Here is a 57,671-nt window from a genome sequence, read left to right as displayed (position 1 = left end):
AAAGAAAACGATTGAAGATGCCATGGTATCCGATAAAGGGCAACAATTCTGGGAAAAGCTCTTTAAAGATCCTGAGTTCTCATCAAAATTTGCTAAAAGTATGGGGAAAGAACAAACTCAATTAATGAAAACCTTATTAAAAGACCCTGAATACCAAGCAGGCGTTATAGAAATTATGAAAAATCCTGAAGTAGAAAAAATGATGTTACAAACAATGAAGAGTAAAGAATACCGTCAATATCTACAACAAGTACTAACAGAAACTGCTGAAAGTCCACTCTTCCAAGCCAAGATGATTGATATCATTAGTAAAGGTGTGCAAAAAGCTGAAAAAGGCGGATCTGGCAAGAAAGAAGCAGGCGGTGACGGTGGTTCTCAAGGCGAGAAGAAGGAAGAACAGTAAAAAATAACAACTATAATAACGAGTGGACAATTTATATATTGTTCACTCGTTATTACTTTATCTTGCTATTAACAGACGAAATGGACCCCTCTAATTAAGCGAAAGGTTTACTAGCAACAAAAGCCTTATTGTTGTCAGTAACAGGTGAACCCCACTGATTAAAGTTTCACTTTATTTTTGTGTAACAGCTGTTTTATCAATTACTGTTTCAGCTATTTTACTATAAATAATGCCCGTTGTATGTGTATCTTCATATACTGAAGGAGCAAAGTCTTCTTTATTCCAATCGGGTTGTTGCAGTGGAATACGACCAAGAACATTCGTTTGTAATTCGGTAGCTAACTTATCTCCCCCGCCTTTTCCAAATACATATTCTTTCTCACCAGTTACCTTACTTTCAAAATATGCCATATTCTCAACAACACCAAGAATACTATGTTCAGTGCGCAATGCCATCGCTCCAGCACGCGCTGCTACAAACGCAGCTGTTGGATGAGGCGTCGTTACAATAATCTCTTTGCAAGATGGCAACATTGAGTGCACATCTAACGCAACATCACCTGTGCCTGGTGGCAAATCTAGTACTAAATAATCTAAATCGCCCCATTCTACTTCTGTGAAGAAGTGGTTTAACATTTTCCCAAGCATAGGTCCTCTCCAAATAACTGGTGCATTATCCTCTACAAAGAAGCCCATTGAGATTACCTTTACACCTAAACGTTCCACCGGAATTATCTTGTCACCTCTTACGATAGGACGTTTTTCTATCCCCATCATGTCTGGCACACTAAAACCGTAAATGTCCGCATCAATAATACCAACTTTTTTTCCTAAACGAGCTAAAGCAACTGCAAGGTTAACGGAAACAGTTGATTTTCCCACGCCACCTTTTCCACTCGCTACTGCTAAGAATGTTGTTTTTGAATTAGGTGACAATAAAGATTCACTTTGCTCTTCTTCTTGTTCCGGTGCAAACTGAGCTAATTCCTCTTCTGTAAATTCTGCAAAACGAAGTCCAACTGTTGCTGCCCCAAGTTCTTTTACTAACTTTACAATTCCAGACTGCAACTGCATTTGTTCCGCTGTACCGGTTTTTACGATTGCAATTTTGACACTCACATGTTCCTTCTCTGGCTTGACTGTTACCTCTTTAATTGCACTTGTTTCTTTTAATGTTTTATGTAAAAACGGATCTACAATCCCTTCTAACGCTTCAACCACTTGCTCTTTCGTTACCATAATTAGCCCAGCCCCCTGTATGAAAAATAACGTAATGTTAATTGAATTTATCTCTGCTTATCCTTGAAATAAATGCGTTTACATTTCCAGTATAACATATTTTCCGAAAACTTCGTTAACGAGAGAAGCTCAAAAAAATCCTCCTTATTCTGGAGGATTTCCTTTTTCCGTGAAATAACGTAATATACCACGGTATATTGCAGCTGCTACCTTTTGCTGATATTTCTCCGAATTTAACATATACCTTTCGTTCACATTCGATAAAAAGCCAGCTTCAATTAAAGCACCTGGTGTTTTAGAATACTTTAATAAATATACATGCGAAATTGTCTTAGCAGAACGATTCGTGTTCTCTAAACTTGTTCTCAATTCAGCCTGTATAAATTTTGCAGCACGTTCATTTTCAATCGAAGAGCGGTAATAGAACGTTTGTGCGCCTTTCGATCCACTACTAGTTAAAGCATTTAAATGAATACTTGCAAAAAAGTCTACATCAGGTTTATTGATGATTTCTACACGTTTTTTTAAATCCTCTGCTTTACGTCTACTATATGACTTTGTATCTTTGTTAGCTAAATCATAATCTCCCTCACGCGTTAAAATAACTAGTGCACCTTGTTCTTGTAAATAGTCTTGTACCTTTTTTGTAATTTCAAGCGTAATATCCTTTTCTATAATATCCTTTCCACCAACAGCCCCTCCATCTGGTCCACCATGCCCAGCATCTAACACAATTACTTTCCCTGATAAGGGTAAATTCCAAGCTCGCCACGATTTTGTAATTTGAAATTCTTGCTTGACTAAAAAAAACAATACAACCGCAGCGAGTGCAAAAGAGATAATTCGAATTCTCTTCATACCTTTCCTCCTCCAGCTAGTCCCTCTAATTACTTATATGGGACAAGAGGAAAGTTTATGCTTGTCTTAATGAAGCTTTAATCGATATCTTCTTTCACCTTTTTCATACCCTTCTTGCCACCACAATCCTATAAACTGCTGACAAGATTCAAAAAGTAACTCCTCATCTTTCAACTTTATTTCTCGCATAGTCATACTCGTTAAAAATTGAAATAGCGTTTCAGTTAATTGTTGTTCTTCTTCTAAAGCTCTATATTTCACATCAAAAAACGATTCACCATAATAACCAAATTTACTGTATCTCGCTCCTAATAAATAAGATTCTATCCCTAATTCAATACAGTAATCTTCATACTGACGATGAAGCTCTTGCATTTGAAAGGCATCACGAATATTTGAACGCAATGTTTTTAATGATAATTCCCGCAACATCTTCCGCTCGTATTTTAACTGCTTTTCTTTTTGTTTTTCTTGTAAGCTGACAATGACATTCATAGTACATATAAACCTCCCTAATACGTATTAGTCTAAACTTCTAAAGAAGAAGCATACGCGTGGCGGGAGCACTAAAATATTCCAAGCTATAAAAATTGCAAAAGAGGAATGAAACATAAAAAACCCCAACCAAAATGGTTGGGGTTTGTAGTTCGCAAAAATTAACGTTTTGAGAACTGAGGTGCACGACGTGCGCCTTTAAGACCGTATTTTTTACGCTCTTTCATACGTGCGTCACGAGTTAATAGACCTGCACGTTTTAATGTTAGACGGTATTCTGGATCAGCTTTTAATAAAGCGCGAGAAATACCGTGACGAATAGCACCAGCTTGACCAGTGTATCCACCACCATTTACGTTTACAAGTACATCGTAGTTACCTAAAGTTTCTGTTGCAACTAGAGGTTGTTTCACTACTTCACGTAATGCAGCAAATGGGATATAGTTTTCAAAATCACGACCGTTAATGATAACGCGTCCTTCGCCTGGAACTAGGCGTACGCGCGCTACTGAACTCTTACGACGTCCAGTGCCATAGTATTGAACCTGTGCCAAAGTAAGCCCTCCTTTAATTAATTATCCGCGAAGTTCGTAAACTTCTGGTTTTTGTGCTTGGTGTGGATGCTCTGCTCCAGCATACACGTTAAGTTTCTTAGAAACTTGACGGCCTAAGCGTCCTTTTGGAAGCATGCCTTTAATTGCAAGCTCTAACATTTGTACAGGGTAGTTTGTACGCATTTCAAGAGCTGTTCTTTGCTTAAGTCCACCTGGGTGGTTAGTGTGACGGTAGTAAATTTTATCGTTTAATTTATTACCTGTTAAATGAATTTTCTCAGCGTTAATAATAATTACATGATCACCCGTGTCAACGTGTGGTGTAAATGTAGGTTTGTTTTTACCACGTAAAATGGATGCTACTTCACTAGCAAGGCGACCTAAAGTTTGACCTTCAGCATCAACCACATACCATTTACGCTCAACTTCGTTAGCTTTTGCCATAAAAGTCGTACGCATGTGTTTCCCTCCTCGTTATCTTTTCCATAGAAAAAATCTATTGTTTATCTTAAACACGATTTCCTTCCGGGGCTAATCGTGGTTTTAGAAACAATACCATATGTTATGATATACTTTTGAGTTTCTAATGTCAAGCAAATGTTACACCAGGATTAGTTGTTATAGTTTACCTCCCATAAGTAAAGCCCATGACCTGGAGCCATCTTTCCAGCAAACTGACGATTTTGTTTCGCTAAAATCTCTGGAATGCTATCAGGATCAAGCTTTCCTTGCCCTACGCTAAGTAACGTACCAACAATAATTCTGACCATATTATATAAAAATCCATTACCTACAAAACGAAAAATTATTTCATCATTTTGTTCAATTAACTCGATTTCATAAATTGTTCGCACTTTATCTTTTTTGTCAGTTTTTGCCGAACAAAAAGAAGTGAAATCATGTGTTCCAATAAAATAAGGAATTGCTTTTCTTATAGAGTTGATTTCGAGCGGGTATGGATATTGATATACGTAATTTCTACGGAATACATCCGCAGTCTTTGATAATAATACACGATAACGATATTCTTTTTTCTCAACACCGTAACGTGCATGAAATTCTTCTGTTTTTTTCTCTACTTGCCTAATAACAATATCATCTGGCAACATTGTGTTTAAAGCATTAATCCATTGCCATTCTTCAAGAGACAAAGGAGTATCAAAGTGTATTACTTGTCCTTTTGCATGAACTGTAGAATCTGTTCTACCAGATGCCTGAACACGAACAAGTTCTCCCTTATGCAATTTCTGCAATGCTTTTTCTATCTCCTGTTGAACAGTACGATGGTTCGGCTGAATTTGATAACCACAAAAATGCATGCCATCATATGCAACCGTACATTTTATTCTATCCATTTCTCTATTCTCCATTACGATCGCACCCATGCCAAAATACAAGCTAAACAAAATAAGCTGACAATCGTTACTGTATCGCTTGTTTTCCAGCGTAGTTGCCTAAATTTAGTACGTCCTTCACCACTTTGATATCCACGAGCTTCCATCGCAATGGCTAAGTCCTCTGCACGCTTAAAAGCACTGATAAACAGAGGAACGAGCAGTGAAATAATAGCTTTCATTCTATCTTTTATCGGTCCCCCGGCAAAATCAATACCACGTGACGCTTGTGCTTTCATTATTTTACTCGTTTCATCCATTAATGTCGGGATAAAACGAAGAGAAATTGACATCATTAATGCGATTTCATGAACAGGAACCTTTATACGCTTCAACGGCTTTAATAACGTCTCCAAACCATCTGTAATTTCAATAGGTGTCGTCGTTAACGTTAATAATGTCGTCATTAAAATAATAACGAAGAATCGTACAGAAATGTATATCCCTTGCTCTAATCCTTTTTCATATATCGAAAACCAACCAAGCTGGAATAGTACATCCCCCTCTTTATTTGTAAAAATATGCAGGAAAAATGTAAAAAGAAAAATCCATAAAATTGGTTTTAAGCCCGAAAGTACATAACGAATCGGCACTTTTGCAAAAAATAAAGCAATGAGTGCATATAAAAATAAAAATCCATATGAAATCGCATTATTTGCTAAGAAAACAACAAATACATATAAAAAGACAATCAGCAGCTTCGTACGTGGATCAAGTTGATGAATAAGTGAATTCCCCGGGATATATCTCCCAATAATCAACTGCTGCATGATTCATGACCACCTTTTCGTAACACCTGCACAACTTCATGAGTAAGATCCTCTAAAGATAAGGTAGCCTTTGGAATTGAAATACCAAACTTCTCTTCAATTGCACGTTTATACTTTAATGACATAGGAAGATCCACACCAATTTTCTCTAGTTCATCAGCATGTGAAAATACTTCCTCTGCACTTCCTTGCAAAAAGACCGTTCCTTTATGCATAACTACAATCTGCTCCGCATACTGAGCAGCATCCTCCATATTATGCGTTACAAGGATGACTGTAAGACCCTTCTCCTTGTGCAGCTTATAAAACATCTCCATAAGTTCGTTCTGCCCTTTTGGATCTAGTCCTGCTGTAGGTTCATCTAATACAAGCACTTCAGGTTCCATTGCCAGTACACCCGCTATAGCAACACGTCTCATTTGTCCACCACTTAATTCGAACGGAGAACGTGCTAACAGTTCTGGTTCTAGCCCTACAAGTTCAATTGCCTTTCTAGCCTTTTGCCTTGCTTCGTCTACAGATACTCCAAAATTAGTAGGGCCGAAACAAATATCTTTCTCCACAGTCTCTTCAAACAACTGATGTTCTGGGAATTGAAAGACAACCCCTACTTTCTTACGTAGTGGCTTTAGCTTTTTTTCTTTCTTTCCTGCCGAAATCAAATGTTCACCAATTTGAACTGTACCATTTGTCGGCTGCAATAAACCATTTAAATGTTGAATCATCGTCGACTTTCCTGAACCAGTATGACCGATAATGGCATAATAGCCCCCACTTGGAAACGACACGTCTACATCATAAAGTGCGCGTCTTTCAAATGGAGTTTTATATTGATAACGATGTTCTACTTTTTGGAATGTAATCTCCAAAGTTCGTTCACCAAGCTTTCCATTGTAAGATGCGTATTTTGCAAGAGAATTTCATTTCTTTTTAATAATTCTGCTATTTTCACCGAAAACGGTACATCTAAGCCAATTTCTTGGAGCATATGAGAGGATTTGAAAATTTTTTCTGGAGTCCCTTCCTCTAATATTTCTCCCTTATTTAAAATAATGACACGATCTGACTGTGCTGCTTCTTCTAAATCGTGCGTAATTGATAACACGGTAATACCTTTTTGAGTAACAAGTTGTCTAACCGTTTCTACTACTTCACGTCTCCCTTGAGGGTCTAACATTGACGTTGCTTCATCTAATATTAAAATAGATGGTTGAAGTGCTAAAACGCCTGCTATTGCCACTCGCTGCTTTTGCCCACCAGATAAGGAATGAGGCTCATCATTAAGAAAATCTTCCATACGGACAAGTTGCAAGGCCTGTTCTAATCTTTCAATCATTTGTTCTCTTGGCATTCCGATATTCTCCAAGCCAAATACAACATCATCTTGCACTGTCGTTCCAACAAATTGATTATCCGGATTTTGAAATACCATTCCAATTTGTTTTCGAACATCCCATACCGTTTCCTCTGATAAAACCATTGTATCATTTACTGTAATAGTCCCTGCTTCTGGCAAAAACAAACCATTCAATAATTTTGCAAGTGTAGACTTTCCTGAACCGTTTTGACCAATAATAGATACCCATTCTCCCTCATATAAGGAAAATGAAACATCTTTTAATGCATAAGTGGCTGCCCCAGGATATTGAAATAATATATTTTCTATCCGAAGTTTCTCTTTTTTCAATAGAAGGCACCCTTTCCTTCGCCAAGTTAGCCTATTTTTATATTTAAAAAAAAGGGCCATGACCAGTTTCTTGAAAAGAACTGTCCTGCCCTTTTAATTATCATTATACTAACTCGATAATTACCATTGGTGCTGCGTCTCCGCGACGTGGACCAATTTTTGCAATACGAGTGTATCCGCCTTGGCGCTCAGCATAGCGTGGAGCTACATCAGCGAATAGTTTTTGAAGTGCATCTTGACCAGTCTCAGCGTTAGCTACTTCATTGCGAATGAAAGCTGCTGCTTGACGACGAGCATGAAGATCTCCGCGTTTACCTAAAGTGATCATTTTTTCCACTACAGAACGAAGTTCTTTTGCACGAGTTTCTGTCGTTTGGATGCGCTCGTTGATAATTAAATCAGTAGCTAAATCACGTAACATAGCTTTACGTTGCGCACTTGTACGGCCTAATTTTCTGTATGCCATTCGTAGTTCCCTCCTTTGTTGATGGGTTTAAATCCTCAGTCGTCTTTACGTAAACCTAAACCTAATTCCTCAAGTTTATGTTTAACTTCTTCTAAGGATTTACGTCCTAAGTTACGAACTTTCATCATATCTTCTTCTGTTTTGTTCGCAAGCTCTTGTACAGTATTAATTCCTGCACGTTTTAGGCAATTATAAGAACGAACAGAAAGGTCTAGTTCTTCGATAGTCATCTCAAGAACTTTCTCTTTTTGATCTTCTTCCTTCTCGACCATAATCTCAGCATTTTGTGCTTCATCAGTTAAACCAACAAAGATATTTAAATGCTCAGTTAAGATTTTGGCACCTAAAGAGATAGCTTCTTTTGGCCCGATGCTTCCATCCGTCCATACATCAAGCGTAAGCTTATCATAATTAGCCACTTGTCCGACACGTGTCTTTTCCACTTGGTAAGTCACACGTGATACTGGAGTATAAATAGAATCAATAGGAATTACTCCTATTGGTTGATCTTCGCTTTTATTTGCATCAGCTGGCGTATACCCACGGCCACGCTTTGCAGTTAAACGCACGCGGAAATGCGCATCTTTTGCTAACGTTGCAATGTGTAAATCTGGATTTAAGATTTCTACATCACTATCGTGAGTAATATCAGCAGCTGTGACAATACCTTCGCCCTGTACATCAATTTCCAACGTCTTCTCTTCTTCAGAGTAGATTTTAAGAGCTAACTTTTTCAAGTTTAAGATGATCGTCGTAACGTCTTCTACTACGCCCTCAACTGTTGAAAATTCATGTAATACGCCATCGATTTGGATAGCAGTAACAGCGGCACCAGGGAGTGAGGATAAAAGAATACGACGTAAGGAGTTACCCAAAGTAGTACCATATCCACGCTCAAGCGGTTCAATTACGAATTTACCATATTTAGCATCTTCGTTAAGTTCAACCGTTTCGATTTTCGGCTTTTCGATTTCAATCATTAACTAAACCCTCCTTCAAAACGTCGAAACCCCGGTTAAACAAAGGTATAACCCCTGTCTAACCGAAAGTCCCCCTTAGGCAGTTCCCGATTGTGCACAACAAGCGATGTTTCTGTACGAAATTTCTCGATAATGCATCATATCCATTATAGACAAAAGGGAAAATTCTATACAGAAAAATTACACACGACGACGTTTTGGTGGACGACATCCATTATGAGGAACTGGAGTAACATCTCTAATTGCTGTTACTTCTAGACCTGCAGCTTGAAGAGCACGAATTGCAGCTTCACGACCAGCACCAGGACCTTTAACAGTAACCTCTAAAGTTTTTAAACCGTGTTCCATTGCAGCTTTAGCAGCAGTTTCAGCAGCCATTTGCGCAGCGAATGGAGTAGATTTACGAGATCCACGGAAACCAAGTGCACCAGCACTAGACCAAGAAAGTGCGTTACCGTGAGTATCTGTAAGTGTTACGATTGTGTTGTTGAAAGTAGAACGAATATGAGCTATACCAGCTTCAATATTCTTTTTCACACGTTTTTTACGAGTGTTTGTTTTACGTGCCATTGTTAGTTCAACCTCCTTTACTTATTATTTCTTTTTATTTGCTACTGTACGACGTGGACCTTTACGTGTACGAGCATTGTTTTTAGAGTTTTGACCACGAACTGGTAAACCACGACGGTGACGAAGACCACGGTAAGAACCGATCTCCATTAGACGTTTGATGTTAAGAGATACTTCACGACGAAGGTCTCCCTCAACTTTAATACGATCGATGATATCACGGATACGTCCTAATTCGTCTTCCGTTAAATCACGAACTCGTGTTTCTTCAGAAATACCTGCTTCAGCAAGAATTTTTTCAGCAGTTGTGCGACCAATGCCGAATACGTAAGTTAAAGAAATAACAACGCGTTTGTCTCGAGGAATATCTACACCTGCGATACGTGCCATTACGAATGCACCTCCTTCTGATTAACCTTGTTTTTGTTTATGTTTAGGGTTTTCACAAATAACCATTACTTTTCCACGTCTACGAATAACTTTACATTTTTCGCAGATTGGTTTAACTGACGGTCTTACTTTCATGTCTCGAACCTCCTTAAAGATTACGGAGTGCTATATTATTTAAAACGGTACGTAATACGACCACGATTTAAATCGTACGGAGATAATTCTACCGTAACTTTGTCTCCTGGTAAAATACGAATGAAGTTCATACGGATTTTACCAGAAACGTGAGCCAATACGACATGCCCATTCTCTAATTCTACTTTGAACATAGCATTTGGCAACGTTTCAAGAACGGTACCTTCGACTTCAATTACATCATCTTTAGCCATTCAATAGTTCTCCCTTCTTCAAATCAGTAACATTTTACACTGCTCTGAAATCCCGGAGAGCCAGCTACTTATAAAGTGGTAAGGATTTCGTATCCTGCTTCTGTAAGAGCAATCGTGTGCTCAAAATGGGCACACCATTTACCATCTACCGTTACCACTGTCCAGTCATCAGATAGTGTTTTTACATATCGTCTTCCTTGATTCACCATCGGCTCAACACAGATGACCATTCCCGGCTTTAATCTAGGGCCTCTATTTGGTGGACCATAGTGCGGGATTTGAGGGTCCTCATGTAAGTCTTGCCCGATTCCGTGACCAACATACTCCCTAACGATCGAGAATCCATTCTCTTCAGCATGGGTTTGAACCGCATGTGAGATATTTGATAATCTCTCGCCTGGTTTTACTTGTTCTAGACCAAGATACAACGATTTTTCTGTGACATCAAGTAGCTTTTGAACAGATTCAGAAATGTTTCCAACTGGATACGTCCATGCAGAATCTCCATGGTACCCATTGTATTTCGCACCAATATCGATACTGATGATATCGCCCTCTTTGAGCTTGCGCTTCCCTGGAATTCCGTGTACAAGCTCTTCATTTACAGAAGCACATATGCTCCCCAGAAATCCGTTGTATCCTTTAAAAGATGGCGTAGCACCATATTTTTGAATCGTCTTTTCCGCTATTTGATCGAGCTCTTTCGTTGTAATTCCTGGAGTAATGTGCTGTTTCAACTCTTGATGAGTCAAAGCAACGATCCTGCCAGCTTCTCGCATGATTTCTATCTCGCGAGGAGTTTTGCAGATTATCATTACGCTAAGCCTCCGATGAGAACATCGATATCAGCAAATACTTTATTGATATCTTGCTCACCATTAATGCTTTGTAAGTAACCAAGCTCTTCGTAGAAATCAAGCAAAGGTTTTGTTTGCTTAATATTTACATCTAAACGATTTGCTACAGTTTCTTCATTGTCATCAGAGCGTTGATATAATTCGCCACCACATTTATCGCACACATCAGCTTTTGCTGGTGGATTGAATTCTAAGTGGTAAGTCGCACCGCACTCTTTACAAATGCGACGGCCTGTAAGGCGTTTTAATAACAACCCTGAATCCACATTAATGTTTAAAACATAGTCGATTTTTTTGCCAAGATCTTTCATAATTTCTTCAAGAGCTGATGCTTGTGCAACAGTTCGTGGGAAACCGTCTAGTAAGAAACCTCTTACGCAGTCGTCTTGACTTAAACGTTCACGAACGATTCCGATTGTAACTTCATCTGGAACAAGTGCACCTTTATCAATAAAAGATTTTGCTTGTAGACCCATTTCAGTTTCAGCCTTCATAGCTGCACGGAACATGTCTCCTGTTGAAATGTGAGGGATGTTATACTTGGCAACAATCTGTTCGGCTTGTGTACCTTTACCAGCACCAGGAAGCCCCATTAAAATTAAGTTCATCCTTGTTCCCCCTCAGAGTACATGAGCATGTAGGGAAGACAATTCTTCCCACTTACTCACTGCTTGATAAACCCTTTGTAATGGCGTTTTACCAGTTGGCTTTCTAGCTGCTTCATTGTTTCTAAAGCAACGCCGACAACGATTAACATACTCGTTCCACCGATCTGTGCAGATGGAGGAAGATTTCCCAATTTCGTAAAGATAACTGGTAAGATTGCAATCGCTGCTAGGAAAATTGATCCTACAAAGGTCAAACGATACAAGATTTTTGTTAGATATTGTTCCGTATTCTTACCCGGACGAATACCTGGAACATATCCACCTTGCTTGTTTAGATTCTCTGACATTTGCTCTGGATTAACCTGAACAAATGCATAGAAATATGTGAAGGCTACAATGAGCGCAACATATATGATCATTCCCACTGGGTGAGAATAGTTAAAGTTTGCAATAATCCACTGCGATACATCATGTTTCGGGAAGAACTGTGCAATAGTCGGAGGCGTAATTAAGAATGAAACAGCAAAAATTACTGGAATAACACCAGCACTATTTACCTTAAGCGGTAAATGTGTGTTTTGTGCTCCAGCATAACCACCATTTCCTCCTGTTACACGCTTCGCATATTGAATTGGGATCTTTCTAACAGCCTGTTGAATGAAAATAACACCCACAATAACTGCTAGCACAGCTAGTAAAATCAATGCAACTTTAACGATACTCATGAACAATTGATCTCCGATATTTTGAAACTGTTGCTGATACACTTGAGATATAACACTTGGGATCGCTGCGGCAATACCGCCAAAAATAAGGATGGAAATACCATTACCTACACCTTTAGCTGTAATCTGTTCACCTAACCACATTAAAAATGCAGTACCAGCAGTCAGTACCGTAGCAATGTATAAATAAGTGCTCCAACCTGGATTCAAAATTAATTGTCCACCTACCATACCGTTAAAACCGATTGACATACCAAACCCCTGAATAAACGCAAGAACAATTGTAAAGTAACGCGTGAATTGCGTTAATTTACGACGGCCCATTTCACCTTGCTTCGACCATTCCGAAAATTTAGGAACAACATCCATCTGCAATAATTGCACGATGATGGATGCTGTAATATACGGCATGATTCCCATCGCAAAGATGGAGAAGTTTTTCAAGGCTCCACCGCCAAATGTATTTAGAATACCTAAAGCATTTAATTGATCTTGTGCCTTCAGTACGTCTCCATTTGTAAATGGCACGGGGATAAACGTGCCAATCCTGAATACGATTAACATCGCTAAAGTGAATAATATTTTACGTCTTATCTCAGCAACGCGCATAAAGTTGGAGATTGTACGAAACATTAGATCACCTCAACTGATCCGCCAGCTGCTTCAATTGCTTCTTTAGCACTTGAAGAGAACTTGTGCGCTTTAACAGTTAGTTTTTTCTCTACTGCTCCGCTTGCAAGAACTTTAACACCGTCGTTTAACTTGCTGATAACGCCAGTTTCCAGCAATAATTCAGGTGTTACTTCTGTACCATCTTCAAAACGATTTAACGTTGATAAGTTTACAATAGCAAACTCTTTACGGTTAATGTTTGTGAAGCCGCGTTTTGGTAAACGACGGAATAATGGAGTTTGACCACCTTCGAAGCCAAGACGAACACCGCCGCCAGAACGTGCGTTTTGTCCTTTATGACCTTTACCAGCAGTTTTACCGTTACCAGAACCGATACCACGACCGACACGGTTACGTACTTTACGAGAACCTTCTGCAGGTTTTAATTCATGAAGTTTCATTCCCAGGCACCTCCTTATATTAATGAGTTATCCTTAAGCTTCTTTTACAGTTACAAGGTGAGAAACTTTGTTGATCATACCAAGAATAGCAGGAGTTTCTTCCTTAACTACAGTTGAATTCAACTTTTTAAGACCTAAAGCTTCTACCGTCGCACGTTGATCTTGTGGACGACCAATTACACTACGAGTGAGGGTAATTTCTAACTTTTTCGCCATTTGTTTTCCCTCCTTAACCTAGTAGCTCTTCTACAGATTTACCGCGTAATTTTGCAACATCTTCAGCGCGCTTAAGTTCGCTTAATCCGTTCACAGTAGCGCGAATCATGTTGATTGGTGTGTTAGAACCAAGAGATTTCGAAAGAATATCTTGTACACCAGCTAATTCAAGGACCGCACGAACAGGTCCACCAGCAATAACACCAGTACCCTCAGCAGCAGGTTTTAAGAATACTTCACCAGCGCCAAAATGACCGTTGATTGTGTGTGGAATTGTTGTACCAACTAATGGTACAGCGATTAAGTTTTTCTTAGCGTCTTCGATAGCTTTACGGATTGCGTCTGGTACCTCTTGTGCTTTACCAGTACCGAATCCAACATGACCGTTTTTATCGCCAACTACAACTAGTGCAGCAAAGCGGAAACGACGACCACCCTTAACAACTTTCGCGACACGATTTATCGTAACTACACGTTCTTCAAGTTCTAATTTACTTGGGTCAATGCGATGCATCAATTTTCCCTCCTTTGACCATTAAAATTGTAATCCAGCCTCACGAGCAGCTTCAGCTAGAGCTTTAACACGGCCATGGTATAAGTAACCACCGCGATCAAATACTACTTCTTTAACGCCTTTCTCTACAGCACGCTTAGCAACTGATTCTCCAACTTTCGTAGCAGCTTCAATATTGCTAGTACCGTTAAGAGCAAGGTCTTTATCAAGAGTAGATGCACTTACTAACGTTACACCATTCACATCATCAATAACTTGAGCGTAAATATGTTGGTTAGAACGGAACACGTTTAAACGTGGACGCTCTGCAGTACCAGTAAGTTTAGCACGTACACGTGCATGTCTTTTCTTACGAGTCGCATTTTTATCAGCTTTAGTGATCATTCTTGTCACTCCTTTCTCTCACCTAACGGGTTTACTTAGCAGTTTTACCTTCTTTACGACGAACAACTTCGCCTTCGTAACGAATACCTTTACCTTTGTAAGGCTCAGGAGCACGTACAGCACGGATGTTAGCAGCGAATTCGCCAACACGTTGCTTGTCGATACCTTTAATTACGATCTTAGTTGGTGCAGGTACTTCAACTTCAAGACCTGCTTCCGGAGTCATTTCTACTGGATGAGAATAACCTACGCTTAATACAAGTTTATCACCTTGTTTTTGAGCACGGTAACCAACACCGACTAATTCAAGTCCGCGTGCGAAACCTTCAGTTACACCTTCAACCATGTTTCCGATTAAAGCACGAGTTGTACCGTGTAATGCACGGTGTTCCTTCTGTTCAGATGGACGCTCAACTGTTAATGTATTCTCTTCAATTTTGATAAGCATATCAGCATTGAAAGTACGAGTTAATTCACCTTTAGGGCCTTTTACTGTTACAGTATTGTCTTCTGCAACTGTAATAGTAACACCTGCAGGGATTTCAAGAATCTTTTTACCAATACGAGACATGTGGTCACACCTCCGTTCGTTTTAAATATATATTACCAAACGTATGCTACTACTTCTCCACCAGTTTGTAATTGACGAGCGTCTTTGTCTGTCATTACTCCCTTAGATGTAGAAACAAGAGCGATACCTAATCCGTTAAGTACACGTGGTACTTCGTCAGCTTTAGCGTAAACGCGTAAGCCAGGTTTACTGATACGTTTTAATCCAGTGATTACACGTTCATTGTTTGCACCATATTTCAGGAAAATACGAAGGATACCTTGTTTGTTATCCTCGATGTATTCTACATCACGAATGAAACCTTCACGTTTTAAAAGTTCAGCGATCTCTTTTTTGATTTTAGAAGCAGGAACCTCTAATTTCTCATGACGTACCATGTTCGCATTACGGATGCGAGTAAGCATGTCTGCAATTGGATCTGTCATCACCATGTGTTTTACCTCCTTCCCATTTGTGGGTTTTACCAACTAGCTTTTTTAACACCAGGAATTTGACCTTTATATGCAAGTTCACGGAAACAAATACGGCAAAGTTTAAATTTGCGGTATACAGAATGCGGACGACCGCAGCGTTCGCAACGTGTATACTCTTGTACTTTAAACTTAGGAGTACGCTTTTGTTTCGCTATCATAGATTTTTTAGCCACGTTTTCGCCTCCTCTACTTAGCGTTGGCTTCCATTATTTTTGGAATGGCATACCGAATTGTGTTAACAGTTCACGAGCTTCTTCATCAGTTTTCGCTGTAGTAACGATTACGATGTCCATACCGCGGACTTTGCTTACTTTATCATAATCAATCTCAGGGAAAATAAGTTGCTCTTTAACACCTAATGTATAGTTTCCACGACCATCGAATGATTTCTTAGAAACACCACGGAAATCACGTACACGTGGTAAAGAAACTGATACTAATTTGTCGAAGAACTCATACATTTGCTCGCCGCGTAAAGTTACTTTCGCACCGATTGGCATACCTTCACGAAGACGGAAACCAGCGATTGATTTTTTAGCACGAGTTACAACAGGTTTTTGACCTGTGATTTGTGTTAATTCTTCTACTGCGTTGTCTAACGCTTTTGAGTTAGATACCGCGTCACCAACACCAGTGTTGATTACGATCTTTTCGATTTTTGGTACCTGCATTACAGATTTATAGTTAAACTTGCTCACTAGAGCAGGAGTAATTTCCTTTTGGAACTTCTCTTTAAGGCGATTCAATGAAGTGACCTCCTTTCTTAAGAAAATTATTTATCTAATAATTCACCAGATTTTTTTGCAATACGAACTTTTTTACCATCTTCTACTTTGAAGCCTACGCGAGTAGGTTCACCTGTTTTCGGATCTAAAATCATAACGTTAGAAACGTGAATAGGTGCTTCTTTAGTAATAATTCCACCTTGTGGATTTAATTGAGATGGCTTAGAGTGCTTCTTAACGATATTGACACCCTCAACGATAACACGGTTTTGCTTTGGGAAAGCCACAAGGATAACGCCTTGTTTTCCTTTGTCTTTACCAGTGATTACCTGTACTTTATCACCTTTTTTTACATGCATCTTAATTCTGCACCTCCTTAGCAAGGCAATACCTTAAATTATAGAACTTCTGGAGCTAAAGAAACGATCTTCATGAAGTTGCTATCACGTAATTCACGAGCTACTGGTCCGAAGATACGAGTACCACGTGGGCTCTTATCGTCTTTAATGATAACCGCTGCGTTTTCATCAAATTTGATGTAAGAACCGTCCGGACGACGAGCTCCGCTCTTCGTACGTACTACTACTGCTTTAACAACGTCACCTTTTTTAACAACGCCACCTGGTGTTGCTTGTTTTACCGTAGCAACGATAATGTCACCAATGTTAGCATATTTACGACCAGAGCCGCCTAATACTTTAATTGTTAAAAGTTCACGTGCACCAGAGTTGTCAGCAACTTTCAAACGAGATTCTTGTTGGATCATGTTATGAAACCTCCCTTCGGACTAAAAATTCCGATTCGTCTATTTAGATAATAACCGCTTCTTCAACGATTTCAACTAAACGGAAACGCTTAGTAGCAGAAAGCGGGCGAGTTTCCATGATTTTAACGATATCGCCAAGTTTCGCTTGGTTTTGCTCATCATGGGCTTTGTACTTCTTAGAATACTTAACACGTTTTCCGTACAAGGAATGAGTTTTGTAAGTTTCAACTAAAACTGTAATCGTTTTGTCCATTTTGTCAGACACTACACGACCAGTATAAACTTTGCGTTGGTTACGTTCGCTCACTATGCAAACCTCCCCTCAATTTATCGATTAATTCCGATCTCTCTTTCACGAACTACAGTTTTCATACGAGCAATTGCTTTACGCACTTCACGAATGCGAGTTGGATTCTCTAATTGTCCTGTAGCAAGTTGGAAGCGAAGATTAAACAACTCTTCCTTTAAAGCTTTAACTTTTGTTTCGATTTCGGCAGTGGTTAATTCACGAATATCATTAGTTTTCATTAGATTCACCACCATTTTCTTCACGTTTTACGAATTTACATTTCACAGGTAACTTGTGAGCTGCAAGACGTAATGCTTCGCGTGCTACCTCTTCAGATACACCCGCGATTTCGAACATAATTTTCCCAGGTTTTACTACTGCTACCCAGCCTTCTGGTGCCCCTTTACCGGAACCCATACGTACTTCTAGAGGTTTTGCAGTGTAAGGTTTAGAAGGGAAAATTTTAATCCATACTTTACCGCCACGTTTCATGTAACGAGTCATTGCACGACGAGCAGCTTCGATTTGACGGTTTGTAATCCATGAAGCAGCTTGTGCTTGTAAACCGAATTCACCGAAAGCAATTTCAGTTCCACCTTTAGCACGACCACGCATTTTACCACGATGCTCTCTACGATATTTTACGCGTTTTGGCATTAACATATTATTTTCCTCCTTCCTCAGAAGCTTTCTTTTTTGTAGGAAGGACTTCTCCACGGTAGATCCATACTTTTACGCCTAATTTACCGTATGTTGTATCAGCTTCAACTGCTGCATAGTCAATATCAGCGCGAAGTGTATGAAGTGGAACAGTTCCTTCACTGTAAGATTCTGCACGAGCGATATCAGCTCCGCCAAGACGACCAGAAACCTGTGTTTTAATACCTTTAGCACCTGCACGCATAGCACGTTGAATAACTTGCTTTTGTGCACGACGGAATGATACACGGTTTTCTAATTGACGAGCGATGTTTTCGCCTACTAATTTAGCGTTAAGATCAGCTCTCTTAACTTCTAAAATGTTGATGTGTACACGCTTGCCTGTTAATTGGTTAAGAGCTTTACGAAGTGCTTCAACTTCAGTACCACCTTTACCAATTACCATACCAGGTTTTGCAGTGTGAATTGTAACATTTACACGATTTGCTGCACGTTCGATTTCTACTTTAGCAACAGCAGAATCTTTTAAGCGTACATTAATGTACTCACGGATTTTGATGTCTTCATGTAATAATGTAGCGTAATCTTTCTCAGCGAACCAACGAGATTCCCAGTCACGGATAACGCCGACACGAAGACCAATTGGATTAACCTTTTGACCCATCGATTATCCCTCCTTCTTTTCTGATACCACAACTGTGATGTGGCTTGTGCGTTTGTTAATTTGGCTTGCACGACCCATTGCACGTGGACGGAAACGTTTTAACGTCGGACCTTCGTCAACGAAAACTTTTTCTACAACTAGGTTGTTAATGTCCATCTCATAATTGTGCTCTGCATTTGCGATTGCAGATTTTAAAACTTTTTCTACAACTGGAGAAGCAGTTTTTGGTGTGTGGTTAAGGATAGCAATCGCTTCACCCACTTGCTTACCTCGGATTAAGTCTACTACTAAACGAACTTTACGAGGAGCAATACGAACTGTTCTCGCTACTGCTTTAGCTTGCATTGAAGTGCCTCCTCTCATTATCTTCTAGTTTTCTTATCGTCAGCAAGGTGACCTTTGTACGTACGAGTTGGTGCGAATTCACCTAACTTATGGCCAACCATATCCTCAGTGATGTACACAGGTACGTGTTTACGACCATCATATACAGCGATTGTGTGTCCGATGAACTGAGGGAAGATTGTTGAACGGCGAGACCAAGTTTTAACAACTTGTTTTTGCTCAGATGCAACTAATTTTTCCATTTTGCTCATTAAGTGATCATCGACAAATGGTCCTTTTTTTAAGCTACGAGCCATTTTGGTGCCTCCCTTCGTGATTGGCGTACGGTTCTAGAAATGAACCGTACTACAATCCCATTATTTTTTACGACGACGAACGATAAATTTGTCAGACGCTTTGTTTTTCTTACGAGTCTTGAATCCAAGAGTTGGTTTACCCCATGGAGACATTGGAGACTTACGTCCGATTGGAGAACGTCCTTCACCACCACCGTGTGGGTGATCAACAGGGTTCATTACAGAACCACGAACTGTTGGGCGTTTACCTAACCAGCGAGAGCGACCTGCTTTACCGATTTTGATAAGTTCGTGTTGTTCGTTACCTACTTGACCGATTGAAGCGCGACAAGCAGATAATACAAGACGTACTTCACCAGAAGTTAAACGTACAAGTACGTATTTACCTTCTTTACCAAGTACTTGAGCAGATGTACCAGCAGAACGAACTAATTGTCCGCCACGACCAGGCTTAAGCTCGATGTTATGAACAACAGTACCTACTGGAATGTTGATTAATGGTAATGCGTTACCGATTTTAATGTCAGCTTCTGGGCCAGACATAACTTCCATACCTACTTCTAAAGATTTAGGAGCAAGAATGTAACGTTTTTCACCGTCAACGTAGTTAATTAATGCGATATTCGCAGAGCGGTTTGGATCGTATTCGATCGTAGCAACGCGTCCTGGAATTCCATCTTTGTTACGCTTAAAGTCGATGATACGGTATTGACGCTTATGTCCGCCACCTTGATGACGTACAGTGATTTTACCTTGGTTATTACGACCAGCCTTCTTGCTTAAAGGAGCAAGTAATGACTTTTCGGGTCTATCAGTCGTGATTTCAGCGAAATCATTCGTAGTCATATTACGACGACCGTTAGTAGTTGGATTATACTTTTTGATTCCCATCTCAATTTCCCTCCTTCTTTAGTAAGAATTAAACGCCTTGGAAGATTTCGATTTCTTTGCTGTCAGCAGTTAGCTTAACGATTGCTTTACGACGACGGCTAGTAAAACCAGCGTGACGACCAACGCGTTTTGCTTTCGGCTTGTAGTTCATGATGTTCACTTTTTCTACTTTAACACCAAAGATCGCTTCAAGAGCATCTTTAACTTCTGTTTTATTAGATTTAACGTCCACATCGAACGTGTATTTTTTTTCAGCCATCATTTCCATAGAACGTTCAGTGATAACTGGGCGCTTAATGATATCACGAGGATCTCTCATTATGCAAGCACCTCCTCTACTTTTTCCACTGCCGCTTTTGTCATGATTAGCTTATCATGATGAAGCACGTCTAAAACGTTTACGCCATCAGCAGTGATTACTGTTACTCCAGGGATATTGCGAGCAGATAACTCTACAGATTCGTTTGCATCAGCAGTTACGATAAGAGCTTTCTTCTCAACAGTTAATCCTTTAAGTACTGCTAGCATATCTTTTGTTTTTGGTGCATTTAACACTAGGTCTTCAAGAACTACAATGTTGTTCTCAACTACTTTAGTAGCTAATGCAGATTTGATTGCTAAACGACGAACTTTCTTAGGAAGTTTGTACGCATAGCTTCTTGGTGTAGGTCCGAATACCGTACCACCACCACGCCATTGAGGAGAGCGGATAGACCCTTGACGAGCACGTCCAGTTCCTTTTTGACGCCATGGTTTACGACCACCACCGCGAACTTCAGAGCGAGTTTTTACTTTGTGTGTACCTTGACGTAAAGATGCACGTTGCATCATTACAGCTTCGAAAAGTACAGCTTCATTTGGTTCGATACCGAAAATAGCTTCAGCTAATTCGATTTCACCAACCTGTGAACCAGTTTGGTTATATACAGTAACTTTTGGCATTGGAATTCCTCCTTCCTATTGTGAATTATTTGCTAACCTTCACAGCGCCTTGAACAACTACAAGAGATTTCTTAGCACCTGGAACGTTACCTTTTACTAGTAATAAGTTGCGCTCAGTGTCAACTTGAACGATTTCTAAGTTTTGGATAGTAACTTGGTCTCCACCCATACGTCCAGCAAGTTTTTTGCCTTTGAATACACGGTTCGGAGCAACTGGGCCCATTGAACCTGGACGACGGTGATAGCGAGAACCATGAGACATAGGTCCGCGAGATTGTCCGTGGCGTTTGATAACACCTTGGAAACCTTTACCTTTAGAAATTCCTGTTACATCAACGATTTCACCTGTAGCGAATACGTCAACTTTTACCTCTTGACCAACCTCTAATCCGTCCACGTCTGCATCGCGGATTTCGCGAATGAAGCGCTTAGGAGTTGTAGATGCTTTAGCAGTGTGGCCTTGTTCAGGTTTGTTAGTTAACTTTTCACGTTTATCTTCAAATCCTAACTGGATTGCATTGTAGCCATCAGTTTCAGTTGTTTTCTTTTGAAGAACAACGTTTGGATTAGCAGCGATAACTGTTACTGGGATTAACTCACCGTTCTCAGCAAATACTTGAGTCATACCGATCTTTCTTCCTAAGATTCCTTTGGTCATGAGTTACACCTCCTACATTTTTAAGTTATATAAATTATAGTTTGATTTCGATATCTACACCAGATGGTAAGTCTAAACGCATTAATGAATCTACTGTTTGTGGAGTAGGACTCACGATGTCGATTAGACGTTTGTGCGTGCGCATTTCGAATTGCTCACGAGAATCTTTGTACTTATGAACAGCACGAAGAATTGTGTAAACAGTTTTTTCAGTTGGTAATGGGATCGGACCAGAAACTGTTGCCCCAGAACGCTTAGCTGTTTCTACAATTTTCTCAGCTGACTGATCAAGAATACGGTGATCGTAAGCTTTTAAACGGATACGAATTTTTTCTTTTGCCATTATTTTCCCTCCTTCGTTCGCCTATTTCTAAAATAGACCTTCTCCATGGAAATTTCCCCACACCATGCCATGGCAAAGCGGCCGGGTGTGTCAGCAACCTTCCACTTCATCGCAGTCAAAGACCAACATTGTCTATTATACAATGTTATTCGTCTAGATGCAAGCATCTTTTTGTTTGCATCTGCTTTTCTCTACTTTTGCTATTATACATGGCACTTTAAAGAATTTCAAGTTTTCATCTAACAGAATTCATTTTACAGTTTCTGGATTATCTTTTGTCGTTTTTATATTACTATAGAAGAAACTCGTCAAAACAAAAAACACCCTCTTCTTCCTTATATAAACGCAAACAAAAAACCTAAGGGAAAATCCCTTAGGTTTTTTTATATCAGTTAAGATTACTCAACGATAGTAGCAACTACACCGTAACCTACTGTACGTCCACCTTCACGAATAGAGAATTTAGTTCCCTCTTCGATAGCGATTGGAGCGATAAGTTCGATAGTCATTTCGATGTTGTCACCAGGCATTACCATTTCAGTACCTTCTGGTAATTGGATGATACCAGTTACGTCAGTTGTACGGAAGTAGAACTGAGGACGGTAGTTAGCGAAGAATGGAGTGTGACGTCCACCTTCTTCTTTAGATAATACGAAAACTTCAGCTTTGAATTTAGCGTGAGCTTTTACAGAACCGCTTTTTGCAAGTACTTGTCCACGTTGGATGTCTTCACGAGCAACCCCACGAAGTAAAGCACCGATGTTGTCTCCAGCTTGAGCTTGGTCAAGAAGTTTACGGAACATCTCTACACCAGTTACAGTTGTAGAAGCATTTTCTTCAGCAAGACCGATGATTTCTACTACGTCACCAACTTTAACGATACCGCGCTCAACACGACCAGTAGCAACTGTACCACGACCTGTGATAGAGAATACGTCCTCTACAGGCATTAAGAATGGTTTGTCAGTTTCACGTTCTGGAGTTGGGATGTAAGCATCAACTTCAGCCATTAATTCAATGATTTTTGCTTCCCAATCAGCTTCTCCTTGAAGAGCTTTAAGAGCAGAACCTTTGATTACAGGAATGTCGTCGCCTGGGAATCCGTATTCAGATAATAGGTCGCGAACTTCCATTTCTACTAATTCTAATAATTCTTCGTCATCTACCATGTCGCATTTGTTTAAGAATACAACGATGTAAGGAACACCTACTTGACGAGAAAGAAGGATGTGCTCACGTGTTTGAGGCATTGGGCCATCAGCAGCAGATACTACTAAGATACCGCCGTCCATTTGAGCAGCACCAGTGATCATGTTTTTAACATAGTCAGCGTGACCTGGGCAGTCAACGTGTGCATAGTGACGAGTTTCAGTTTCGTACTCAACGTGTGCAGTTGAGATTGTGATACCGCGCTCTCTTTCTTCTGGAGCAGCATCGATTTGATCGTATCCGCGTGCTTCAGCACCACCAGCTTTTGCAAGAACTGTAGTGATCGCAGCAGTTAATGTAGTTTTACCATGGTCAACGTGGCCGATTGTACCGATGTTAACATGGGGTTTAGAACGTTCGAATTTAGCTTTAGCCATTCTAAATTCCTCCTTAGTTTATATAGGTTATTTTATATTTAGACTAGAAAGTGAAACTTACGTCCCACTTTCTAAGCTTACATAAGTAGTTATACTTGAACAATCGATAAAAATCAATTATTCACCTTTATTTTTTTTGATAATTTCTTCAGAAACAGACTTTGGTACTTCTTCATAGTGGTCAAACACCATAGAGAATGTTCCGCGTCCTTGAGTGTTAGAACGTAATGACGTTGCATAACCGAACATTTCAGAAAGTGGAACCATAGCGCGAACAACTTGTGCGTTACCGCGAGCTTCCATACCTTCTACACGTCCACGACGAGATGTTACGTCACCCATAATGTCACCCATGTACTCTTCAGGAATTACAACTTCAACTTTCATCATTGGCTCAAGAATTACTGGGCTACATTTAGAAACCGCAGCTTTAAGTGCCATAGATGCAGCGATTTTGAACGCCATCTCAGATGAATCGACATCATGGTAAGATCCGTCAACTAATGCAGCTTTAATGTCAACTAGTGGATAACCAGCTAGTACACCATTTTTAAGTGCATCTTCAAGACCTGCTCCAACAGCTGGGATGTATTCACGAGGAACTACACCACCGACGATCTTGTTTTCGAATTCGAATCCTTTACCTTCTTCGTTAGGTTCAAACTCAATCCAAACGTGACCGAATTGTCCACGACCACCAGATTGACGAGCGAACTTACCTTCAACTTTCGCAGCAGCGCGGAAAGTCTCACGGTATGCTACCTGAGGAGCACCAACGTTTGCTTCCACTTTGAATTCACGACGCATACGGTCAACGATGATATCAAGGTGAAGTTCACCCATACCAGCGATGATAGTTTGGCCAGTTTCTTGGTCAGTGTGAGCACGGAATGTTGGATCTTCTTCAGAAAGCTTAGATAATGCTGTACCCATTTTATCTTGGTCAGCTTTAGATTTTGGTTCGATAGCTACAGAGATAACTGGCTCTGGGAATTCCATAGACTCAAGGATAACAAGGCTCTTCTCGTCACAAAGAGTATCACCAGTAGTAGTATCTTTTAAACCTACAGCAGCAGCGATATCACCAGCGTAAACTGTTGAAATCTCTTCACGGCTGTTAGCGTGCATTTGTAGGATACGACCTACACGCTCACGCTTACCTTTAGTTGAGTTTTTCACGTATGATCCAGAGTTTAACACACCAGAGTACACACGGAAGAACGTTAACTTACCAACATAAGGGTCAGTCATGATTTTGAATGCTAAAGCTGCGAATGGTTCTTCATCGCTAGACTTACGTTCTACTTCTTCATCTGTATCCGGTAGAGTACCTTTAATAGCAGGTACATCTAGTGGTGATGGAAGGTAGTCGATAACTGCGTCTAACAGAATTTGAACACCTTTGTTTTTGAATGCAGAACCACAGATTACTGGGAAGAATTCTACAGAAGTTGTAGCCTTACGGATACCAGCTTTAAGCTCTTCTACAGTGATTTCTTCACCTTCTAGGTACTTCATCATCATTTCTTCATCAAGCTCAGCTACCGCTTCAATAAGTTTTCCACGGTATTCTTCAGCTAATTCTTTGTGCTCTTCAGGAATTTCAACACGTTGAATGTCTGTTCCTAAATCGTTACCGTACATGTAAGCACACTCTTCAACAAGGTCAATGATACCATTGAACTCATCTTCAGCACCGATTGGTAACTGAATTGGATGTGCGTTTGCTTGTAAACGATCGTGGATTGTTCCTACAGAGTATAAGAAATCTGCACCGATCTTATCCATTTTGTTAACGAATACGATACGAGGTACGCCGTAAGTAGTAGCCTGACGCCAAACAGTTTCTGTTTGTGGTTCTACACCAGATTGCGCATCAAGTACCGCTACAGCGCCATCAAGTACGCGTAAAGAACGTTCTACTTCTACTGTGAAATCTACGTGTCCTGGAGTATCAATGATGTTTACACGATGACCTTTCCATTGTGCTGTAGTTGCAGCAGAAGTAATTGTGATACCACGCTCTTGCTCTTGCTCCATCCAGTCCATCTGAGATGCACCTTCGTGAGTTTCACCGATTTTATGAATACGTCCTGTGTAGTACAGAATACGCTCAGTTGCTGTTGTTTTACCAGCATCGATGTGAGCCATGATACCAATATTACGAGTGTTTTCTAAAGAGAACTCTCTTGCCATTTGGTGTCTTGCTCCTTCCATATATGGATTGGATTTTTTTATTTTAAGTAGCAAAAAAGCCACTTTATATTGTTACACATGTCAGTATGTCCAGTACTCTCATTATGTAAAACGAGCGCCCGATGAAAGGGAGAGGCATTCTCCCTCTCCACACTTCCATAAGCGACAAATAAAGCGGTTTATGCTTACATTTATTTTACGTTGAATCCTACCAACGGTAATGAGCAAATGCTTTGTTAGCTTCTGCCATTTTATGAGTGTCTTCACGTTTCTTAACAGATGCACCAGCGTTGTTAGCTGCATCTAAGATTTCGTTAGCAAGACGCTCTTCCATAGTTTTTTCACCACGAAGACGAGCGTAGTTTACTAACCAACGAAGACCTAAAGTTGTACGGCGTTCTGGACGAACCTCAACTGGAACTTGGTAGTTAGCACCACCAACACGACGAGCGCGTACTTCAAGAACAGGCATGATGTTCTTAAGAGCTTGCTCGAATACTTCCATTGGCTCTTTACCAGTACGTTCGTTTACGATATCGAACGCATTATAAAGAATTGTTTGAGATTTACCTTTTTTACCGTCAACCATCATTTTGTTGATAAGGCGTGTTACTAGCTTCGAATTGTACATTGGATCTGGTAACACGTCACGTTTCGCAACAGGTCCTTTACGAGGCATATTGAGTTCCTCCTTTCATTTTAAAGTTATTATTTTTTAGCAGGTTTTGGTCTCTTAGTACCATATTTAGAACGTCCTTGCATACGTTTGTCAACACCAGCTGTGTCAAGCGCACCACGAACGATGTGGTAACGTACCCCCGGTAAATCCTTTACACGACCACCGCGAATTAATACTACGCTATGCTCTTGTAGGTTATGACCGATACCTGGGATGTAAGCTGTAACCTCGATACCGTTTGTTAAACGTACACGAGCGTATTTACGTAACGCTGAGTTAGGTTTCTTTGGAGTCATTGTACCAACACGAGTACATACACCACGTTTTTGAGGTGCAGAGATATCAGTTGATTTTTTCTTTAAAGAGTTAAAACCTTTGTTTAACGCAGGTGATTTAGATTTCCATACTTTATCAGTACGACCATTTCTCACTAATTGGTTAATAGTAGGCATTTGATTATCCTCCCTTCGCATGTTTGTATGACCACATATCCAGGTGGTTCATTATTAGTTGAAAACAAAGTTTTTGCAAGGAAGAGCAAATGCTCTCTCCTCACAAAAACAGTTTTAACTTATTATTCCTATTGCTGAAGCTCCCACTTGAATCCCCGAAGCTTTACCAAGCTTACGAACTGATTCAACTTTTGTTATGGGCACGTTATATTGCATTGCAACACGAATGATAGCATGGGTTAACCGCATGTCAGCATCCTCTGCGATGACAACTTCTTTAACTGTACCATTTTTGATTGCCTCCAATGTACGTTTATGACCAACGACTACATTTTCAGCAGTTGATACTTTTTGATAAGACATATAAATATCCTCCAAAGCATCGTTCAGGAGCAACCTTGATTATAGTAACATTTTGACTCATACAATGTCAACTAAGATTAATTGTTTTTATACAAAATTTATGCCGGAAAATTTTACTGTTCCACATAAACCTCATCGTTTTCTACATTCATGTCATCTTGTGTTGTTTTTACAAGATCCACTTTGCGATAACGATTCATACCTGTTCCAGCAGGAACAAGTTTACCGATAATAACATTTTCTTTTAATCCTAGAAGTTCATCGCGTTTACCCTTAATTGCTGCATCAGTTAAGACACGAGTTGTTTCTTGGAACGATGCTGCAGATAAGAATGAATCTGTTTCAAGTGAAGCTTTTGTAATACCAAGTAGAACAGGTCTAGCTGTTGCTGGTTGCTTACCTTGCAGTAAGACCTTAGCATTCGCATCAGTGAACTGATGGATATCTAGTAATGTTCCTGGTAATACATCTGTTTCACCTGCATCACTTACACGAACTTTACGTAACATTTGACGTACCATTACTTCTACGTGTTTGTCACCAATTTCTACCCCTTGCATACGGTATACTTTTTGAACTTCACGTAATAAGTATTCTTGAACCGCCGTAATGTCCGTTACTTTTAGTAATTCTTTCGGATCAATAGAACCTTCTGTTAACTCTTTACCGTGGCTAATTGGCTGTCCTGGAGTTACTTTCAGACGAGCACCGTAAGGAATAGCATACGTACGAGCTTCAACTTCACCCTGTACAACTACTTCTTGGCGATCTTTAACGTCGTTGATCGCTGCGATAACACCGTCGATTTCACTGATAACTGCCTGACCTTTCGGATTACGAGCTTCGAAGATCTCTTGGATACGAGGTAAACCTTGAGTAATATCATCTCCGGCAACCCCACCTGTATGGAATGTACGCATCGTTAACTGTGTACCTGGCTCACCGATAGATTGAGCTGCGATAATACCTACCGCTTCTCCTACTTCTACGTCTGTTCCAGTTGCTAAGTTACGACCGTAACACTTCTTACATACACCGTGGCGAGTATTACACGTAAACGCTGAACGAATGTTTACAGTTTCAACACCCGAATTTTCAACGATATGAGCGATATCTTCAGTAATTAATTGATTTTCAGCAACTAATACTTCACCTGTTTCAGGATGTTTTACAGTTTTTCTTGCAAAACGTCCAACAAGACGATCATATAATGACTCGATAACTTCATTACCCTCTTTAATCGCACCAATTAATAAACCGCGATCTGTTCCACAATCATCTTCACGAACGATTACATCTTGTGCAACGTCAACAAGACGACGTGTTAAGTAACCAGAATCGGCAGTTTTAAGTGCTGTATCGGCAAGACCTTTACGCGCACCATGCGTAGAGATGAAGTACTCAAGTACTGTTAAACCTTCACGGAAACTCGATTTGATTGGAAGTTCGATGATACGACCAGATGGATTGGCCATAAGACCACGCATACCAGCAAGCTGAGTAAAGTTAGATGCGTTACCACGGGCACCTGAGTCACTCATCATGAAGATTGGGTTGCGTTTATTCAAGGATTTCATCAGTTTTCCTTGGATAACATCTTTTGCATTACTCCAAATAGAGATAACGCGATCGTAACGTTCTTCTTCCGTGATTAAACCGCGACGGAATTGTTTAATTACATTATCTACTTTTGCTTGTGCTTCGTGGAGAATTTCATCTTTTTCGCCTAATACAAGAATGTCAGATACCCCAACTGTAATACCAGCTTTTGTAGAGTACTTGAATCCTAAGTTTTTCATACGGTCAAGCATGCGAGACGTTTCTGTAATTTGGAAACGTTTGAACACTTCCGCAATGATGTTACCAAGGATCTTCTTGCTAAATGGCGCCACTTCTTCGCGACTAGCAATAATTTCTTTAATGTTCGCACCTTTTTCAACGAAATATTTCGCTGGTGTTTCTTTTTCAAGGTTTGAATTTGTTGGTTCATTAATATAAGGGAACGACTCTGGTAAGATTTCGTTAAATATTAATTTACCAACTGTTGTTAATAGAAGCATACTCTTTTGCTCTTCAGTAAATGTTGCGTTGTTTACTGCACTTGCAGCTACTGCAACACGTGTATGAAGATGAACATATCCATTTTGATATGCAAGCAATGCTTCATTTGCATCTTTGAAGACCATACCTTCACCGATTGCACCTTCACGCTCAAGTGTTAAGTAATAGTTACCTAATACCATATCCTGAGATGGAGTAACAACTGGTTTACCGTCTTTCGGGTTCAAGATGTTTTGTGCCGCTAACATAAGAAGACGAGCTTCAGCTTGAGCTTCTGATGATAAAGGTACGTGAACGGCCATTTGGTCACCGTCAAAGTCCGCGTTGTATGCAGTACATACAAGTGGGTGAAGACGGATTGCGCGACCTTCTACTAATGTAGGTTCAAACGCCTGGATACCAAGACGGTGAAGTGTTGGTGCGCGGTTTAGAAGTACTGGATGTTCTTTAATCACAGACTCTAAAACGTCCCAAACTTCAGGTTGTACACGCTCGATTTTACGTTTCGCACTCTTAATGTTATGTGCTAATCCTTTTTCAACTAACTCTTTCATTACGAAAGGTTTGAACAGTTCAAGCGCCATTTCTTTTGGTAATCCACATTGATACATCTTTAAGTTCGGTCCTACAACGATTACAGAACGACCAGAGTAGTCAACACGTTTACCTAATAAGTTTTGACGGAAACGTCCTTGTTTACCTTTAAGCATGTGAGATAGTGATTTTAATGGACGGTTACCTGGCCCAGTAACTGGACGGCCACGACGACCATTATCGATTAATGCGTCTACAGCTTCTTGTAACATACGTTTTTCGTTTTGAACGATGATGCTTGGTGCACCTAAGTCCAATAGACGTTTTAAACGGTTGTTACGGTTAATTACACGACGGTATAAGTCGTTTAAGTCAGAAGTAGCAAAACGTCCACCGTCTAACTGTACCATTGGGCGTAGTTCTGGTGGGATTACTGGTAGAACATCTAAGATCATCCAAGACGGTTCATTTCCAGAGTTACGGAATGCTTCTAATACTTCTAGACGTTTAATAGCACGAGTACGGCGTTGTCCTTGTGCTGTTTTTAATTCTTCTTTTAAGAAGTCTACTTCTTTATCTAAATCGATGTCTTGTAGTAGCTTTTTAATTGCTTCTGCACCCATAGCAGCTTGGAATGTGCTACCATATCGATCACGATATGCACGGTATTCTTTTTCAGAAAGTAATTGCTTCTTATCAAGTGGTGTATCTCCACTTTCTGTTACAACATAAGAAGCGAAATAAATTACTTCTTCAAGCGCGCGAGGGGACATGTCTAAGACAAGTCCCATGCGGCTCGGGATACCTTTGAAATACCAAATATGAGATACAGGAGCAGCTAATTCGATATGACCCATACGTTCACGACGTACTTTTGCACGCGTTACTTCAACGCCACATCGATCACAAACTACACCTTTATAACGTACACGTTTGTATTTTCCGCAATGACATTCCCAGTCCTTTTGTGGTCCGAAAATACGCTCACAGAACAAGCCATCTTTTTCAGGCTTTAACGTACGATAGTTAATAGTTTCTGGTTTCTTAACTTCACCGTATGACCAAGAACGAATCTTGTCAGGTGAAGCAAGTCCAATCTTCATATATTCAAAGTTATTTACATCTATCAAGGGGCCTACCTCCCTTTTAGTCTACAGGTTATCCCAATTATTCCTTAGTTGTCTCAACTTCGACATTCAATTTATCTGCTGATTGATGATCATCGTCATCTTCTGTATCACGCATTTCAATTTCTGTATCGTCGCTAGACATCATTTTAACGTCCATACCTAAACTTTGCAGCTCTTTAATCAATACTTTGAATGATTCAGGAACGCCTGGTTCTGGAACATTTTCGCCTTTAACAATTGCTTCATAAGTCTTAACACGTCCAACAACATCATCAGACTTCACTGTTAAGATTTCTTGAAGAGTATAAGCAGCACCGTAAGCTTCAAGTGCCCAAACCTCCATCTCACCGAAACGCTGTCCACCGAACTGAGCTTTACCTCCAAGAGGTTGCTGCGTTACAAGTGAGTATGGTCCAGTAGAACGAGCATGAAGTTTATCGTCAACCATGTGCGCAAGTTTGATCATATACATGACACCAACAGATACGCGGTTATCGAATGGTTCACCAGTACGTCCGTCATACAGGATTGTTTTCGCGTCATTTGCCATACCAGCTTCTTCAATTGTGCCCCAAACATCTTCCTCACGAGCACCATCGAATACTGGTGTTGCAATGTGAATGCCAAGGTATCTTGCTGCCATACCAAGATGAAGCTCTAATACCTGACCGATATTCATACGAGATGGTACCCCTAATGGGTTTAACATGATATCGATTGGCGTACCGTCTGGTAGGTAAGGCATATCTTCTTCTGGTAAAATACGAGAAATAACACCTTTGTTACCGTGACGTCCGGCCATCTTGTCACCTTCAGAAATTTTACGTTTTTGAACGATATATGCACGTACAAGTTGATTCACGCCTGGTGGCAATTCATCGCCATCTTCACGGTTGAATACTTTTACGTCTAAGATAATACCGCCACCACCGTGTGGTACACGTAGTGATGTATCACGTACTTCACGCGCTTTTTCTCCAAAGATAGCATGTAATAGACGTTCTTCAGCTGTTAATTCTGTTACACCTTTAGGTGTTACTTTACCAACAAGTAAATCTCCATCTTTTACTTCAGCACCAACGCGAATGATACCGCGCTCGTCAAGGTTACGTAATGCGTCTTCCCCAACGTTTGGAATGTCACGTGTAATTTCTTCTGGTCCAAGCTTCGTATCACGAGCTTCTGATTCATATTCTTCAATATGAATAGAAGTGTACACATCATCTTTTACAAGGCGCTCACTCATGATGATCGCATCCTCGTAGTTATAACCATCCCAAGTCATGAAGCCAACAAGCACGTTACGTCCAAGTGCTAGTTCACCTAATTCCATAGAAGGACCATCCGCAAGGATTTCACCTTTTACAACTTCATTTCCAACACTTACGATTGGACGTTGGTTGTAACAAGTTCCTTGGTTAGAACGAATGAATTTTTGCATTTTGTAGCGATCTAAGTCGCCTTTTACTGTTTGACCGTCAACTTCTACATAGCGACGTACCCAAACTTCACGTGCTTCTACGCGCTCAACAACACCAGGATGTTTACAGATTACTGCAGCACCTGAGTCTTTTGCTGATACGTACTCCATACCTGTACCTACAATCGGAGATTCCGGATTCATTAACGGAACCGCCTGACGTTGCATGTTCGCTCCCATAAGTGCGCGGTTAGAGTCATCGTTTTCTAAGAACGGAATACAAGCTGTCGCTGCCGACACTACTTGTTTTGGAGATACATCCATGTAGTCGATGCGTTCTCTATTTGTGACAATGTTTTCACCACGGAAACGAGCTACGATATCTTCACTTAGGAATTCACCTTCGTCAGATAATTTCATATTCGCTTGGGCTACAACATAGTTATCTTCTTCATCTGCTGTTAAGTAATCAACATGCCCTGTTACAAGACCAGTTTCTGGGTCAACACGACGGTATGGTGTTTCAATGAAACCAAACTCATTTACTTTCGCGAACGAAGATAATGAGTTAATCAAACCGATGTTTGGTCCCTCTGGTGTTTCAATCGGACACATACGACCGTAGTGAGAGTAATGAACGTCACGCACTTCAAAGCCTGCGCGCTCACGCGTTAAACCACCAGGTCCTAATGCAGATAGTCTTCGTTTGTGAGTTAACTCTGCTAATGGGTTTGTTTGGTCCATAAACTGAGATAACTGAGAACTTCCGAAGAACTCTTTAATAGATGCAATAACAGGACGAATATTAATTAGTGCCTGTGGTGTAATTGCATTTGTATCTTGGATCGACATTCTCTCACGAACAACACGTTCCATACGAGAAAGACCGATACGGAATTGATTTTGTAACAGTTCTCCAACAGAACGCAGACGACGGTTTCCTAAATGGTCAATATCATCTGTATCCCCTACTTTGTATAGTAGGTTGAAGAAGTAACTGATAGAAGCAAGGATATCACCTGGTGTGATGTGTTTCACATCACGAGTAATGTTTGCATTACCAATTACATTAATTACGCGTTCGCCTTCCGACTCAGGAGCATAAATCTTAATAGATTGCAGCTCAACATCGCCTTCTACCACTCCACCCATTGGTTTCGCTGTTTTGAATCCAATGTTTTTCTCTAAGTAAGGTAAAATGCGATCAAGTGTACGACGATCTAAGATTGTTCCTTCTGCCGCTAAAATTTCACCAGTTTCTGGATCCACTAATGTTTCAGCTAAACGTTGATTAAACAATCTGTTTTTAATGTGTAACTTCTTGTTGATCTTATAGCGACCTACATTTGCTAAATCGTAGCGCTTTGGATCAAAGAAACGAGACACAAGTAAGCTCTTAGCATTTTCTACTGTTGGTGGTTCACCAGGACGTAGACGCTCATAAATTTCAAGCAATGCTTTTTCTGTGCTATCTGTGTTGTCTTTTTCTAATGTGTTGCTTAAGTATTCGTTATCACCTAAAAGCTCGGTGATTTCTTGATCAGAGCCAAACCCTAATGCGCGTAACAAAACAGTTACAGGAAGTTTACGCGTACGGTCAATACGCACATATACAACATCCTTAGCATCTGTCTCATACTCTAACCAAGCTCCGCGGTTTGGAATTACAGTAGCAGTAAAACCACGTTTTCCGTTTTTATCCACTTTGCCACTATAGTATACGCTTGGAGAGCGAACTAACTGGGAAACGATAACACGTTCTGCACCGTTAATTACGAATGTTCCAGTCTCTGTCATGAGTGGGAAATCTCCCATGAACACATCTTGTTCTTTTACTTCACCAGTTTCCTTGTTGATTAGACGCACTTTTACACGAAGTGGTGCTGCATACGTCACATCACGCTCTTTGCATTCGTCTACAGAGTATTTAGGTTCACCTAAGCTGTAGTCGATAAATTCAAGCGATAGATTTCCCGTAAAGTCTTCAATCGGAGAAATGTCTTGGAACATTTCTCGCAAACCCTCATCAAGAAACCACTGATAAGAAGAGGTTTGAATTTCGATAAGATTTGGTAACTCTAATACTTCACTAATACGGGCATAACTTCTTCGTTGGCGGTGGCGTCCGTATTGAACTAGTTGACCTGTCAACTGCTTCACCCCTCAAATCATGAGTATTATAAATGCACAAAAAAATTTGTGCAAAATCACAAATAAATACAACTACTGCTATTAGCGTAGTCTCTTTCTCTTAAAGATAAATACGTTGAGTCTTTCTACCTGCTCAAAAAAGAAAAATGGCTTCTATAAGAAAACCATCATTCTGTTTCATAATCTGCTGATTTTACTATCTTTTCCAAGAGAAACAAAAATATACATCTTTCTCAACGCAGAAAATCATATATTGGCATTGTATAATGTTAACATAGCCAAAAATAACCGTCAACGTTTTTTTGATTTTATGATATAATATCCTTTTTTCTTTTCTACAACCTCAACTTCAGAAAATGCTTCTTCTAGTTTTTTTAGCGCAGACGGTGCACCTTGTTTCTTTTGAATAACAATCCAAAGCTCTCCATCTGGAACTAAATACTCCACAGCTTTTTCTAAAATCTCATGTACGATATCTTTACCCGCACGAATCGGAGGGTTAGATAGAATAGCAGCATACTTACCATCTACATTTTCATAGACGCTACTTTGAAAAATACGTATATTCTCGATTTTGTTATTAGCGGCGTTTTCTTTCGCAAGCCCAAGTGCCCTCTCGTTCACATCCACCATGTGAACTTCACGACCTTGAAACTCTTTCGCTAACGACAAACCAATAGGACCGTATCCGCAACCTACGTCTAATATATTACCTTTAATATCTGGCATTTGAAACGCTTCAATTAAAAGACGGGAACCAAAGTCCACTTCGTTTTTCGAGAACACCCCATGATCAGATAAGAAAGTAAATCGAGATCCACGAAGGGCAAACTCCCATCGCTTACGATCACTTTTACTAGAAGGGTCGTTAGAAAAATAATGGTCTGCCATATGGCCACCTCTTTTCTTTACAGTTAAAAAAAAAGCTCGCATGAGAGCGAGCTTTTTTTAAAGCATCAAAAGTTAATTACTTAACTTCTACAGCAGCGCCAACTTCTTCAAGTTTAGCTTTGATTTCTTCAGCTTCTTCTTTAGCAGCAGCTTCTTTGATTACTTTTGGAGTGTTGTCAACTAATTCTTTAGCTTCTTTTAAGCCAAGACCAGTGATTTCACGAACAACTTTGATAACTTTGATTTTTTGTGCACCAGCGCTAGTTAGTTCCACATCAAATTCAGTTTTCTCAGCAGCAGCTTCTCCAGCGCCACCAGCAACAGCTACAGGAGCAGCAGCAGTTACGCCGAATTCTTCCTCGATAGCTTTTACTAAGTCGTTAAGTTCTAATACAGTCATAGATTTAACTGCTTCAATGATTTGTTCTTTAGTCATTGTAAATATCCTCCCTTAAATAGGTTTGTATTGTTTTATCGATAATACGTAATTATCTTTTAAAAAATTAAGCGCCTTGCTCTTCCTTTTGGTCTGCAACTGCTTTAGTAGCAAGTGCAAGGTTACGGATTGGAGCTTGAAGAACGCTAAGAAGCATAGAAAGTAAGCCTTCACGTGATGGAAGAGTAGCAATTGCTTTAACCTCATCAAGTGTTACAAGTTTACCTTCGATTACGCCCGCTTTAATTTCTAAAGCTTCATGATCTTTAGCGAAGTCGTTTAATACTTTCGCAGGAGCAACTACATCCTCGTTACTGAACGCGATTGCGTTTGGTCCTGTTAAGAATTCATTTAACTCAGCCATTTCAGCAGATTCTGCAGCACGACGAGTTAGAGAGTTTTTGTAAACTTTGAACTCAACGCCAGCTTCACGTAATTGCTTACGTAATTCTGTTGCTTCAGAAACTGTTAAACCACGGTAGTCAACAACGATTGTAGATTTACTAGCGCGAAGTTTGTCCGCGATTTCAGTTACAACTTGTTGTTTAGTTTCGATTACTTTGCTCATGTTATTACACCTCCTGTAGATTATATAGAAGATGTACCGAAAGTGCACTAAAAACCTCCATGCCCAACTTGTAGACATGGAGGCATATAGTCACAGAAAAAAGATTCCGCTTCGTATATTAACACCTAGGTAGGAAATTAAGTCTATTGACACCTACTGTCTACGGTACACTAATTAAATTCACAACATAAATGATTATATTAAAACTTCTTTATGAAGTCAACTTCCAAAATTTACGCTAATGTAGAAACGTCTACACGTACGCCAGGTCCCATTGTAGAAGCAACTGTTACGTTCTTCATGTAAGTACCTTTTGCAGCAGCTGGCTTAACTTTTTGTAAAGTGTCAGCAATTGTTTTGAAGTTTTCTACTAATTTAGCATCTTCGAAAGATACTTTACCGATTGGAACGTGGATGTTACCAGCTTTATCAACGCGGTATTCAACTTTACCAGCTTTGATTTCGTTAACAGCTTTAGTTACATCGAAAGTAACTGTTCCAGTTTTAGGGTTTGGCATTAAACCTTTAGGTCCTAATACGCGACCAAGTTTACCAACTTCACCCATCATGTCAGGAGTTGCTACTACTACATCGAAATCGAACCAACCTTGTTGGATTTTACCGATGTAATCAGTATCGCCTACGAAGTCAGCTCCAGCAGCTTCAGCTTCTTTAGCTTTTTCACCTTTAGCAAATACTAATACACGTTGTACTTTACCAGTACCGTGTGGAAGAACAACTGCACCACGGATTTGTTGGTCAGCTTTCTTAGGGTCAACACCTAAACGGAATGCAGCTTCTACAGTTGCATCAAATTTAGCTGTGTTTGTTTTCTTTACTAATTCTACTGCTTCTGTTGCAGAGTAAGCAGCTGCACGATCAACAAGCTTTGCAGCTTCTACGTACTTTTTACCTCTTTTAGCCATTTTTATTTCCTCCTCGAATGTGGTTTTAGCGGAATAACCTCCCACGTTTACGCCTGTTTTCAGGTATAACCTGAGGATGAGCGCCATCCATTTATTTAAAAACGATAATCATTTACGATAATAAAGGTTGCGAATTGGAATTCCAGACCCGCAACCTTTTTTAAAAACAAATCGAATTAGTCTTCGATAACGATGCCCATACTGCGTGCAGTACCTTCAACCATACGCATTGCAGCTTCTACGCTAGCAGCGTTTAGGTCAGGCATTTTAGTTTCAGCGATTTCGCGTACTTTATCACGCTTAACAGTTGCCACTTTATTACGGTTTGGTTCACCAGAACCAGACTCAATACCAGCTACTTTCTTAAGAAGAACAGCAGCAGGAGGAGTTTTAGTAATGAAAGTGAATGAACGGTCCTCAAATACCGTAATTTCAACAGGGATGATAAGACCAGCTTGATCTGCTGTACGAGCGTTAAACTCTTTACAGAAGCCCATGATGTTAACACCTGCTTGTCCTAATGCTGGACCAACTGGTGGAGCTGGGTTAGCTTTACCTGCAGGAATTTGAAGCTTTACCATTTTAATTACCTTTTTAGCCACGAGACACACCTCCTTAAGTCCGTGATGTGGTCAATTGGACAGTGATTTGCCCTCCCACGTCATATTTTATCTGTAAGGATAAAATCTTTCAAAAAACGTCTCCGATAACGAAGACGTACTGACTTAAAAGATATTATCACTTTTTACAATTCATTTCAAGTTTCATTTTATAATTTTTCAATTTGATGGAAGTCAAGTTCAACTGGAGTCTCGCGACCAAACATGTCCACAAGCACGCTAACCTTTTTCTTCTCCACATCAATTTCTTCAATAGCACCTGTATAATCTGCGAATGGCCCCTCATTTACACGTACTGTCTCATGAAGTTCAAAGTCGAAATCAACCACTTCGTTGTCCATTCCCATATGTTTCATAATGGTAACAACTTCCTCTTCTAATAGAGGTGATGGTTTAGATCCAGAACCAGAAGAACCAACGAACCCAGTTACACCCGGCGTGTTACGTACAACATACCAAGAGTCATCAGTCATGATTAATTCTACTAATACATAACCTGGGAACACTTTTCTTTTCATTAATTTTTCTTTTCCGTTTTTCATTTCTACTTCTACTTCTTCCGGGACAACAACACGGAAAATTTTATCTTGCATACCCATTGATTCTACACGTTTCTCTAGGTTTGCTTTTACTTTATTTTCATATCCAGAATAAGTATGGACAACATACCAACTTTTTTCCATTCATTTAGGACGAGCGTCCTTCCCTCCCTGACGTACATTTTTTTGCGCAAATGAAAAAACCCGTTCACCGGGCTTTTACACAGTTCTTATAAATAACATTATATCATGGATAAGTGCTTCTTATTCAAGAATTAACCAAGAATTAACCGAATTAAAGAAGAAATGCCCATATCAACTACTGCGAAGAAAATCGCAAAGAACACAACTGTAGCAACAACAGTCGCTGTTGAGCGGAGTAATTCATCTTTTTTAGGCCAACTTACTTTTTTCATTTCGCGACCTACATCGCCGAAAAAGTTCGTTAAACGCATCTGCGGGACCTCCAGTGTATTATTTCAATTATTTATTTTGTTTCCTTGTGAACTGTATGCTGATTGCATGTTTTACAAAACTTTTTTATTTCAAGTCGCTCTATTGAGCTCGTATCTTTCATAGTAGAGTAGTTTCGATTTTTACACTCTTCACATGAGAGTACAACTTTTTTCCTCATTAGTTACACCAACCTTGTAACATTATGTCCCTAAAAATGTATCATACAATAAAAGACAATGTCAATGACATGCATTTTGTACTCTCTACAAAAGAAAACAGGTGATTTATTTTACACCTGCAGCACTTGTTACTTCTTATGAATTTAAAGTTGTACTTTCTCTCATTTCCATATATCGTTCCAATTTCCTCTTTACTCTTTGTAAAGCGTTATCAATAGATTTCACATGCCTGTTTAACTGTTCTGAAATCTCTTGATAAGAACGACCATCTAAATATAAAGAAAGCACTTTTCTTTCTAAATCGCTTAATAATTCAGATATTTTTGATTCTATGTCTGTATATTCTTCCTGGCTAATGATCATCTCTTCAGGATCAGTCACCTTCGCTTCAGAAATAACATCCAATAACGTTCGATCAGATTCCTCATCGTAAATCGGCTTATCTAAAGACACATACGAATTTAAAGGAATATGTTTTTGTCTTGTTGCCGTTTTAATAGCGGTAATAATTTGTCGAGTGATACATAGTTCAGCAAATGCTTTGAATGAAGACAGCTTGTCCTCTTTATAATCACGAATTGCTTTAAACAACCCTATCATACCTTCTTGAACAATGTCTTCTCGATCGGCACCCACTAAAAAGTAAGATCTTGATTTCGCACGAACAAAGTTCTTATACTTGTGAATTAAATATTCTAGAGCGTCAGTATTACCTTTTCGAACTAACTCAACGATTGCCTCATCCTCTAAATCACGAAATGTAACGTCGCCTATACTTACGAAGCCTGCTTCCACCTTGATCCCTCCGACCGCTATTTATTTAGCAATATTATACAGTAAAAAGATAAAGAGCGTCAATGCTTCAACGCTCTCCTCTTCTTAATTTTTCTAATTTTTCTGTAATATCCTTACTAAATATCTTTCGCATGGCGGGCTGCTGTTCTTTCGCGTCTTTTGTACGCCTTCTTACTTGTTGTTCCATTGCTTGTACTTCCAACTCTAATTCACGCGCAGATTTTCGAAGGGCACCTTGCGCAAATATAACCCATTGTTCTGTATAATCAGAAGTCGCAACATATATTTGTGTATTTATATTTCTAAGCTCTATCGCAAGTTGCTCTATCTTTTCGTCTGCAGTTTGATTCTTTCGTGTGAATATTACTTCTACACGAGATTGTTTCATCTTTTTTTCAATACCATGGACTGTATAGGCATCAAAGACTATCATCACTTTTGTGCCTGTATAACCTTGATAATCCGCCATCTTATCAATAAGCGCATCTCTTGATGATTGTAAATCTACATCCCGCAGTTTCTTCAAATCTCCCCAAGCTCCGATAATGTTGTAGCCGTCAACGATTAAAATATCGTTCATTTTTTATTTACCAATTTCGTGACGTTTACGATATACCTCATACATTAACAAACTTGCGGCTACTGAAGCATTTAAGGATGTAACTTTACCAACCATCGGTAGAGTGATTAAGAAATCACACTTTTCACCAATAATACGACTCATACCTTTTCCTTCACTACCAATTACTAATCCAATCGGCATTGTACCATCTAAATTACGGTAATCCGTTTTTCCTTTGGCATCTGTACCAGCAATCCAAAGTCCACGCTCTTTTAATTCATCAATTGTACGAGATAAGTTTGTTACGCGCGCAACAGGAATGTATTCAATCGCTCCTGTTGATGCTTTCGCAACTGATGCGGTAAGTCCCACAGCTCTTCTCTTCGGAATAATAATTCCATGAGCTCCTGTTGCATCAGCAGTACGCATAATAGAACCTAGGTTATGCGGATCTTCAATCTCATCTAAAATCAAGAAGAACGGATCTTCATTACGTTTTTCTGCCACTTTGAATAAATCTTCTAACTCTGCATACTGATATGCAGCTACTTGAGCAATTACACCTTGATGATTACCCTCAACTAATTGATCTAACTTTTTCTTTGGTGCATGTTGTAAAATAATCTTATTTTCTTTCGCTAATGCTAGTACAATTTGTACTTGTCCTTTGGCAGCACCTTCTGCGATCCAAATTTTATTAATATCTCTCCCTGATCTTAACGCTTCAATTACAGGGTTACGTCCGATAATATATTCACTAGTCATGATGATGTGCCCCCTTCCTTTTCTTCTAAAACTGCTATTGCCTTATATACAATTTCGTCTAATCTTTCACGATTATTTAATAAATGATGGTAACCAATTAGCGCTTCAAAGGCTGTACTATGTCGATATGTTTGTACATCCGTATTTTTCGGAACTGTACCTGAATTTGCATTACGCCCTCTTCTTAATACCGCCTCTTCTTCCTCTGTCAAAAATGCCGTCTCTAATAAATGATAAACAACTTTCGCCTGTGCTTTTGCTGAAACAAAGCTCGTCCCTAAGCGGTGTAATTGATTAGGTCGAACTTTTCCTTTTTGAAGGAGGTGATAGCGGATATATTGTTCATATACCGCATCACCCATATACGCTAACGCCAAGCTGTTTAATTGCTTTGCATCGATCATCCTTATCCTCTTTTCCATCTTGTACCTTGAGCGGTATCTTCTAAAATAATATTACGTTCTTTTAAATCGTCACGAATTTGATCAGACAATGCAAAATCACGATTTTTACGAGCTTCAATGCGCTTTTGGATAAGCTCTTCAATTTCTTCATCCAGTAATTCTTCTTTTGATAATTCTAATCCTAAAATATCAAATAACGTTTCCAGTTGTTTTACGTATGCTTCAATCACAACTTTAGATGTATGCTCTTCAAGTAAATATTGATTTGCATGATTTGCTACGTTGTATAATTCGGTAATTGCATTTGCAGTGTTAAAGTCATCATTCATTGCCTCTTCAAATGCAGTCTGGAATTTCTCTATTTCAGCTAACCATTTCTCATTATGGTCCGTTAAATCCGTACTACTCTCCATACGATGCTTTAAGTTTCCATAAGCTGTTTTAATTCTTTCCAGTCCATTATTCGTACTTTGTAATAACTCTTCACTAAAGTTAATCGGGTGACGATAGTGTACTGATAACATAAAGAATCTAATTAACTGCGGGTCGTATTGCTTAATAATATCGTGAACTAAAATAAAGTTACCCAGCGATTTAGACATCTTCTCATTGTTAATATTAATATATCCATTATGCATCCAGTAACGTGCAAACGTTTTTCCAGTCAATGCTTCTGACTGCGCAATTTCATTTTCATGATGTGGGAATGCCAAGTCTTGACCACCAGCATGAATGTCAATTGTATCCCCTAAGTACTTACGCGCCATTGCTGAGCATTCAATATGCCATCCTGGACGTCCTTGCCCCCAAGGGCTTTCCCAGAAGATTTCTCCTTCTTTCGCAGCTTTCCATAAAGCAAAATCAAGAGGGTCTTGTTTCTTTTCCCCTACCTCAATACGAGCACCGTGACGTAAATCTGCGATTGGTTGATGTGATAATTTACCGTAACCTTCGAATTCCTTCGTCTTAAAGTACACATCACCCTCTGATTCATATGCATACCCTTTATTCACAAGTTCTTGAATAAATTCAATAATGATATCCATATTTTCTGTTACACGAGGATGAACTGTTGCGTGTTTGCAACCTAGTGCTGTTACATCTTCAAAGTACGCTTCAACAAAGCGATCAGCAATTGTCGGTACATCTTCACCTAATTCATTTGCCGCTTTAATTAATTTATCATCTACATCCGTAAAGTTAGATACATATTGCACATCGTATCCTTTGTATTCTAAATAACGACGCACTGTATCGAATACCATAGGAGGCCTTGCATTCCCAATATGAATGTAGTTATAAACTGTAGGTCCGCATACATACATCTTTACCTTATTTTCTTCTAATGGAACAAACTCTTCTTTTTGACGTGTTAACGTATTATAAATGTGAATAGTCATTTTTATCCTTCCTTTCTACCTTTAATTCCAATTGTTTCTTCAATTTATCAAGTTCTACTTCCATAGCCTTTAATTTATCAAAAATCGGATCCGGAAGGTCAGAGTGATTTAATTCTTGACCAATCTTTACTCCATTTTGAATAACGACACGGCCAGGTATACCTACAACTGTAGAATGTGCAGGAACTTCTTTTAATACGACAGACCCTGCTCCGATTTTAGAATTCTCTCCCACAGTAATAGAACCAAGAACTTTAGCACCCGTCGCAATTAATACATTATCCTGAATTGTTGGATGCCTCTTTCCTTTTTCTTTTCCTGTACCACCTAATGTAACCCCTTGATAAATCGTTACATTATCACCAATTTCACAAGTTTCTCCGATTACAACTCCCATTCCATGATCTATAAAAAAACGTCGACCAATAGTTGCTCCTGGATGGATCTCAATGCCAGTAAAAAAGCGGCTCACTTGTGAAACAAAACGTGCAAGAAAGAAAAAATTTCTTTTATAAAAAGCATGTGCAATTCGATGGGCCCAAACTGCATGTAATCCAGAGTAAGTTAAAATGACTTCGAAATAACCTCTTGCCGCTGGATCCTGTTCAAAAACGACTTCAATATCTTCCCGAAGCCTCTTAAACATCGGTGTTCCCTCCCCTTTATGGGCTGCTTTTTTGTCGAGCGAACTAACTCCCCTAACTCATCACTTCTCCCCTAATTCTTTATATAAGGAGATAAATTCTATATTCATACCTATTTACACGGTATAAAAAAAAGGCGTCTCTGTCATATTGACAGAGACGCCTTTTAAGCGCGGTTCCACTCTGTTTAGGCTTAAAAAAGCCTCAAACTCATCCATGATAACGGTGTACACCGCTTCTGCTTACTTTGCGGCCTAAGACATCCCACGAAGCAATTCGCTGTTCAGCAGAAGACTCGAAGGGGCATTTCAAAAATCCGCTTATAAACCACTCCCAGCCTAAAGGTGGTTCTCTCTGTAAAAAGCCTGATTTTCTACTTCTCCTTCTCGTCGCTTTTCCTTATTAGGTTTTAGGTATACTTATTATATTTCTAAACCTAGAAAATGTTAACCAATTACTTTTTGAAGACGATTTAAAACTTTTTCTTTTCCAAGAAGTGCAATAGCATTCGGAAGCTCTGGACCATGCGTTTGTCCTGTAGTTGCAACACGGATTGGCATAAATAAATTTTTACCTTTATGTCCTGTTTCCTTTTGAACTGCTTTAATCGCTGCCTTAATTGCTGCTGGCTCCATTGCTTCTAGAGCTTCTATTTGACCAGCAAATGCACGAAGTACTTCAGGTACTTGTTCACCATTTAATACTTCTTGTCCTTCTTCTTCATAATCAACATGATCTTTAAAGAACATTTCAGAAAGCTCTACAATTTCAGCTCCAAAACTCATTTGTTCATGGTATAAAGCAATTACATCACGAATCCAAGCTTGGTCTTGTTCGCTTAAAGTTTCTCCCACACGTCCAGCTTTCACTAAATGCGGTAAGCTTAACTCTACAACCGTATCTAAATCTTGCTTTTTCATATACTGGTTGTTCATCCATTTTAGTTTTTGAGAATCAAATAATGCAGGTGATTTTGATAAACGAGCTGCATCGAACATTTTGATAAACTCATCTTTAGAGAAGATTTCTTCTTCTCCTACCGGAGACCAACCTAGTAGTGCAATAAAGTTAAAGATTGCTTCTGGAAGATACCCAAGCTCTTTATATTGTTCAATAAATTGAATAATAGATTCATCACGCTTACTTAACTTTTTACGACTTTCATTAACAATTAGAGTCATATGACCGAATTGTGGAATATCCCAGCCGAAAGCTTCATAAATCATCATTTGTTTCGGTGTATTTGAAATATGATCATCACCACGAAGTACATGTGTAATTTCCATTAGATGATCATCTACTGCTACTGCAAAGTTATAAGTTGGAATTCCATCCTTTTTCACAATAACAAAATCACCGAAATCATTTGAATGGAACGCAACTTCATCTTTTACAATATCTTTGAATGTGTAGTCACGATCAGCTGGTACACGGAAACGAATACTTGGAATACGTCCCTCAGCTTCAAATTCTTTCACTTGTTCTTCAGTTAATTCACGGTGGTTACCTGCGTAACGAGGTGTTTCACCACGAGCGATTTGTCCTTCACGCTCTGCTTCTAGCTCTTCTTCTGTCATATAACATTTATAAGCTAGACCACGCTCTAATAAATCTTCATATAATTTTTTATAAATATCTAAACGCTCTGTTTGGCGATATGGTCCAAATTCACCACCAACATCAACACCTTCATCCCAGTCCATACCGAGCCATTTCAAGTATTTTAATTGGCTTTCTTCTCCACCAGCCACGTTACGTTTTACATCAGTATCTTCAATACGAATAATAAATTTGCCATCTAAATGACGAGCAAATAAATAATTAAATAATGCCGTACGCGCATTTCCGATATGTAAGTGTCCTGTTGGACTTGGCGCGTAGCGCACTCTCACTTGCTTTTCCATAATTGGTACACCTTCCATTCTTAATGTCAACACATTCTATAATTGTACACCAAAAAAATGTGATTATCCATCTTACGAATTAAAAACCATTATTTTTTCTGTAATAAAACAACCGCTTGAGAAGCAATCCCTTCTTCTCTACCTGTAAATCCTAATTTTTCTGTTGTTGTTGCCTTTACATTAATGTTATCGATAGACGTTTCTAACAGTTCACTAATGCGCTTACGCATACTCTCAATATGTGGTGCCATTTTTGGTTTTTGAGCAATAATTGTACAATCTAAATTTCCTAACTCGTAACCTTGTTCACGCACAAATTCCCAAACTTTTTGTAACAATACAGCTGAATCTGCATCTTTAAAAGCTGGGTCTGTATCAGGAAAATGCTTTCCGATATCTCCTGCTGCAATCGCACCTAAACATGCATCAGCAATCGTATGTAACAATACATCTGCATCTGAATGACCGATTAATCCTTTCTCGTGTGGAATTGTAATTCCACCGATAATCAACGGGCGCCCTTCCGCAAATTCATGTACATCAAAACCTTGTCCAATTCGAAACATCCTTACTTCCTCCTTAAGCTAAACTACTGAGCTTTATGACTCTATATTATATCGCTATCCTTATAAAGAAAAGCCCGGCTGTTGCCGAGCTTTTCTTTATTAACACGTCATCAATGTTATTTCTTCTGAACACGTAGGAAACTTTCAGCAATTAATAGATCTTCCGGAGTCGTCACTTTAATATTATAGTAACTCCCCTCTACTACACCTACTTGCTTCCCCACACGTTCTACGAGACTTGCATCATCTGTGCCAAGAAAACAACTTTGCTTTGCGCTTCTATGAGCTTCTAGCAAAAGAGAAACAGAGAATCCTTGTGGTGTTTGTACAGCGTTAAGTTGAGATCGCTCTACCGTTTCTACAACAACACCCTTCTCTACTTTCTTAACAGTATCTTTTACTGGCACTGCACAAATGGAAGCTCCATATTTTTCTGCTGCAGTTAATACATCGCGAATCACTTTATTCGTTACGAACGGGCGCGCCCCGTCATGCACAAGAACATATTCGACACCACTCGCATACTGAAGTGCGTTATAGACGCTATCTTGTCTTTCGGCTCCACCCTGAATGAATTGTACGTGCTTTTCAATCTGGTACTTCTGCATTAACTCTTCAAAATACGGGCGTTCTTCTTCGTTAATTGCCATAATAATACTTTTGCACGCTTTATCTTTTTCAAAAGCACGCAATGTGTGCACAATAATTGGTACTTCATCTATAAGTAAAAATAACTTATTTTTACCAGCACCCATTCGTTTTCCTTGGCCCGCTGCCGGAATAATTAATGTATACATATTAATAATCCTCTACTTATAATGCTTTTTCTAGCAATTTACGTTTTGCGAAAATCATACGACCAGCCGATGTTTGTAATACGCTAGTAACAAGTACGTCAAGTTGTGAACCCACATACTCTCTACCATCTTCTACTACAATCATCGTACCATCATCTAAGTATGCAACACCTTGATTTTGTTCTTTACCATCTTTCACAACATAAACACTTAATTCTTCACCAGGGAGTACGACTGGTTTAATCGCATTAGCTAAATCATTAATGTTTAACACCGTAACCCCTTGTAATTCAGAAACTTTGTTTAAATTGAAATCGTTTGTTACTACAGTTCCACCAGTGATTTTTGCCAACTTTACAAGCTTGCTATCTACTTCTTGGATATCATCGAAATCGCCTTCATAAATTTCTACCGGAATTGGCATCTCCTTTTGAATACGATTTAAAATGTCTAGCCCTCTGCGGCCACGATTACGCTTTAAAGCATCTGAAGAATCGGCAATATGCTGAAGCTCTTCTAATACGAATTGCGGAATGACAATTGTTCCTTCTAAAAACTTTGTTTGGCAAATATCTGCAATACGTCCGTCAATAATTACACTCGTATCGAGAATTTTCCAATGAGTCGTAGATTTTTCTGCTTCGACCTCTACCTCTTCATTCTCACTATTGTTTTTCTTCTTACCTCCGCGTTGGGGTAATGTAAATAATCCTAGCAATTCATTCCTCTTTTTAAATCCTACTTGGAATCCTAAATATCCAAGTAAAAGGGTGAAGAACACTTGCAACACCGTACTAATAACTGGAATTGTAAATTCACGAATTGGTATCAAAATTAAATATGCAACAATAAGACCAGAGATTAATCCTAATGTACCAAATAAAACATCTGCTACAGGCGCCTTTACAAGAGCCTCTTCAATATGCTTAATAAGTTGAACAATATAATCTACAAGCCAAAATGTTGTTAAAAATAAAATAATTGCACCAATAATTGCACGAACATACGATCCTTCCAACAAAGGAACCGCACCGATATCTAATACATTAATAATTTTTGGGATTAAGTAAATCCCTAACGCTCCCCCGATCACTAAAAAGAAGAGCTGTACAATCCGTTTTAACATCCAACCACCTCCTACTCATTATTAACCATTGTTTCGCTAATCAAAACGCCGAATGCAAAAGCGGACGTGTTTTTTTGTAAATAGTTTTATTTACCAATATATCATATCATATACCAAAAATGTTCTAGTGTCGTTATATTATAGAATCAATGTAATATTCTTAATTGTGTCTACTCATATAGAGATGCTCTTGAATTCTTTTTAGACCTTCTCGTATTTTCTTCGCTCTCACTTCTCCAATTCCTTCCACATCATCCAATTCATTAATAGTTGCTCGGCAAACACCTTGCAATGTTTTAAATCGATTAATTAAATTCTCGATAATAAGTGGCGGAACACGAGAAATCTTGCTTGTGATTCGGTACCCTCTAGGTGTCACACTTTCTTCTAAACTTGTTTGTCCTGGATAGCCAAGCAATTTAACTAAATCACTATCCTCTAAAAGTTGTGTATTTGCAAGATCTTGTAACTTTTTCAATATTTGATGATGGTCTTGTGTTTTCTCCTGGTGATAATCTTTAATTAACAATGCTGCCTCTGCCTCTAAATCAGCTAGTAATTCTGTAAGCTGTAAACGAATTAACCTACCTTCTGTTCCTAACTCATGAATATAGCTCAATATTTCATTTTTAATACGCAGCACCATTTCAACACTATGTAAAACGTGAACCACCTCGGACATTGTAACGACCTCTTCAAATTCTAGAATACCCAAATTCGTAATGCCGTCATTCCATACAGCCTTATATTTTTCTAGCGTTTGAATTGCTTGATTTGCCTTCGTTAAAATGACACCTATATCTTTTAATGTATAACGTAAGTTCCCTTGATATAGCGTAATTACATTACGTCTTTGTGAAATGGCCACAACAAGGCTGCCCGTCTGCTTTGCTACACGCTCTGCTGTTCGGTGACGCATACCTGTTTCAATAGAATCAATAGATGAATCCGGAACTAACTGTGCGTTTGCAATTAAAATTTTACTTCCAGTTTCATTTAAAATAAGTGCTCCATCCATTTTTGCTAATTCATATAAACTAGCAGGAGAGAATGCGCAATTAATATGAAAACCACCATCAACAATGCTTTTAATCTGCTCATTATACCCAAGAACAATTAGTCCCCCTGTTTGTGCGCGAAGTACATTATCTATCCCTTCGCGCAGTGGTGTTCCCGGGGCCACGAGCTGTAAAATATTAATTATACTTTTGACACGTTGCTTATTTTCTTCCATAGCCTAGCCTCCTAATGTCAAACGAAGCGCTTCTCCTAAATTAGAAACACCTACAACCTCAATCCCCTCTGGAATTGTCCACCCCCCTAAATTTTTTCTAGGAATGATAGCACGTTGAAATCCTAATTTAGCTGCTTCTTGTACACGTTGTTCGATTCTTGATACTCTTCTTATTTCTCCAGTTAATCCAACTTCTCCTATTACCGCATCAGTTGGTGCCGTAGATTTATCTCTAAAACTTGAAGCTATACTTAAGGCAACAGCTAAATCAATTGCCGGTTCATCTAATTTCAAACCACCAGCTACTTTTAAATACGCATCTTGATTTTGTAATAGTAAACCTGTTCTTTTCTCTAGTACCGCCATAATAAGCGAGACACGATTATGATCAATTCCTGTCGCCATTCTTCGAGGATTTCCAAAACTAGTAGGGGAAATTAATGCCTGTATTTCTACTAAAACTGGTCTTGTTCCTTCCATTGAGGCAACTACTGTTGAACCTGCAACTCCAACTGGTCTTTCCTCAAGAAAAATTTCAGAAGGATTTAAGACTTCTGCAAGGCCAAGTTCTTTCATTTCAAAGATACCCATTTCATTCGTAGAACCAAAACGATTCTTTACAGCTCGTAAAATACGATATGTATGGTGTCGATCTCCTTCAAAGTAAAGAACTGCATCGACCATATGTTCTAGCATACGCGGTCCCGCAATTGCACCTTCTTTTGTCACATGCCCTACGATAAAAATTGGGATTCCCTTTGTTTTTGCAAGTTTCATTAATTCTGCTGTACATTCACGTACTTGCGCCACACTACCAGGAGCTGATGTCACTTCAGGTAAATGTATCGTTTGAATAGAATCAATAACAACAAAAGCAGGATTCATCTCTTCAATATGTGCTGCAATACGCTGTAAATCTGTCTCTGATACAACAAATAGATTACTACCATTTACATGTAAACGATCTGCACGAAGTTTAATCTGCTTTGCTGACTCCTCACCTGATATATACAATACATCATATGAAGCATCTGCTAATTGCGAGGAAATCTGTAATAATAACGTTGATTTTCCAATCCCAGGGTCCCCACCAATAAGTACTAAAGATCCATCTACAATTCCGCCACCTAGTACACGGTTAAACTCCTGAAATTTTGTTTCAATACGTGCCTCAGACTTTGTTTCTACTTCTGTAAGACGTCTTGGTTTTGTTACTTCTGTTTGAATTGCATTTGCATAATTTAGGCGTCTGGATGATACAACGGGTTCCATCTCTTCAACAAGCGAATTCCATTGACCACACCCTGGACATTTACCCATATATTTTGGTGATTGATAACCACACTCTTGACATGTGAATTTTGTTTTCTTTTTAGCCATATCTTTTTATATTTCACTTCGCTTTCATCTATAAACATTTGACCTTCTCGTACAAGAAAGAGGGCTATCTCGTAGCCCTCTTAGTTTGTCTATACTTATTTTACCTTTTCAGCACTATGAATGACAAATGTTTCCCCTTCTACATCAAAGATAACTTTTTGCCCTTTCTCAATAGCACCTTTTAAAAGTTCTTCCGATAGTCTATCTTCTACATGCTTCTGAATTGCTCTACGTAGTGGACGAGCACCATATTCACGATCAAACCCTTTATCAGCAATAGCTGCAATCGCCCCTTCTGTTAATTGCAATTCAATTTCTTGTTCTTTTAAGCGATTCACTAACTGATTTACCATAAGAGTCACAATTTCTTGAATATGTTTTTTCTCAAGCATATGGAATACGATAATTTCATCAATACGGTTTAAGAATTCTGGACGAAATGCCTTTTTCAGCTCATCCATTACTTTACCTTTCATATCCGAATAATCACGGCTTTCATCTTGTACGTTAAATCCAAGATGTTTGTTACGTTTTAACGCCTCAGCACCAACGTTAGACGTCATAATAACAATCGTATTACGGAAGTCAACTGTACGTCCTTTAGAATCAGTTAAACGACCATCTTCCAATACCTGTAGTAAAATATTAAATACATCGGGATGCGCCTTCTCTACTTCATCTAATAGGACAACTGAATACGGCTTACGACGAACCTTCTCTGTTAATTGTCCGCCTTCTTCATACCCAACATATCCTGGAGGAGAACCAACTAAGCGAGAAGTTGAATGTTTCTCCATATACTCAGACATATCAATGCGAATCATTGCATCCTCATCACCGAACATAGATTCTGCCAATGCTCTTGCTAATTCTGTTTTACCTACACCTGTTGGCCCTAAGAAAATAAATGAACCAATTGGACGTTTCGGATCTTTCAATCCTGCTCTTGCACGACGAACAGCTTTCGCTACAGCCACTACCGCTTCATCCTGGCCAATGACACGATCATGAAGAATGGATTCTAAGTTTAATAATTTATCAGTCTCTGTTTGTGCAAGTTTAGAAACAGGGATACGTGTCCATGTAGAAACGACATTTGCAATATCTTCTACCGTAACCTCTGAATTTTCTTTTCCTTGTTGCTCTTTCCACTGACGCTTTGTATCTTCCAATTTCTCACGTAAGCGTTGTTCCATATCACGTAAGGAAGCAGCCTTTTCAAACTCTTGACTTTGTACAGCCGCATCTTTTTCTTTTCGAATTTCCTCAAGCTTCACTTCAAGCTCTTTTAAGTTTGGTGGTGTTGTATAAGAGCGTAAGCGAACCTTTGAAGCAGCTTCATCAATTAAATCAATTGCTTTATCCGGTAAGAAACGATCCGTAATATAACGATCAGAAAGTTTTACAGCTGCATCAATTGCATCATCTGTAATAGACACACGGTGATGCGCCTCATAACGATCGCGTAAACCTTTCAAGATTTGAGTTGATTCTTCTAGACTCGGCTCATCAACATGAATTGGCTGGAAACGTCTCTCTAAAGCTGCATCCTTTTCAATATATTTACGATACTCATCTAAAGTTGTCGCACCAATACATTGTAATTCTCCGCGTGCTAAAGATGGTTTTAAAATATTTGATGCATCGATTGCACCTTCTGCTCCACCTGCACCGATTAATGTATGAAGTTCATCAATAAATAGAATAATATTCCCTGCTTGACGTATTTCATCCATTACTTTCTTTAAACGATCTTCAAACTCACCACGATATTTCGTCCCAGCTACCACTGTTCCCATATCTAGTGTCATAACACGCTTATCTCTTAACGTTTCAGGAACTTCATTATTTACGATTTGCTGTGCTAACCCTTCAGCAATTGCTGTTTTACCTACACCAGGTTCTCCAATTAACACTGGATTGTTTTTTGTTCTACGGCTTAACACTTCAATTACACGTTGAATTTCTTTACTACGTCCAATAACAGGATCCAAACGATTCTCACGTGCAACAACTGTTAAGTCGCGTGCTAAACTGTCTAGTGTCGGTGTATTGGCATTTGTCGATGAACCACCTTGGTGACCTGAACTTGCTTCGTTACTTCCAAGAAGTTGTAATACTTGTTGTCTTGCTTTGTTGAGGCTTACGCCTAAATTATTTAAAACACGTGCCGCTACACCTTCACCTTCACGGATTAAGCCAAGTAAAATATGTTCTGTTCCAACGTAAGAATGTCCTAGCTTACGCGCTTCATCCATAGACAATTCAATAACTTTTTTAGCACGAGGTGTATAATGTACAGTTTGAGAAGCTTCTGTTCCACGTCCAATTAACGCTTCTACCTCTTTTTGCACTTTTTCCGGGCTCAATCCAAGAGCAATTAACGCTTTTGCTGCAATTCCTTCACCTTCGCGTACAAGCCCAAGTAAAATATGTTCTGTTCCAATATTATTATGCCCAATGCGAATTGCTTCCTCTTGAGATAAAGCTAATACTTTCTGTGCTCTTTCTGTAAATCTTCCAAACATCATAGAAATCGCCTCCTACTTGCGCTTAGTTTTTTTCAATACGTAATCGCTCACGGATTAAGGTTGCTCTTCGATAATCTCTTTCTTCTGGTCCTAAAGGTCCTCCTGCATATTGTTGTAAAATACCTGGTTGCGTAAGAACCATTAGCTCAGTCAAAATATTTCTCGATATACCTTTTATATATCCTAGATCAATACCAAGTCGTACATCCGATAAGCAAGTTGCCGCTTCTGCAGATTGAATTAAACGACTGTTTGCTAGTATACCGTAAGAACGATAAACCTTATCTTCAAGCTCAATACTCGAATTTTGTACAATTAATTCTCTGGCCAATTTTTCTTGTTGTATAATTTGCTGCATGACACTCTTTAAATCTGCAATAATATCTACTTCGGATTTCCCTAGCGTCATTTGATTTGATACTTGAAATATATTACCTAACGCTTCGCTACCTTCACCGTATATTCCTCTTACTACTAACCCTAATTTTTGAATTACTTGTATAATACGGCTAATTCTTTTTGTTAAAACCAGCCCTGGTAAATGAATCATTACAGAAGCTCTTAATCCTGTACCAACGTTAGTAGGACAACTCGTAATATATCCAAGTGATTCATCAAAAGCATATTCAACCTCTTTCTCAATCCAATTATCTATTTGATTAGCGCTTTGAAGCGCCTTTGATAACTGTAGCCCTGGAAATAGGCACTGAATCCTAATGTGGTCTTCCTCATTAAGCATCACACTAATGTGTTCGCTTTCTGATAACAGACATGCTCCATATTCGGTCCCTGCGAGATTTGGACTAATTAAATGCTTTTCGACTAAAACTCTCCTTTGAAGAGGCGTTAATTCATTCATTTTTAATAATCCAAACTTCCCAAAGGGCTCTACCGATTTATTTATAAATTTCTTTTTAAATAATTCTTGAACCTGTTGAGCTTCCTCTTCGTTTTGCATAGTAGAAAATTGATATTGCTTAAAATTACGAGCCAAACGAATTCGACTACTTAAAACAATATCAGAATCAGGGCCATCCCCCTTCATCCATGGACTAATCGCTTCATTCATAATTTTGTCCAGTGACATAGAACTACTCCCCCTCTCTATGCTCACTAAGCTGAGTTTCAAGCCCTCGAATTTCATCTCTTACCTCAGCAGCTTTCTCAAACTCCTCATTCTGTACATATTGTTTCAGAATAAGTTTTAGTTCATCTAATTCTTTCTTTAAGTGGATATTTCCTTCCATTCGTTCCGGAATTTTTCCACAATGTTCTGTATGTCCACCATGAAGTCGCTTTAACAATGGGTTTAAGTGTCCTTTAAATGTATCGTAACAAGAAGCACAACCAAAGCGTCCCACTTTTGTAAAATGTTCATATGTCATCTTACAATCTGGACATCTTACTGTATTTGTATTTGAAAACCCGTTTTTTCCTTCTCCAAACATTGTTGATTCACCGTGTAATAAACCAGCAAATACATCATGAAATGAAAAGTTAGACTGTGATGATTGAAAGAAAGACGTATAGCCACTTTGCTCCGCACATTGCTCACAAAGATGAACTTCCGCCTTCTTCTCGTTGATTACTTTTGTATAATGTAAAGTTGCTGGTCTTATATTACAGTTTTGACAAGTCATCAATATCCCCACCTTTACAATAGGAACGATCTACCTCATGATACTTTTCATACATTACTAGATTGTCCTCTTTCCTTAATCCATTTAGATAAAAGTACATGCTCTTTTTCAAAACTTCTACAATATTTAACTGCCCTATCTTAATTATCATTCTTTTACAAAAGCTGTATTTATTTATATTTCAGTGTTCTTAACATTGCGCATAATATTCGAGCCCTAAGTTCATCTCGAGAAGGAATATCCATTGATAATACAGAACGATCTAGTACACTTAACATTAGTTTTGCTTCACGGCCTGTTATAATTCCCTCTTCTAATAAACGTATAATCATACTCTCTGCATTCCCTTGTGCAACGCTATGATCAATCATATGAAGCATTTGATCAATAATGTCTATATCATCATGCAGTTTGACTTTTATAATGCGAATGTAACCTCCTCCACCACGTTTACTTTCTACTATAAATCCTCTTTCTAATGTAAAACGGGTATTGATTACATAATTGATTTGAGATGGTACGCACTCGAATCGATCCGCAATCTCATTTCTTTTGATTTCAATCACATTATTATTACTTAAGTCAATAACTTGCTTTAGATATTGCTCAATGATATCAGATATATTTCTCATTTATCCGCCACCTTTATTGACTTTGACTATCTTTGACTTTAATTATATACGTATTAATAAAATTTGCAACTCTTTTGCTTATTCACTATCCTAGCCACATTCCCCTGCATTTAATCAAAATAGTAATTATTTAAGCACATTTTTTTAATTACTATGGATTATAAAAGAAAACACGAAAAAACACGAGTCATTTGACTCGTGTTTAGTTGCTTGGCGACGTCCTACTCTCACAGGGACAAGGTCCCAACTACCATCGGCGCTAGAGAGCTTAACTTCCGTGTTCGGTATGGGAACGGGTGTGACCTCTCTGCCATCATCACCAAACTATGAAGGCATATTCCTTCAAAACTAGATAACATTGCTACATATTATATGGTTAAGTCCTCGATCTATTAGTATTCGTCAGCTCCACATGTCACCATGCTTCCACCTCGAACCTATCAACCTGATCATCTTTCAGGGATCTTACTAGCTTACGCTATGGGAAATCTCATCTTGAGGGGGGCTTCATGCTTAGATGCTTTCAGCACTTATCCCTTCCGCACATAGCTACCCAGCTATGCCCTTGGCAGAACAACTGGTACACCAGCGGTGCGTCCATCCCGGTCCTCTCGTACTAAGGACAGCTCCTCTCAAATTTCCTACGCCCACGACGGATAGGGACCGAACTGTCTCACGACGTTCTGAACCCAGCTCGCGTACCGCTTTAATGGGCGAACAGCCCAACCCTTGGGACCGACTACAGCCCCAGGATGCGATGAGCCGACATCGAGGTGCCAAACCTCCCCGTCGATGTGGACTCTTGGGGGAGATAAGCCTGTTATCCCCGGGGTAGCTTTTATCCGTTGAGCGATGGCCCTTCCATGCGGAACCACCGGATCACTAAGCCCGACTTTCGTCCCTGCTCGACTTGTAGGTCTCGCAGTCAAGCTCCCTTATGCCTTTGCACTCTACGAATGATTTCCAACCATTCTGAGGGAACCTTTGGGCGCCTCCGTTACACTTTAGGAGGCGACCGCCCCAGTCAAACTGCCCACCTGACACTGTCTCCCGGGTCGATAAGACCCGTAGGTTAGAATTTCAATACAGTCAGGGCGGTATCCCACCAGCGCCTCCACCGAAGCTAGCGCTCCGGTTTCAATGGCTCCCGCCTATCCTGTACAAACTGTACCAAAATTCAATATCAGGCTACAGTAAAGCTCCACGGGGTCTTTCCGTCCTGTCGCGGGTAACCTGCATCTTCACAGGTACTATAATTTCACCGAGTCTCTGGTTGAGACAGTGCCCAAATCGTTACACCTTTCGTGCGGGTCGGAACTTACCCGACAAGGAATTTCGCTACCTTAGGACCGTTATAGTTACGGCCGCCGTTTACTGGGGCTTCAGTTCAGAGCTTCGCTTACGCTAACCCCTCTCCTTAACCTTCCAGCACCGGGCAGGTGTCACCCCCTATACTTCGCCTTACGGCTTCGCAGAGAGCTGTGTTTTTGCTAAACAGTCGCTTGGGCCTATTCACTGCGGCTTTCCGTTAAGAAAGCACCCCTTCTCCCGAAGTTACGGGGTCATTTTGCCGAGTTCCTTAACCAGAGTTCTCTCGCACACCTTAGGATTCTCTCCTCGCCTACCTGTGTCGGTTTGCGGTACAGGCACCTTTTATCTCGCTAGAAGCTTTTCTTGGCAGCGGGGAATCAAAGACTTCGCTCCATAAGGAGCTTCCCCATCACAGCTCAGCCTTCACGATAAGCGGATTTGCCTACTTATCAGCCTAACTGCTTGGACGTGCACAACCAATCGCACGCTTCTTCTATCCTTCTGCGTCCCTCCATTGCTCAAACGATAAAGAGGTGGTACAGGAATATCAACCTGTTGTCCATCGCCTACGCCTGTCGGCCTCGGCTTAGGTCCTGAC

The 57,671-nt window shown here is 39.4% G+C and carries 71 protein-coding genes, 2 rRNA genes and 2 other annotated features (2 of these 75 running past the window's edge); of the genes, 1 reads left to right on the top strand and 72 read right to left on the bottom strand.

What is annotated here, in order from left to right:
* On the top strand, positions 1-403 hold the 3' portion of the coding sequence (gene gerD / locus NST90_RS00800; protein ID WP_000827295.1) for a spore germination lipoprotein GerD. 215 nt of this gene lie to the left of the window's left edge; the window shows 403 of its 618 coding nt (coding positions 216-618); the start codon falls outside the window, past its left edge; it ends in the stop codon at positions 401-403.
* 171 nt (positions 404-574) lie between these two features.
* Here the strand turns inward: gerD and NST90_RS00795 are convergent, their stop codons facing one another.
* The 72 genes from NST90_RS00795 to NST90_RS00440 all read right to left on the bottom strand — a co-directional run.
* Positions 575-1,642, bottom strand: coding sequence for an Mrp/NBP35 family ATP-binding protein (locus NST90_RS00795; RefSeq protein WP_000256628.1), 1,068 nt, complete (start codon positions 1,640-1,642; stop codon positions 575-577).
* A 144-nt stretch (positions 1,643-1,786) separates the two neighbouring features.
* Complete coding sequence (cwlD, locus tag NST90_RS00790; RefSeq protein WP_000822439.1) at positions 1,787-2,500, bottom strand: N-acetylmuramoyl-L-alanine amidase CwlD; 714 nt, start codon at positions 2,498-2,500, stop codon at positions 1,787-1,789.
* 66 nt (positions 2,501-2,566) lie between these two features.
* Complete coding sequence (locus NST90_RS00785) at positions 2,567-2,995, bottom strand: DUF2521 family protein (RefSeq protein ID WP_001101005.1); 429 nt, start codon at positions 2,993-2,995, stop codon at positions 2,567-2,569.
* 161 nt (positions 2,996-3,156) lie between these two features.
* Positions 3,157-3,549, bottom strand: a complete 393-nt coding sequence (gene rpsI, locus NST90_RS00780; RefSeq protein WP_000079986.1) for a 30S ribosomal protein S9 — start codon at positions 3,547-3,549, stop codon at positions 3,157-3,159.
* Between the two features lie 21 nt (positions 3,550-3,570).
* A complete protein-coding gene (gene rplM, locus NST90_RS00775) occupies positions 3,571-4,008 on the bottom strand; it encodes a 50S ribosomal protein L13 (RefSeq protein WP_001260793.1) in 438 nt (145 codons plus the stop codon).
* A 152-nt stretch (positions 4,009-4,160) separates the two neighbouring features.
* Positions 4,161-4,904 (bottom strand): tRNA pseudouridine(38-40) synthase TruA, encoded by a 744-nt coding sequence (truA, locus tag NST90_RS00770; RefSeq protein WP_002098927.1) that lies wholly within the window; start codon positions 4,902-4,904, stop codon positions 4,161-4,163.
* 14 nt (positions 4,905-4,918) lie between these two features.
* Complete coding sequence (locus tag NST90_RS00765; RefSeq protein WP_001186526.1) at positions 4,919-5,713, bottom strand: energy-coupling factor transporter transmembrane protein EcfT; 795 nt, start codon at positions 5,711-5,713, stop codon at positions 4,919-4,921.
* Positions 5,701-6,582 (bottom strand): energy-coupling factor ABC transporter ATP-binding protein, encoded by an 882-nt coding sequence (locus NST90_RS00760; RefSeq protein ID WP_000406533.1) that lies wholly within the window; start codon positions 6,580-6,582, stop codon positions 5,701-5,703. The genes NST90_RS00765 and NST90_RS00760 overlap by 13 nt, the downstream gene beginning before the upstream one ends.
* Positions 6,558-7,400 carry an energy-coupling factor ABC transporter ATP-binding protein gene (locus tag NST90_RS00755; protein WP_044307299.1) on the bottom strand — a complete coding sequence of 281 codons (843 nt, stop codon included), beginning with the start codon at positions 7,398-7,400 and terminating at the stop codon, positions 6,558-6,560. Before NST90_RS00755 ends, NST90_RS00760 begins: the two co-directional genes overlap by 25 nt.
* Positions 7,401-7,503: 103 nt before the next feature.
* Complete coding sequence (rplQ, locus tag NST90_RS00750) at positions 7,504-7,866, bottom strand: 50S ribosomal protein L17 (protein WP_000331490.1); 363 nt, start codon at positions 7,864-7,866, stop codon at positions 7,504-7,506.
* 35 nt (positions 7,867-7,901) lie between these two features.
* Positions 7,902-8,846, bottom strand: coding sequence for a DNA-directed RNA polymerase subunit alpha (locus tag NST90_RS00745; protein ID WP_000569643.1), 945 nt, complete (start codon positions 8,844-8,846; stop codon positions 7,902-7,904).
* A gap of 180 nt (positions 8,847-9,026) precedes the next feature.
* Positions 9,027-9,416, bottom strand: coding sequence for a 30S ribosomal protein S11 (gene rpsK, locus NST90_RS00740; protein WP_000101798.1), 390 nt, complete (start codon positions 9,414-9,416; stop codon positions 9,027-9,029).
* 24 nt (positions 9,417-9,440) lie between these two features.
* Positions 9,441-9,806 (bottom strand): 30S ribosomal protein S13, encoded by a 366-nt coding sequence (gene rpsM / locus NST90_RS00735; protein WP_000090788.1) that lies wholly within the window; start codon positions 9,804-9,806, stop codon positions 9,441-9,443.
* 21 nt (positions 9,807-9,827) lie between these two features.
* The gene (gene rpmJ, locus NST90_RS00730; RefSeq protein ID WP_000868344.1) at positions 9,828-9,941 is read right to left on the bottom strand and encodes a 50S ribosomal protein L36; all 114 of its coding nucleotides are present in this window, start codon (positions 9,939-9,941) and stop codon (positions 9,828-9,830) included.
* A 35-nt stretch (positions 9,942-9,976) separates the two neighbouring features.
* Positions 9,977-10,195, bottom strand: coding sequence for a translation initiation factor IF-1 (gene infA / locus NST90_RS00725; RefSeq protein WP_001029884.1), 219 nt, complete (start codon positions 10,193-10,195; stop codon positions 9,977-9,979).
* 68 nt (positions 10,196-10,263) lie between these two features.
* The gene (gene map / locus NST90_RS00720) at positions 10,264-11,010 is read right to left on the bottom strand and encodes a type I methionyl aminopeptidase (protein WP_283748315.1); all 747 of its coding nucleotides are present in this window, start codon (positions 11,008-11,010) and stop codon (positions 10,264-10,266) included.
* Positions 11,010-11,660 (bottom strand): adenylate kinase, encoded by a 651-nt coding sequence (locus NST90_RS00715; RefSeq protein ID WP_001048989.1) that lies wholly within the window; start codon positions 11,658-11,660, stop codon positions 11,010-11,012. The genes map and NST90_RS00715 overlap by 1 nt, the downstream gene beginning before the upstream one ends.
* Before the next feature lie 56 nt (positions 11,661-11,716).
* The gene (gene secY / locus NST90_RS00710; protein ID WP_000490117.1) at positions 11,717-13,018 is read right to left on the bottom strand and encodes a preprotein translocase subunit SecY; all 1,302 of its coding nucleotides are present in this window, start codon (positions 13,016-13,018) and stop codon (positions 11,717-11,719) included.
* Complete coding sequence (gene rplO / locus NST90_RS00705; protein ID WP_000766081.1) at positions 13,018-13,458, bottom strand: 50S ribosomal protein L15; 441 nt, start codon at positions 13,456-13,458, stop codon at positions 13,018-13,020. Before rplO ends, secY begins: the two co-directional genes overlap by 1 nt.
* Before the next feature lie 33 nt (positions 13,459-13,491).
* Entirely contained in the window at positions 13,492-13,674 is a 183-nt protein-coding gene (gene rpmD, locus NST90_RS00700; RefSeq protein ID WP_001085234.1) for a 50S ribosomal protein L30, read from the bottom strand.
* 13 nt (positions 13,675-13,687) lie between these two features.
* Positions 13,688-14,188 carry a 30S ribosomal protein S5 gene (gene rpsE, locus NST90_RS00695; protein ID WP_000554646.1) on the bottom strand — a complete coding sequence of 167 codons (501 nt, stop codon included), beginning with the start codon at positions 14,186-14,188 and terminating at the stop codon, positions 13,688-13,690.
* 21 nt (positions 14,189-14,209) lie between these two features.
* Positions 14,210-14,572, bottom strand: a complete 363-nt coding sequence (gene rplR / locus NST90_RS00690; RefSeq protein ID WP_000628816.1) for a 50S ribosomal protein L18 — start codon at positions 14,570-14,572, stop codon at positions 14,210-14,212.
* A gap of 31 nt (positions 14,573-14,603) precedes the next feature.
* Positions 14,604-15,143: a 50S ribosomal protein L6 gene (gene rplF / locus NST90_RS00685; protein ID WP_000086558.1), complete on the bottom strand. Its 540-nt coding sequence runs from the start codon at positions 15,141-15,143 to the stop codon at positions 14,604-14,606.
* A 32-nt stretch (positions 15,144-15,175) separates the two neighbouring features.
* Positions 15,176-15,574, bottom strand: a complete 399-nt coding sequence (gene rpsH, locus NST90_RS00680; protein WP_000245511.1) for a 30S ribosomal protein S8 — start codon at positions 15,572-15,574, stop codon at positions 15,176-15,178.
* 29 nt (positions 15,575-15,603) lie between these two features.
* On the bottom strand, positions 15,604-15,789 hold the full coding sequence (rpsN, locus tag NST90_RS00675) for a 30S ribosomal protein S14 (RefSeq protein WP_001085700.1): 186 nt from the start codon (positions 15,787-15,789) through the stop codon (positions 15,604-15,606).
* 33 nt (positions 15,790-15,822) lie between these two features.
* Positions 15,823-16,362, bottom strand: coding sequence for a 50S ribosomal protein L5 (gene rplE / locus NST90_RS00670; protein WP_001080831.1), 540 nt, complete (start codon positions 16,360-16,362; stop codon positions 15,823-15,825).
* A 26-nt stretch (positions 16,363-16,388) separates the two neighbouring features.
* A complete protein-coding gene (rplX, locus tag NST90_RS00665) occupies positions 16,389-16,700 on the bottom strand; it encodes a 50S ribosomal protein L24 (RefSeq protein ID WP_000558200.1) in 312 nt (103 codons plus the stop codon).
* Between the two features lie 38 nt (positions 16,701-16,738).
* On the bottom strand, positions 16,739-17,107 hold the full coding sequence (rplN, locus tag NST90_RS00660; RefSeq protein WP_000615912.1) for a 50S ribosomal protein L14: 369 nt from the start codon (positions 17,105-17,107) through the stop codon (positions 16,739-16,741).
* Between the two features lie 43 nt (positions 17,108-17,150).
* Positions 17,151-17,414: a 30S ribosomal protein S17 gene (rpsQ, locus tag NST90_RS00655; RefSeq protein ID WP_000004106.1), complete on the bottom strand. Its 264-nt coding sequence runs from the start codon at positions 17,412-17,414 to the stop codon at positions 17,151-17,153.
* 20 nt (positions 17,415-17,434) lie between these two features.
* Entirely contained in the window at positions 17,435-17,635 is a 201-nt protein-coding gene (gene rpmC, locus NST90_RS00650; RefSeq protein ID WP_000855718.1) for a 50S ribosomal protein L29, read from the bottom strand.
* Positions 17,625-18,059 (bottom strand): 50S ribosomal protein L16, encoded by a 435-nt coding sequence (gene rplP / locus NST90_RS00645; RefSeq protein WP_000928969.1) that lies wholly within the window; start codon positions 18,057-18,059, stop codon positions 17,625-17,627. The genes rpmC and rplP overlap by 11 nt, the downstream gene beginning before the upstream one ends.
* Before the next feature lies 1 nt (position 18,060).
* A complete protein-coding gene (gene rpsC / locus NST90_RS00640) occupies positions 18,061-18,720 on the bottom strand; it encodes a 30S ribosomal protein S3 (protein ID WP_000529956.1) in 660 nt (219 codons plus the stop codon).
* A 3-nt stretch (positions 18,721-18,723) separates the two neighbouring features.
* Positions 18,724-19,065, bottom strand: a complete 342-nt coding sequence (rplV, locus tag NST90_RS00635; protein WP_001148024.1) for a 50S ribosomal protein L22 — start codon at positions 19,063-19,065, stop codon at positions 18,724-18,726.
* Between the two features lie 17 nt (positions 19,066-19,082).
* Positions 19,083-19,361: a 30S ribosomal protein S19 gene (gene rpsS, locus NST90_RS00630; RefSeq protein ID WP_000124454.1), complete on the bottom strand. Its 279-nt coding sequence runs from the start codon at positions 19,359-19,361 to the stop codon at positions 19,083-19,085.
* Between the two features lie 60 nt (positions 19,362-19,421).
* Positions 19,422-20,252 (bottom strand): 50S ribosomal protein L2, encoded by an 831-nt coding sequence (gene rplB, locus NST90_RS00625; RefSeq protein WP_000511583.1) that lies wholly within the window; start codon positions 20,250-20,252, stop codon positions 19,422-19,424.
* A gap of 28 nt (positions 20,253-20,280) precedes the next feature.
* Positions 20,281-20,571, bottom strand: coding sequence for a 50S ribosomal protein L23 (gene rplW, locus NST90_RS00620; protein ID WP_001205558.1), 291 nt, complete (start codon positions 20,569-20,571; stop codon positions 20,281-20,283).
* Complete coding sequence (gene rplD / locus NST90_RS00615; protein ID WP_001127258.1) at positions 20,571-21,194, bottom strand: 50S ribosomal protein L4; 624 nt, start codon at positions 21,192-21,194, stop codon at positions 20,571-20,573. Before rplD ends, rplW begins: the two co-directional genes overlap by 1 nt.
* 25 nt (positions 21,195-21,219) lie before the next feature.
* Positions 21,220-21,852, bottom strand: a complete 633-nt coding sequence (gene rplC, locus NST90_RS00610; protein WP_000160207.1) for a 50S ribosomal protein L3 — start codon at positions 21,850-21,852, stop codon at positions 21,220-21,222.
* A 34-nt stretch (positions 21,853-21,886) separates the two neighbouring features.
* Positions 21,887-22,195: a 30S ribosomal protein S10 gene (rpsJ, locus tag NST90_RS00605; RefSeq protein ID WP_001040596.1), complete on the bottom strand. Its 309-nt coding sequence runs from the start codon at positions 22,193-22,195 to the stop codon at positions 21,887-21,889.
* A gap of 398 nt (positions 22,196-22,593) precedes the next feature.
* Positions 22,594-23,781 carry an elongation factor Tu gene (gene tuf, locus NST90_RS00600; RefSeq protein WP_001029614.1) on the bottom strand — a complete coding sequence of 396 codons (1,188 nt, stop codon included), beginning with the start codon at positions 23,779-23,781 and terminating at the stop codon, positions 22,594-22,596.
* 117 nt (positions 23,782-23,898) lie between these two features.
* A complete protein-coding gene (gene fusA, locus NST90_RS00595; RefSeq protein ID WP_000090370.1) occupies positions 23,899-25,977 on the bottom strand; it encodes an elongation factor G in 2,079 nt (692 codons plus the stop codon).
* Between the two features lie 208 nt (positions 25,978-26,185).
* Complete coding sequence (gene rpsG / locus NST90_RS00590; RefSeq protein WP_001137491.1) at positions 26,186-26,656, bottom strand: 30S ribosomal protein S7; 471 nt, start codon at positions 26,654-26,656, stop codon at positions 26,186-26,188.
* Between the two features lie 29 nt (positions 26,657-26,685).
* Entirely contained in the window at positions 26,686-27,108 is a 423-nt protein-coding gene (gene rpsL / locus NST90_RS00585) for a 30S ribosomal protein S12 (protein ID WP_001142341.1), read from the bottom strand.
* A gap of 114 nt (positions 27,109-27,222) precedes the next feature.
* Positions 27,223-27,471 (bottom strand): 50S ribosomal protein L7ae-like protein, encoded by a 249-nt coding sequence (locus NST90_RS00580; protein WP_000121837.1) that lies wholly within the window; start codon positions 27,469-27,471, stop codon positions 27,223-27,225.
* A 113-nt stretch (positions 27,472-27,584) separates the two neighbouring features.
* A complete protein-coding gene (gene rpoC / locus NST90_RS00575; protein ID WP_000567939.1) occupies positions 27,585-31,196 on the bottom strand; it encodes a DNA-directed RNA polymerase subunit beta' in 3,612 nt (1,203 codons plus the stop codon).
* A 37-nt stretch (positions 31,197-31,233) separates the two neighbouring features.
* Positions 31,234-34,767, bottom strand: coding sequence for a DNA-directed RNA polymerase subunit beta (rpoB, locus tag NST90_RS00570; protein ID WP_000147553.1), 3,534 nt, complete (start codon positions 34,765-34,767; stop codon positions 31,234-31,236).
* Between the two features lie 291 nt (positions 34,768-35,058).
* A complete protein-coding gene (locus NST90_RS00565; protein ID WP_000763264.1) occupies positions 35,059-35,658 on the bottom strand; it encodes a class I SAM-dependent methyltransferase in 600 nt (199 codons plus the stop codon).
* 76 nt (positions 35,659-35,734) lie between these two features.
* Positions 35,735-36,094 (bottom strand): 50S ribosomal protein L7/L12, encoded by a 360-nt coding sequence (gene rplL / locus NST90_RS00560; RefSeq protein WP_000159736.1) that lies wholly within the window; start codon positions 36,092-36,094, stop codon positions 35,735-35,737.
* A gap of 67 nt (positions 36,095-36,161) precedes the next feature.
* A complete protein-coding gene (gene rplJ / locus NST90_RS00555) occupies positions 36,162-36,662 on the bottom strand; it encodes a 50S ribosomal protein L10 (protein ID WP_000048716.1) in 501 nt (166 codons plus the stop codon).
* 39 nt (positions 36,663-36,701) lie between these two features.
* Positions 36,702-36,846: a sequence feature (ribosomal protein L10 leader region), on the bottom strand.
* Positions 36,847-36,895: 49 nt separating this feature from the next.
* Positions 36,896-37,588, bottom strand: a complete 693-nt coding sequence (gene rplA / locus NST90_RS00550) for a 50S ribosomal protein L1 (protein ID WP_001987630.1) — start codon at positions 37,586-37,588, stop codon at positions 36,896-36,898.
* A 176-nt stretch (positions 37,589-37,764) separates the two neighbouring features.
* Entirely contained in the window at positions 37,765-38,190 is a 426-nt protein-coding gene (gene rplK / locus NST90_RS00545) for a 50S ribosomal protein L11 (RefSeq protein ID WP_001085872.1), read from the bottom strand.
* 167 nt (positions 38,191-38,357) lie between these two features.
* The gene (gene nusG, locus NST90_RS00540) at positions 38,358-38,891 is read right to left on the bottom strand and encodes a transcription termination/antitermination protein NusG (RefSeq protein ID WP_000415794.1); all 534 of its coding nucleotides are present in this window, start codon (positions 38,889-38,891) and stop codon (positions 38,358-38,360) included.
* Between the two features lie 131 nt (positions 38,892-39,022).
* Positions 39,023-39,202 (bottom strand): preprotein translocase subunit SecE, encoded by a 180-nt coding sequence (gene secE, locus NST90_RS00535; protein ID WP_001241323.1) that lies wholly within the window; start codon positions 39,200-39,202, stop codon positions 39,023-39,025.
* Between the two features lie 32 nt (positions 39,203-39,234).
* Positions 39,235-39,381, bottom strand: a complete 147-nt coding sequence (gene rpmG, locus NST90_RS00530) for a 50S ribosomal protein L33 (protein WP_014481927.1) — start codon at positions 39,379-39,381, stop codon at positions 39,235-39,237.
* A 136-nt stretch (positions 39,382-39,517) separates the two neighbouring features.
* Positions 39,518-40,177: an RNA polymerase sporulation sigma factor SigH gene (locus NST90_RS00525; RefSeq protein WP_000387193.1), complete on the bottom strand. Its 660-nt coding sequence runs from the start codon at positions 40,175-40,177 to the stop codon at positions 39,518-39,520.
* A gap of 67 nt (positions 40,178-40,244) precedes the next feature.
* Positions 40,245-40,757, bottom strand: a complete 513-nt coding sequence (locus NST90_RS00520; RefSeq protein WP_000997880.1) for an NYN domain-containing protein — start codon at positions 40,755-40,757, stop codon at positions 40,245-40,247.
* Between the two features lie 3 nt (positions 40,758-40,760).
* Entirely contained in the window at positions 40,761-41,504 is a 744-nt protein-coding gene (gene rlmB / locus NST90_RS00515) for a 23S rRNA (guanosine(2251)-2'-O)-methyltransferase RlmB (RefSeq protein WP_000200237.1), read from the bottom strand.
* Positions 41,501-41,908: a Mini-ribonuclease 3 gene (locus tag NST90_RS00510; RefSeq protein WP_000564261.1), complete on the bottom strand. Its 408-nt coding sequence runs from the start codon at positions 41,906-41,908 to the stop codon at positions 41,501-41,503. Before NST90_RS00510 ends, rlmB begins: the two co-directional genes overlap by 4 nt.
* Positions 41,909-41,910: 2 nt before the next feature.
* A complete protein-coding gene (gene cysS / locus NST90_RS00505; protein WP_000152276.1) occupies positions 41,911-43,308 on the bottom strand; it encodes a cysteine--tRNA ligase in 1,398 nt (465 codons plus the stop codon).
* Positions 43,289-43,954: a serine O-acetyltransferase gene (cysE, locus tag NST90_RS00500; RefSeq protein ID WP_000476497.1), complete on the bottom strand. Its 666-nt coding sequence runs from the start codon at positions 43,952-43,954 to the stop codon at positions 43,289-43,291. The genes cysS and cysE overlap by 20 nt, the downstream gene beginning before the upstream one ends.
* Before the next feature lie 150 nt (positions 43,955-44,104).
* Positions 44,105-44,351 (bottom strand) — a binding site (T-box leader).
* Between the two features lie 47 nt (positions 44,352-44,398).
* Entirely contained in the window at positions 44,399-45,856 is a 1,458-nt protein-coding gene (gene gltX / locus NST90_RS00495) for a glutamate--tRNA ligase (RefSeq protein WP_000415143.1), read from the bottom strand.
* An 89-nt stretch (positions 45,857-45,945) separates the two neighbouring features.
* On the bottom strand, positions 45,946-46,422 hold the full coding sequence (ispF, locus tag NST90_RS00490; RefSeq protein WP_000488386.1) for a 2-C-methyl-D-erythritol 2,4-cyclodiphosphate synthase: 477 nt from the start codon (positions 46,420-46,422) through the stop codon (positions 45,946-45,948).
* 116 nt (positions 46,423-46,538) lie between these two features.
* Positions 46,539-47,219 carry a 2-C-methyl-D-erythritol 4-phosphate cytidylyltransferase gene (ispD, locus tag NST90_RS00485; RefSeq protein WP_000288283.1) on the bottom strand — a complete coding sequence of 227 codons (681 nt, stop codon included), beginning with the start codon at positions 47,217-47,219 and terminating at the stop codon, positions 46,539-46,541.
* A gap of 16 nt (positions 47,220-47,235) precedes the next feature.
* Entirely contained in the window at positions 47,236-48,345 is a 1,110-nt protein-coding gene (locus tag NST90_RS00480; RefSeq protein ID WP_000919677.1) for a PIN/TRAM domain-containing protein, read from the bottom strand.
* 160 nt (positions 48,346-48,505) lie between these two features.
* Positions 48,506-49,579: a DNA integrity scanning diadenylate cyclase DisA gene (gene disA / locus NST90_RS00475; protein ID WP_000392158.1), complete on the bottom strand. Its 1,074-nt coding sequence runs from the start codon at positions 49,577-49,579 to the stop codon at positions 48,506-48,508.
* Between the two features lie 3 nt (positions 49,580-49,582).
* On the bottom strand, positions 49,583-50,959 hold the full coding sequence (radA, locus tag NST90_RS00470; RefSeq protein WP_001085202.1) for a DNA repair protein RadA: 1,377 nt from the start codon (positions 50,957-50,959) through the stop codon (positions 49,583-49,585).
* A 95-nt stretch (positions 50,960-51,054) separates the two neighbouring features.
* Positions 51,055-53,490 carry an ATP-dependent protease ATP-binding subunit ClpC gene (gene clpC, locus NST90_RS00465; protein ID WP_000971184.1) on the bottom strand — a complete coding sequence of 812 codons (2,436 nt, stop codon included), beginning with the start codon at positions 53,488-53,490 and terminating at the stop codon, positions 51,055-51,057.
* Positions 53,491-53,512: 22 nt separating this feature from the next.
* Positions 53,513-54,577 (bottom strand): protein arginine kinase, encoded by a 1,065-nt coding sequence (locus NST90_RS00460; protein WP_000050843.1) that lies wholly within the window; start codon positions 54,575-54,577, stop codon positions 53,513-53,515.
* Positions 54,578-54,581: 4 nt separating this feature from the next.
* On the bottom strand, positions 54,582-55,130 hold the full coding sequence (locus tag NST90_RS00455) for a UvrB/UvrC motif-containing protein (RefSeq protein WP_000128399.1): 549 nt from the start codon (positions 55,128-55,130) through the stop codon (positions 54,582-54,584).
* A gap of 170 nt (positions 55,131-55,300) precedes the next feature.
* The gene (gene ctsR, locus NST90_RS00450; RefSeq protein ID WP_001244558.1) at positions 55,301-55,762 is read right to left on the bottom strand and encodes a transcriptional regulator CtsR; all 462 of its coding nucleotides are present in this window, start codon (positions 55,760-55,762) and stop codon (positions 55,301-55,303) included.
* Between the two features lie 208 nt (positions 55,763-55,970).
* Positions 55,971-56,086, bottom strand: a 5S ribosomal RNA gene (gene rrf, locus NST90_RS00445).
* Positions 56,087-56,134: 48 nt separating this feature from the next.
* Positions 56,135-57,671, bottom strand: a 23S ribosomal RNA gene (locus NST90_RS00440) (it continues 1,386 nt past the right edge of the window).

Source organism: Bacillus sp. FSL E2-8900, from assembly GCF_037966225.1.
GTDB lineage: Bacteria > Bacillota > Bacilli > Bacillales > Bacillaceae_G > Bacillus_A > Bacillus_A cereus.
This window is presented reverse-complemented; position numbering and strand designations above follow the sequence as displayed.

Coding starts and splice junctions, on each gene's coding strand:
- NST90_RS00795 (WP_000256628.1), bottom strand. CDS start 1,642: ATGGTAACGAAAGAGCAAGTGGTTGAAGCGTTAGAAGGGATTGTAGAT.
- cwlD (WP_000822439.1), bottom strand. CDS start 2,500: ATGAAGAGAATTCGAATTATCTCTTTTGCACTCGCTGCGGTTGTATTG.
- NST90_RS00785 (WP_001101005.1), bottom strand. CDS start 2,995: ATGAATGTCATTGTCAGCTTACAAGAAAAACAAAAAGAAAAGCAGTTA.
- rplM (WP_001260793.1), bottom strand. CDS start 4,008: ATGCGTACGACTTTTATGGCAAAAGCTAACGAAGTTGAGCGTAAATGG.
- truA (WP_002098927.1), bottom strand. CDS start 4,904: ATGGATAGAATAAAATGTACGGTTGCATATGATGGCATGCATTTTTGT.
- NST90_RS00765 (WP_001186526.1), bottom strand. CDS start 5,713: ATGCAGCAGTTGATTATTGGGAGATATATCCCGGGGAATTCACTTATT.
- rplQ (WP_000331490.1), bottom strand. CDS start 7,866: ATGGCATACAGAAAATTAGGCCGTACAAGTGCGCAACGTAAAGCTATG.
- NST90_RS00745 (WP_000569643.1), bottom strand. CDS start 8,846: ATGATTGAAATCGAAAAGCCGAAAATCGAAACGGTTGAACTTAACGAA.
- rpsK (WP_000101798.1), bottom strand. CDS start 9,416: ATGGCACGTAAAACAAACACTCGTAAAAAACGTGTGAAAAAGAATATT.
- rpsM (WP_000090788.1), bottom strand. CDS start 9,806: ATGGCACGTATCGCAGGTGTAGATATTCCTCGAGACAAACGCGTTGTT.
- rpmJ (WP_000868344.1), bottom strand. CDS start 9,941: ATGAAAGTAAGACCGTCAGTTAAACCAATCTGCGAAAAATGTAAAGTT.
- infA (WP_001029884.1), bottom strand. CDS start 10,195: ATGGCTAAAGATGATGTAATTGAAGTCGAAGGTACCGTTCTTGAAACG.
- map (WP_283748315.1), bottom strand. CDS start 11,010: ATGATAATCTGCAAAACTCCTCGCGAGATAGAAATCATGCGAGAAGCT.
- NST90_RS00715 (WP_001048989.1), bottom strand. CDS start 11,660: ATGAACTTAATTTTAATGGGGCTTCCTGGTGCTGGTAAAGGTACACAA.
- secY (WP_000490117.1), bottom strand. CDS start 13,018: ATGTTTCGTACAATCTCCAACTTTATGCGCGTTGCTGAGATAAGACGT.
- rplO (WP_000766081.1), bottom strand. CDS start 13,458: ATGAAACTTCATGAATTAAAACCTGCAGAAGGTTCTCGTAAAGTACGT.
- rpmD (WP_001085234.1), bottom strand. CDS start 13,674: ATGGCGAAAAAGTTAGAAATTACCCTCACTCGTAGTGTAATTGGTCGT.
- rpsE (WP_000554646.1), bottom strand. CDS start 14,188: ATGCATCGCATTGACCCAAGTAAATTAGAACTTGAAGAACGTGTAGTT.
- rplR (WP_000628816.1), bottom strand. CDS start 14,572: ATGATCACTAAAGCTGATAAAAATGCGACTCGTAAGAAAAGACATGCA.
- rplF (WP_000086558.1), bottom strand. CDS start 15,143: ATGTCTCGTATTGGTAAAAAGATTCTTGAAATCCCTGCAGGTGTTACT.
- rpsH (WP_000245511.1), bottom strand. CDS start 15,574: ATGGTGATGACAGATCCAATTGCAGACATGCTTACTCGCATCCGTAAT.
- rplX (WP_000558200.1), bottom strand. CDS start 16,700: ATGCATGTAAAAAAAGGTGATAAAGTACAGGTAATCACTGGTAAAGAC.
- rplN (WP_000615912.1), bottom strand. CDS start 17,107: ATGATCCAACAAGAATCTCGTTTGAAAGTTGCTGACAACTCTGGTGCA.
- rpmC (WP_000855718.1), bottom strand. CDS start 17,635: ATGAAAACTAATGATATTCGTGAATTAACCACTGCCGAAATCGAAACA.
- rplP (WP_000928969.1), bottom strand. CDS start 18,059: ATGTTAATGCCAAAACGCGTAAAATATCGTAGAGAGCATCGTGGTAAA.
- rpsC (WP_000529956.1), bottom strand. CDS start 18,720: ATGGGTCAAAAGGTTAATCCAATTGGTCTTCGTGTCGGCGTTATCCGT.
- rplV (WP_001148024.1), bottom strand. CDS start 19,065: ATGCAAGCTAAAGCAGTAGCGAGAACAGTTCGTATTGCTCCTCGTAAA.
- rpsS (WP_000124454.1), bottom strand. CDS start 19,361: ATGGCTCGTAGCTTAAAAAAAGGACCATTTGTCGATGATCACTTAATG.
- rplB (WP_000511583.1), bottom strand. CDS start 20,252: ATGGGAATCAAAAAGTATAATCCAACTACTAACGGTCGTCGTAATATG.
- rplW (WP_001205558.1), bottom strand. CDS start 20,571: ATGAGAGATCCTCGTGATATCATTAAGCGCCCAGTTATCACTGAACGT.
- rplD (WP_001127258.1), bottom strand. CDS start 21,194: ATGCCAAAAGTTACTGTATATAACCAAACTGGTTCACAGGTTGGTGAA.
- rplC (WP_000160207.1), bottom strand. CDS start 21,852: ATGACCAAAGGAATCTTAGGAAGAAAGATCGGTATGACTCAAGTATTT.
- rpsJ (WP_001040596.1), bottom strand. CDS start 22,195: ATGGCAAAAGAAAAAATTCGTATCCGTTTAAAAGCTTACGATCACCGT.
- tuf (WP_001029614.1), bottom strand. CDS start 23,781: ATGGCTAAAGCTAAATTCGAACGTTCTAAACCCCATGTTAACATCGGT.
- fusA (WP_000090370.1), bottom strand. CDS start 25,977: ATGGCAAGAGAGTTCTCTTTAGAAAACACTCGTAATATTGGTATCATG.
- rpsG (WP_001137491.1), bottom strand. CDS start 26,656: ATGCCTCGTAAAGGACCTGTTGCGAAACGTGACGTGTTACCAGATCCA.
- rpsL (WP_001142341.1), bottom strand. CDS start 27,108: ATGCCTACTATTAACCAATTAGTGAGAAATGGTCGTACTGATAAAGTA.
- NST90_RS00580 (WP_000121837.1), bottom strand. CDS start 27,471: ATGTCTTATCAAAAAGTATCAACTGCTGAAAATGTAGTCGTTGGTCAT.
- NST90_RS00565 (WP_000763264.1), bottom strand. CDS start 35,658: ATGGCAGACCATTATTTTTCTAACGACCCTTCTAGTAAAAGTGATCGT.
- rplL (WP_000159736.1), bottom strand. CDS start 36,094: ATGACTAAAGAACAAATCATTGAAGCAGTTAAATCTATGACTGTATTA.
- rplJ (WP_000048716.1), bottom strand. CDS start 36,662: ATGAGCAAAGTAATCGAAACTAAACAACAAGTTGTAACTGAAATCGCG.
- rplA (WP_001987630.1), bottom strand. CDS start 37,588: ATGGCTAAAAGAGGTAAAAAGTACGTAGAAGCTGCAAAGCTTGTTGAT.
- nusG (WP_000415794.1), bottom strand. CDS start 38,891: ATGGAAAAAAGTTGGTATGTTGTCCATACTTATTCTGGATATGAAAAT.
- secE (WP_001241323.1), bottom strand. CDS start 39,202: ATGCGTTTAACGAACTTTTTCGGCGATGTAGGTCGCGAAATGAAAAAA.
- rpmG (WP_014481927.1), bottom strand. CDS start 39,381: ATGAGGAAAAAAGTTGTACTCTCATGTGAAGAGTGTAAAAATCGAAAC.
- NST90_RS00520 (WP_000997880.1), bottom strand. CDS start 40,757: ATGAACGATATTTTAATCGTTGACGGCTACAACATTATCGGAGCTTGG.
- rlmB (WP_000200237.1), bottom strand. CDS start 41,504: ATGACTAGTGAATATATTATCGGACGTAACCCTGTAATTGAAGCGTTA.
- NST90_RS00510 (WP_000564261.1), bottom strand. CDS start 41,908: ATGATCGATGCAAAGCAATTAAACAGCTTGGCGTTAGCGTATATGGGT.
- cysS (WP_000152276.1), bottom strand. CDS start 43,308: ATGACTATTCACATTTATAATACGTTAACACGTCAAAAAGAAGAGTTT.
- cysE (WP_000476497.1), bottom strand. CDS start 43,954: ATGTTTAAGAGGCTTCGGGAAGATATTGAAGTCGTTTTTGAACAGGAT.
- gltX (WP_000415143.1), bottom strand. CDS start 45,856: ATGGAAAAGCAAGTGAGAGTGCGCTACGCGCCAAGTCCAACAGGACAC.
- ispF (WP_000488386.1), bottom strand. CDS start 46,422: ATGTTTCGAATTGGACAAGGTTTTGATGTACATGAATTTGCGGAAGGG.
- ispD (WP_000288283.1), bottom strand. CDS start 47,219: ATGTATACATTAATTATTCCGGCAGCGGGCCAAGGAAAACGAATGGGT.
- NST90_RS00480 (WP_000919677.1), bottom strand. CDS start 48,345: ATGTTAAAACGGATTGTACAGCTCTTCTTTTTAGTGATCGGGGGAGCG.
- disA (WP_000392158.1), bottom strand. CDS start 49,579: ATGGAAGAAAATAAGCAACGTGTCAAAAGTATAATTAATATTTTACAG.
- radA (WP_001085202.1), bottom strand. CDS start 50,959: ATGGCTAAAAAGAAAACAAAATTCACATGTCAAGAGTGTGGTTATCAA.
- clpC (WP_000971184.1), bottom strand. CDS start 53,490: ATGATGTTTGGAAGATTTACAGAAAGAGCACAGAAAGTATTAGCTTTA.
- NST90_RS00460 (WP_000050843.1), bottom strand. CDS start 54,577: ATGTCACTGGACAAAATTATGAATGAAGCGATTAGTCCATGGATGAAG.
- NST90_RS00455 (WP_000128399.1), bottom strand. CDS start 55,130: ATGACTTGTCAAAACTGTAATATAAGACCAGCAACTTTACATTATACA.
- ctsR (WP_001244558.1), bottom strand. CDS start 55,762: ATGAGAAATATATCTGATATCATTGAGCAATATCTAAAGCAAGTTATT.